The sequence below is a fragment of the Streptomyces sp. NPDC002867 genome (genome assembly GCF_053591895.1).
In genome coordinates this window covers 1-57,671 of sequence record NZ_JBSFUR010000004.1, presented here as the reverse complement: position 1 = coordinate 57,671, position 57,671 = coordinate 1, and the positions used below count along the sequence as shown (strand labels likewise).

General features: G+C 72.7%; 41 protein-coding genes and 1 riboswitch (1 of these 42 running past the window's edge). Of the genes, 27 read left to right on the top strand and 14 right to left on the bottom strand.

Annotated features, from left to right (window positions below; translation table 11 throughout):
• A protein-coding gene (locus tag ACWD0A_RS04800; RefSeq protein ID WP_451294666.1) for a substrate-binding domain-containing protein crosses the window boundary here: on the bottom strand, nt 1–79 show its start. 1,046 nt of this gene lie to the left of the window's left edge; the window shows 79 of its 1,125 coding nt (coding positions 1–79); it begins with the start codon at nt 77–79; its stop codon lies beyond the left edge, outside the window.
• 164 nt (nt 80–243) lie between these two features.
• On the opposite strand from ACWD0A_RS04800, the gene ACWD0A_RS04795 reads away from it, so the two are divergent.
• Complete coding sequence (locus ACWD0A_RS04795) at nt 244–2,091, top strand: DUF2264 domain-containing protein (RefSeq protein ID WP_451294664.1); 1,848 nt, start codon at nt 244–246, stop codon at nt 2,089–2,091.
• A gap of 252 nt (nt 2,092–2,343) precedes the next feature.
• Here ACWD0A_RS04795 and ACWD0A_RS04790 read toward each other — a convergent pair whose 3' ends face one another.
• The 3 genes from ACWD0A_RS04790 to ACWD0A_RS04780 form a co-directional block, all read right to left on the bottom strand.
• Nucleotides 2,344–3,117 (bottom strand): SDR family NAD(P)-dependent oxidoreductase, encoded by a 774-nt coding sequence (locus ACWD0A_RS04790; RefSeq protein WP_451294662.1) that lies wholly within the window; start codon nt 3,115–3,117, stop codon nt 2,344–2,346.
• A gap of 10 nt (nt 3,118–3,127) precedes the next feature.
• Nucleotides 3,128–4,636: a multicopper oxidase family protein gene (locus ACWD0A_RS04785; RefSeq protein ID WP_451294660.1), complete on the bottom strand. Its 1,509-nt coding sequence runs from the start codon at nt 4,634–4,636 to the stop codon at nt 3,128–3,130.
• Between the two features lie 93 nt (nt 4,637–4,729).
• Nucleotides 4,730–5,419, bottom strand: a complete 690-nt coding sequence (locus ACWD0A_RS04780; protein WP_451294658.1) for an MOSC domain-containing protein — start codon at nt 5,417–5,419, stop codon at nt 4,730–4,732.
• Nucleotides 5,420–5,501: 82 nt separating this feature from the next.
• Here ACWD0A_RS04780 and ACWD0A_RS04775 point away from each other — a divergent pair, with 82 nt between their 5' ends.
• Nucleotides 5,502–6,392 carry a LysR family transcriptional regulator gene (locus ACWD0A_RS04775; RefSeq protein WP_451294656.1) on the top strand — a complete coding sequence of 297 codons (891 nt, stop codon included), beginning with the start codon at nt 5,502–5,504 and terminating at the stop codon, nt 6,390–6,392.
• 169 nt (nt 6,393–6,561) lie between these two features.
• On the opposite strand, the gene ACWD0A_RS04770 is transcribed toward ACWD0A_RS04775, so the two are convergent.
• Nucleotides 6,562–6,885 carry a WhiB family transcriptional regulator gene (locus ACWD0A_RS04770; RefSeq protein ID WP_177148662.1) on the bottom strand — a complete coding sequence of 108 codons (324 nt, stop codon included), beginning with the start codon at nt 6,883–6,885 and terminating at the stop codon, nt 6,562–6,564.
• Nucleotides 6,886–7,337: 452 nt separating this feature from the next.
• Here ACWD0A_RS04770 and ACWD0A_RS04765 point away from each other — a divergent pair, with 452 nt between their 5' ends.
• From ACWD0A_RS04765 to ACWD0A_RS04750, 4 genes are all read left to right on the top strand, one after another.
• Nucleotides 7,338–7,949: a response regulator transcription factor gene (locus ACWD0A_RS04765; protein WP_003948568.1), complete on the top strand. Its 612-nt coding sequence runs from the start codon at nt 7,338–7,340 to the stop codon at nt 7,947–7,949.
• Nucleotides 7,950–8,159: 210 nt separating this feature from the next.
• Nucleotides 8,160–8,747 carry a sigma-70 family RNA polymerase sigma factor gene (locus ACWD0A_RS04760; protein ID WP_307713937.1) on the top strand — a complete coding sequence of 196 codons (588 nt, stop codon included), beginning with the start codon at nt 8,160–8,162 and terminating at the stop codon, nt 8,745–8,747.
• 126 nt (nt 8,748–8,873) lie between these two features.
• Complete coding sequence (gene guaB, locus ACWD0A_RS04755) at nt 8,874–10,373, top strand: IMP dehydrogenase (protein WP_307713936.1); 1,500 nt, start codon at nt 8,874–8,876, stop codon at nt 10,371–10,373.
• Between the two features lie 112 nt (nt 10,374–10,485).
• The gene (locus tag ACWD0A_RS04750; RefSeq protein WP_451294653.1) at nt 10,486–11,610 is read left to right on the top strand and encodes a GuaB3 family IMP dehydrogenase-related protein; all 1,125 of its coding nucleotides are present in this window, start codon (nt 10,486–10,488) and stop codon (nt 11,608–11,610) included.
• A gap of 206 nt (nt 11,611–11,816) precedes the next feature.
• Here ACWD0A_RS04750 and ACWD0A_RS04745 read toward each other — a convergent pair whose 3' ends face one another.
• Nucleotides 11,817–13,046, bottom strand: a complete 1,230-nt coding sequence (locus ACWD0A_RS04745; RefSeq protein ID WP_451294651.1) for a nucleotide sugar dehydrogenase — start codon at nt 13,044–13,046, stop codon at nt 11,817–11,819.
• Between the two features lie 230 nt (nt 13,047–13,276).
• Here ACWD0A_RS04745 and ACWD0A_RS04740 point away from each other — a divergent pair, with 230 nt between their 5' ends.
• The 7 genes from ACWD0A_RS04740 (at nt 13,277) to ACWD0A_RS04710 (ending at nt 28,356) form a co-directional block, all read left to right on the top strand.
• Nucleotides 13,277–14,983 (top strand): glycerol-3-phosphate dehydrogenase/oxidase, encoded by a 1,707-nt coding sequence (locus tag ACWD0A_RS04740; RefSeq protein ID WP_451294649.1) that lies wholly within the window; start codon nt 13,277–13,279, stop codon nt 14,981–14,983.
• Nucleotides 14,984–15,319: 336 nt separating this feature from the next.
• Nucleotides 15,320–17,911 (top strand): protein kinase domain-containing protein, encoded by a 2,592-nt coding sequence (locus ACWD0A_RS04735; RefSeq protein ID WP_451294647.1) that lies wholly within the window; start codon nt 15,320–15,322, stop codon nt 17,909–17,911.
• Between the two features lie 140 nt (nt 17,912–18,051).
• On the top strand, nt 18,052–20,880 hold the full coding sequence (locus ACWD0A_RS04730; protein ID WP_451294645.1) for a protein kinase: 2,829 nt from the start codon (nt 18,052–18,054) through the stop codon (nt 20,878–20,880).
• A 193-nt stretch (nt 20,881–21,073) separates the two neighbouring features.
• Nucleotides 21,074–22,669: a serine/threonine-protein kinase gene (locus ACWD0A_RS04725; RefSeq protein ID WP_451294643.1), complete on the top strand. Its 1,596-nt coding sequence runs from the start codon at nt 21,074–21,076 to the stop codon at nt 22,667–22,669.
• 186 nt (nt 22,670–22,855) lie between these two features.
• Complete coding sequence (locus tag ACWD0A_RS04720; RefSeq protein ID WP_451294642.1) at nt 22,856–24,472, top strand: succinic semialdehyde dehydrogenase; 1,617 nt, start codon at nt 22,856–22,858, stop codon at nt 24,470–24,472.
• Nucleotides 24,473–24,522: 50 nt separating this feature from the next.
• Nucleotides 24,523–26,334: a GMC oxidoreductase gene (locus ACWD0A_RS04715; protein ID WP_451294640.1), complete on the top strand. Its 1,812-nt coding sequence runs from the start codon at nt 24,523–24,525 to the stop codon at nt 26,332–26,334.
• A gap of 318 nt (nt 26,335–26,652) precedes the next feature.
• Complete coding sequence (locus ACWD0A_RS04710; protein WP_451294638.1) at nt 26,653–28,356, top strand: peptidase; 1,704 nt, start codon at nt 26,653–26,655, stop codon at nt 28,354–28,356.
• Nucleotides 28,357–28,883: 527 nt separating this feature from the next.
• Here the strand turns inward: ACWD0A_RS04710 and ACWD0A_RS04705 are convergent.
• Nucleotides 28,884–29,168, bottom strand: coding sequence for a chorismate mutase (locus ACWD0A_RS04705; RefSeq protein ID WP_451294636.1), 285 nt, complete (start codon nt 29,166–29,168; stop codon nt 28,884–28,886).
• Nucleotides 29,169–29,471: 303 nt separating this feature from the next.
• Between ACWD0A_RS04705 and guaA the strand changes: the two genes are divergently transcribed.
• The 4 genes from guaA (at nt 29,472) to ACWD0A_RS04685 (ending at nt 34,032) form a co-directional block, all read left to right on the top strand.
• A complete protein-coding gene (guaA, locus tag ACWD0A_RS04700) occupies nt 29,472–31,067 on the top strand; it encodes a glutamine-hydrolyzing GMP synthase (RefSeq protein ID WP_177148675.1) in 1,596 nt (531 codons plus the stop codon).
• Nucleotides 31,068–31,203: 136 nt separating this feature from the next.
• Nucleotides 31,204–31,992 (top strand): class II aldolase/adducin family protein, encoded by a 789-nt coding sequence (locus ACWD0A_RS04695; protein WP_451294634.1) that lies wholly within the window; start codon nt 31,204–31,206, stop codon nt 31,990–31,992.
• 134 nt (nt 31,993–32,126) lie between these two features.
• Nucleotides 32,127–33,368 (top strand): hypothetical protein, encoded by a 1,242-nt coding sequence (locus tag ACWD0A_RS04690; RefSeq protein WP_451294632.1) that lies wholly within the window; start codon nt 32,127–32,129, stop codon nt 33,366–33,368.
• A gap of 142 nt (nt 33,369–33,510) precedes the next feature.
• Nucleotides 33,511–34,032, top strand: a complete 522-nt coding sequence (locus ACWD0A_RS04685; RefSeq protein ID WP_451294630.1) for a DoxX family protein — start codon at nt 33,511–33,513, stop codon at nt 34,030–34,032.
• 168 nt (nt 34,033–34,200) lie between these two features.
• On the opposite strand, the gene ACWD0A_RS04680 is transcribed toward ACWD0A_RS04685, so the two are convergent.
• Nucleotides 34,201–35,511, bottom strand: coding sequence for a PspC domain-containing protein (locus ACWD0A_RS04680; RefSeq protein WP_451294628.1), 1,311 nt, complete (start codon nt 35,509–35,511; stop codon nt 34,201–34,203).
• 151 nt (nt 35,512–35,662) lie between these two features.
• Between ACWD0A_RS04680 and ACWD0A_RS04675 the strand changes: the two genes are divergently transcribed.
• Together ACWD0A_RS04675 and ACWD0A_RS04670 are read left to right on the top strand one after the other, a co-directional pair.
• Nucleotides 35,663–36,943: a PspC domain-containing protein gene (locus tag ACWD0A_RS04675; protein WP_451294626.1), complete on the top strand. Its 1,281-nt coding sequence runs from the start codon at nt 35,663–35,665 to the stop codon at nt 36,941–36,943.
• The gene (locus ACWD0A_RS04670; protein ID WP_451294624.1) at nt 36,940–37,629 is read left to right on the top strand and encodes a LuxR C-terminal-related transcriptional regulator; all 690 of its coding nucleotides are present in this window, start codon (nt 36,940–36,942) and stop codon (nt 37,627–37,629) included. The genes ACWD0A_RS04675 and ACWD0A_RS04670 overlap by 4 nt, the downstream gene beginning before the upstream one ends.
• A gap of 51 nt (nt 37,630–37,680) precedes the next feature.
• Here ACWD0A_RS04670 and ACWD0A_RS04665 read toward each other — a convergent pair whose 3' ends face one another.
• On the bottom strand, nt 37,681–38,724 hold the full coding sequence (locus ACWD0A_RS04665; RefSeq protein ID WP_451294622.1) for an NlpC/P60 family protein: 1,044 nt from the start codon (nt 38,722–38,724) through the stop codon (nt 37,681–37,683).
• A 329-nt stretch (nt 38,725–39,053) separates the two neighbouring features.
• Here ACWD0A_RS04665 and ACWD0A_RS04660 point away from each other — a divergent pair, with 329 nt between their 5' ends.
• Nucleotides 39,054–39,407: a hypothetical protein gene (locus ACWD0A_RS04660; protein WP_451294620.1), complete on the top strand. Its 354-nt coding sequence runs from the start codon at nt 39,054–39,056 to the stop codon at nt 39,405–39,407.
• Nucleotides 39,408–39,472: 65 nt separating this feature from the next.
• Here ACWD0A_RS04660 and ACWD0A_RS04655 read toward each other — a convergent pair whose 3' ends face one another.
• On the bottom strand, nt 39,473–40,627 hold the full coding sequence (locus ACWD0A_RS04655; RefSeq protein ID WP_451294618.1) for an NlpC/P60 family protein: 1,155 nt from the start codon (nt 40,625–40,627) through the stop codon (nt 39,473–39,475).
• A 2-nt stretch (nt 40,628–40,629) separates the two neighbouring features.
• Nucleotides 40,630–40,793, bottom strand: a riboswitch (cyclic di-AMP (ydaO/yuaA leader).
• A 240-nt stretch (nt 40,794–41,033) separates the two neighbouring features.
• On the opposite strand from ACWD0A_RS04655, the gene pcrA reads away from it, so the two are divergent.
• Nucleotides 41,034–43,469, top strand: a complete 2,436-nt coding sequence (pcrA, locus tag ACWD0A_RS04650; RefSeq protein ID WP_451294616.1) for a DNA helicase PcrA — start codon at nt 41,034–41,036, stop codon at nt 43,467–43,469.
• 65 nt (nt 43,470–43,534) lie between these two features.
• Here the strand turns inward: pcrA and ACWD0A_RS04645 are convergent, their stop codons facing one another.
• Nucleotides 43,535–45,109: a M23 family metallopeptidase gene (locus ACWD0A_RS04645; RefSeq protein ID WP_451294614.1), complete on the bottom strand. Its 1,575-nt coding sequence runs from the start codon at nt 45,107–45,109 to the stop codon at nt 43,535–43,537.
• Nucleotides 45,110–45,369: 260 nt separating this feature from the next.
• Nucleotides 45,370–46,221: an esterase/lipase family protein gene (locus ACWD0A_RS04640; RefSeq protein WP_451295053.1), complete on the bottom strand. Its 852-nt coding sequence runs from the start codon at nt 46,219–46,221 to the stop codon at nt 45,370–45,372.
• 379 nt (nt 46,222–46,600) lie between these two features.
• Between ACWD0A_RS04640 and ACWD0A_RS04635 the strand changes: the two genes are divergently transcribed.
• The gene (locus tag ACWD0A_RS04635; RefSeq protein ID WP_177148688.1) at nt 46,601–47,008 is read left to right on the top strand and encodes a cobalamin B12-binding domain-containing protein; all 408 of its coding nucleotides are present in this window, start codon (nt 46,601–46,603) and stop codon (nt 47,006–47,008) included.
• A gap of 237 nt (nt 47,009–47,245) precedes the next feature.
• Here the strand turns inward: ACWD0A_RS04635 and ACWD0A_RS04630 are convergent, their stop codons facing one another.
• Together ACWD0A_RS04630 and ACWD0A_RS04625 are read right to left on the bottom strand one after the other, a co-directional pair.
• Nucleotides 47,246–48,862: a DUF5691 domain-containing protein gene (locus ACWD0A_RS04630; RefSeq protein ID WP_451294612.1), complete on the bottom strand. Its 1,617-nt coding sequence runs from the start codon at nt 48,860–48,862 to the stop codon at nt 47,246–47,248.
• A gap of 10 nt (nt 48,863–48,872) precedes the next feature.
• Nucleotides 48,873–50,258: an SWIM zinc finger family protein gene (locus tag ACWD0A_RS04625; protein WP_451294610.1), complete on the bottom strand. Its 1,386-nt coding sequence runs from the start codon at nt 50,256–50,258 to the stop codon at nt 48,873–48,875.
• 118 nt (nt 50,259–50,376) lie between these two features.
• Here ACWD0A_RS04625 and ACWD0A_RS04620 point away from each other — a divergent pair, with 118 nt between their 5' ends.
• The 5 genes from ACWD0A_RS04620 (at nt 50,377) to ACWD0A_RS04600 (ending at nt 57,534) form a co-directional block, all read left to right on the top strand.
• Nucleotides 50,377–51,489 carry an ATP-binding protein gene (locus ACWD0A_RS04620; RefSeq protein ID WP_451294608.1) on the top strand — a complete coding sequence of 371 codons (1,113 nt, stop codon included), beginning with the start codon at nt 50,377–50,379 and terminating at the stop codon, nt 51,487–51,489.
• Nucleotides 51,486–53,972, top strand: a complete 2,487-nt coding sequence (locus ACWD0A_RS04615) for a DUF5682 family protein (protein WP_451294606.1) — start codon at nt 51,486–51,488, stop codon at nt 53,970–53,972. Before ACWD0A_RS04620 ends, ACWD0A_RS04615 begins: the two co-directional genes overlap by 4 nt.
• A complete protein-coding gene (locus tag ACWD0A_RS04610; protein WP_451294604.1) occupies nt 53,969–55,144 on the top strand; it encodes a VWA domain-containing protein in 1,176 nt (391 codons plus the stop codon). Before ACWD0A_RS04615 ends, ACWD0A_RS04610 begins: the two co-directional genes overlap by 4 nt.
• A gap of 297 nt (nt 55,145–55,441) precedes the next feature.
• Nucleotides 55,442–56,335 (top strand): hypothetical protein, encoded by an 894-nt coding sequence (locus ACWD0A_RS04605; protein WP_451294602.1) that lies wholly within the window; start codon nt 55,442–55,444, stop codon nt 56,333–56,335.
• A 116-nt stretch (nt 56,336–56,451) separates the two neighbouring features.
• Complete coding sequence (locus ACWD0A_RS04600; protein ID WP_451294600.1) at nt 56,452–57,534, top strand: hypothetical protein; 1,083 nt, start codon at nt 56,452–56,454, stop codon at nt 57,532–57,534.
• Nucleotides 57,535–57,671 lie beyond the last annotated feature (137 nt).

The following is a 57,671-nucleotide window of genomic DNA, read 5'->3' as shown; positions in this document are numbered from 1 at the left end:
GGTCGGAGACGCGTGCGCTGCCGCGTTCCCGTACCAGCTCCAGCAGTCGTTCGTGACGTTCGGCGGCACTCTCGCGCACGGTGAAGGTCCCCCTCGCAGTGTGTGGCCCGGCTGATGCCCACTCTACGGCAGAGTGATCGAACGGCGGGAAGTTTCGATCATTCAAAACGCAATCCATTGACGTTCGATCAAAGGAAGTTCATGCTTCCGCCGTCGCCCGTCGTCTCTGCTCAGGAGGGCATCATGCCGTTCGAGCCCACCGGCTGGACCCGGGAGCACTGGGAGAGCGCCGCCGACGACCTGCTTCTCGCCGTACGCCCGTGGGCCTCGGCTCGGAACGGCCTGATCAGCCTCCCCCGGTGCCCGCCCGAGCTGGTCGGGCCCCCGCTCCGACGGCCTCGAAGGTTACGCCCGTACGTTCCTCCTCGCCGCGCTCCGCGTCGCGAGCGCGGCCGGCGAGCGCACGGCTTCCTGCCCCAGTACGCCGAGGGGCTGGCCGCCGGCACCGAGGACCCCGTCCCCACGGGCGACCTGAGCCCCCACGCGCCCGATGCCTGGCCGCTCATGGCCGACGTGCGCCAGGCCGTCGTCGAATCCGCCTCCGTCGCCCTCGCCCTGCGGCTCACCCGCCCCTGGCTCTGGGACACCCTCGACGAGAGGACCCGCGAACGAGTCGTCGACTGGCTGCTCCCGGCCCTCGGTCCCTCGCCGGTCGACAACAACTGGTGGCTCTTCGGCCTCACCGTCGCTGGCTTCCTCCAGGACGCCGGCATCGAAACCGACCGGGCGCAGCGCACGATCGACCGCGCACTCGACCGCATCGAGCAGTGGTGGCTCGGTGACGGCTGGTACAGCGACGGCCCGAACCGCGCCTTCGACCACTACAACGCCTGGGCCTTGCACCTCTACCCCGTCCTGCACGCCCACCTCGCGGGCGACAAGGCCCTGCTCGACCACTACGGCCCGCGCCTGCACCGCCACCTCGACGACGTCACCCGCCTCTTCGACGCCAACGGCGCGCCCCTGCCCTACGGCCGCTCCCTGACCTACCGCTTCGCCGCGGCCGCGGCCCCCTGGCTCGGCGCGCTGACCGGCCACACCCCGCTGGCCCCCGGCGCCACCCGCCGGCTCGCCTCCGGCACCCTGCGCCACTTCCTCGACCGGGGCGCCGGGGACGAACGAGGGCTGCTCACCCTGGGCTGGTACGGCACCTACGAACCGGCCGTCCAGAGCTACTCCGGCCCCGCGTCCCCCTACTGGGCCTCCAAGGGCTTCCTCGGTCTGCTCCTGCCCGCGACCCACCCGGTGTGGACCGACCCCGAGGAACCTCTCCCCGCCGAGACCGAGGACGCGGTCACCACGCTGGGCCCGCCCGGCATGCTGATCCAGTCCACCGCCGCCGACGGTCTCGTACGCCTCCACAACCACGGCAGCAACCACGTGGACCCGCGGGAGGACGACCCCGGGTACGCCCGGTTCGCCTACTCCACCCGGACCGGCCCGGCCATCGAGACCGCCGACAACCACTTCGCCCTGCTCATCGACGGTGCACCTACCCGGCGCGGCCCCGCCGAGCCGCTCGGCCACGGCCCCGGCTGGGCCGCCTCCGCCCACACCCCGCACCCCGGCGTGCGCGTCGTGTCCGCCACGCTCGCGCACGACCGCGCCGAGGTCCGCGCCCATCTGGTCGTCGGTGCGCCGCCCGGGACGCCGGTCCGCCAGACCGGCTGGGCCACCGACGGCACGGTGACCGCCCAACTCCACCCCGTCCACGGCTACGGCGTCGCGGCGGAGTCGGCGACGGGCCCGACCCTGGTCGCCGACCGGAGCCGTACGCACGTGCTCGAAGGGCGCACCGAGTCGGCCGAGTCGCTCTTCGTCGCCCTCGCCTCGGTGACCGCTGAGCCGGACCCGGCCCCCGTCGCCACCCTCGCAGACGTCCAGATCACCGGCCGCACCATCCGGGTGACCTGGCCGGGCAACGTCACCCGCGGAGTGACGCTCGACCCGAGGACGTCAGACGTTCGGACAGAAGTCCAGCAGGAGACAGAAGGACTTCCGGATGTCGTAGGTGTGACCGTCTGCATCTGATACGTGGGCGACGGCGGCCCTCAACCGGCGTACCTGGACGCCGAGATCGGTGGGCACGAAAGAACGTTGCGTGGCTGGGACTGCTTCCCGCTCAGGCAGCCCAGGCGGTGCTCAAGACAGGGCAGTCGTCGGGCAGACGCACGTGCTGTCAAACGCCCCGGAGTGATCCAGGGAGCGTCCTCGATCTCGGGAAGCACTCCCATTCGAGTCGACTTTCCGCAACCCCTCCAACAAGCCTCCCTCTGTCTGACGCTACTGCGGCCCGTACTTGCGGCCTGCTCGCGAACTGACCCCTCCGAGCAGGCCGCGCGGCGCCAGCTTCACCACGCCCATCAGCGCCTTGTACCGCGGATCGGGGATCGACAGCGACTTGCCCTTCGCCAGATCCGCCAGCGCCGACGACACAAGCTTGTCGGCGTCGAGCCACATCCAGCCCGGGATGTTGTCCGTCCCCATCCCGGCCCGCTGGTGGAACTCCGTCCGGACGAAACCGGGGCACAGAGCCATCAGCCGCACGCCCGAGCCCGCCATGTCCCGCGCCACGCCCTGCGTGAACTGCACGACCCACGCCTTCGACGCGCCGTACGTGCCGCGCGGCACGAACGCCGCCACCGAGGCCACGTTCACCACGCCTCCGCGGCCCCGCTCCCGCATCGAGCCGGCCGCCGCCGACGTCAGCCGCAGCACCGCCTCGCAGTGCACCTTCAGCATCGTCAGCTCGTCGGCCATGGACACCTCCAGGAAGCGTCCCTTGTTGCCGAAGCCGGCGTTGTTGATCAGCAGATCGACCGGGTGCCTGCGGTCCGCGAGCCGTTTCTCGACCGCCGCCATCCCCTCGTCCTCGGACAGATCCGCCGTCAGCACCTCCGCCTCGATGCCGTGCCGGTCGTGCAGCTCGGTGGCCTGCTCCTGCAGCCGCTCGGTGTCGCGGGCCACCAGCACCAGATTGCGTCCCTCGGCCGCCAGCCGTCGCGCGAACGCGGCGCCGATGCCCGCGGTCGCTCCCGTGATCAGTGCAGTCGTCATAGGCGGCACGTTAGTGCCCCGCGTGTGAGGGCGGCGTACGCACCTCGCCCGCCCGCTGTCCCTTCTCGACGACCACGAACTGGCCCATCATGCCCTCGTCCTCGTGGTACAGCAGGTGGCAGTGGTACATGTACGGAGTGTCCGGGTCGGCCGGGCCGGTGAACCGCACGGCAATCCTCACGCTCCCGTTGCCGGGCACGAAGACGGTGTCCTTGGCGCCGCGCAGATGCGGCGGGGGCTGCCGCCCGTCGACCTCCACCACCCGGAACTGCGCGTCGTGCACATGGAAGTTGTGCGGCATCCCGTCGTCGTTGCGCAGGACCCAGGTCTCGGTGGTGCCCCGGGTGACGGTCTCGTCGATCCGCTCCATGGACATCGGCCTGCCGTTGATGCCCGACCGCTGAAGGCCGAAGAACCGTGTCCGCACCGATTCCCCGGCGTCCGGCAGCTCCGGCTCGCCGAGCCGTCCCGGAAGCTCCGGGGAGGGGCGCAGCGTCTTCGCGGCGCGCAGCTCCAGCACGTCGAACGCGTCGTCGCCGCCGTTGAACCGGGTCTGCCAGAAGTCGCCCAGACTCTGCGGATGGCTGCGCAGCACCGCACGCTCGCCGGGCCGCATCCGCACCACTATCTCCGCCCGTTCACCGGGTGAGAGCCGGACACGGTCCGTCGGCACCGCCTCCTCCAGCAGCCCGCCGTCCGACGCGACGAGCGAGAAGCGCCGGTCGTCGGCGAAGCCGAAGTGGTAGACGCGGGCGGTGGAGGCGTTGAGCAGGCGCAGCCGGACCAGCTCGTCACCGACCTCCTTGTACGGGTCGAGAGTGCCGTTGACCAGGGTCCGGTCGCCCAGGAAGCCGCTGTTGGACATGAGCTTGTGGCCGTGGTCGAACTGTGCGCCGTCGAAGCGGACGTCCTGCACGATGACGGGCAGGTCGTCGACGCCGTACCGCTTCGGCAGCGGAAGCCGCGCCGACCTCTCGTCGTCGAGCAGGAACATGCCGGCCAGTCCGCGCCGCACGTGCTGCTCCGTCTTCCCGTGCGGATGCGGGTGGTACCAGAGCGACGCCGCCGGCTGGTCCACCGTCCAGTGCGGGCTCCAGGTGCCGCCGGGCGCCACCGCCTGGTGCGGGCCGCCGTCCATCGCGGCGGGCAGGTGCATGCCGTGCCAGTGCACGGTGGAGGTCTCGCCCAGACTGTTCCGTATCCGCACCTGGACCTTGTCGCCGCGTGCGGCCCGCAGGGTCGGTCCCAGATAGTCGCCGTTGAAGCCCCAGGTGGGCGTCCGCAGCCCGGCTCTGAACTCCTTGTGCCCGGCCTGCATCGTGAGATCGAAGACCTTGGTGCCGTCACGCCCGACGGTCGGTTCGGCCAGGGGCGGCACGGCCAACTCGCGGCTGAACGAGGCGCCGACGGTCGACACCCGGGCGTCGGAGTACAGCCAGAAGAACCCGCCGCCGACCGCGACGGCGAAGGCGACGGCGACAGCCGTGAGGATGACGATGACGCGCTTGAGCCGGGACATGCCTCCAGCGTCCCGGCCGCCGCGCGCGGCCACATCGGGGCCCGTCCCCCATCGGCCCCCGATCCAACTGACGTCCCCTCTCGGGGATTTCCCCTACGAGGCGACCGGCTGCTCCGCGCCCCCGGCCCCGTACCTGGCCACGTACTGCCGCGCCTCGCGCAGCTGCTCGGGGTGCAGCGCGTCGCCCGCGGCGAGCACCCGGGGCAGCAGGGCGCGTTCCGTGGTTCCGGCCCGGAACGACAGCGAGACGGTGACCTCGTGCTCCGGCCGGTGCACGATCTCGATCGGGTCGCCCGCACGGATCTCACCGGGCGTGATCACCCGCAGGTACGCCCCGGGGGCGGCGGCCCGGGTGAACCGCCTGACCCAGCCTTTCTCGTCAAGCCAGCTCGCGAAGGTCCGGCACGGGATGCGTCCGCCGGTGACCTCGAGCACCAGTTCTTCGCCGATCCGCCAGCGCTCGCCGATCCTCGCGCCGTTGACGTCGAGCCCGCTCGTCGTGAGGTTCTCGCCGAACGAGCCGCTCGCCAGCGGCCTGCCCAGCTCCTTCTCCCAGAGGTCCAGATCCTCGCGCGCGAAGGCGTAGACGGCCTGGTCCGCGCCCCCGTGGTGACGCAGGTCGGATATGGCGTCGCCGGCCACCCCGCTGCCTCCCTCGCCCTTGCGGCCCGGGTCGCTCACCCGGACGGCCCCCTCCGCGGGGCGCTTGTCGATGCCGGTCGTGCCGGTGTCCGCGTAGTCCACCGGCTTCAGCCGCCCCACGTTCACACTCAGAAGCTTCATACGGGGCACGCTAGCCCGGGGCTCCTCAAAGGAACCAGTCGATATTTCCCCTCGGCCCCCAAGGCTCCCTTATGCTCAAAGGATGATCGAAGCCCGTCACCTCCGTGTCCTGCGTGCCGTCGCCGCCACCGGCTCCTTCTCCGCCGCCGCGCGCGAACTGGGCTGCACCCAGCCCGCGGTCAGCCAGCAGATGAAGGCGCTCGAGACCTCGGCCGGCACGCCGTTGCTCATCCGTACGGGCCGGGAGATGCGCCTGACCCAGGCCGGCGAAGTGCTCGTCCGGCACGCCTCCGGCATCCTCGCGGGGCTCACCGCGGCGGAGGAGGAGATCGCGGCCATCGCCGGTCTCCGGGCGGGCCGGGTCCGGCTGGTGTCGTTCCCGAGCGGCAGCTCCACACTCGTGCCGACCGCGCTCGCCGCCCTGCGCGCGGCACACCCCGGCACCAGGGTCTCCCTGGTGGACGCCGAGCCGCCCCGCTCCGTCGAGATGCTGCGCGAGGGCGACTGCGACGTGGCCCTCGCCTTCCGTTACGGCACGGCGGGCGCCGAATGGGACGACCTCGTGGTGCGTCCGCTGCTCACCGACCGGCTCGTCGGGCTCGTGCCGGAGGGGCACCGCCTGGCGGGAGCGGAGAGCGCCGCGATCGGCGATCTCACCGACGAGCCGTGGATCGCGGGCTGCCCGCGCTGCCGCCGTCAGCTCGTGGAGGTCTGCGAGGAGGCGGGCTTCACTCCCCGGATCGACTTCGCGACGGACGACTATCCGGCGGTGATCGGGCTGGTGGGCGCCGGCCTGGGCGTGGCCGTGCTACCGGAGCTCGCGCTGGAGTCGGTGCGCCCCAAGGGCGTGCGGACGATCACGGTGACCCCGCCCGTCGTGCGCGAGATCGTCGCCCTGACCCTGCCCGACCTGTCCCAGGTCCCGGCGGTCGCGGCGACCCTCGACCAGCTGACCCTGGCGGCCCGGCGCTGAGGACGCGGAAGCCGGTCCCGGCAGAGGCCGGGACCGGCGGGGATTCGGGGGCTGGGGGGCGCAGGGGGATCGCCCGTTGCCGCTCGTGCAGATGATCGTCGTCGTCGTCGCTGTCGTATTCGCTCATACACGCGAAGGAACGTTTCTTCGATAGCCCGCGGTCCTGGCGTCAGCCACCCACCGCGCCGCCCGCGCTCGTCGCGGGGATCAGTCGATGGCGTGCGCGTCCCATGAGCTCTTCGCGCTCGTCCTCGGTCAGCCCGCCCCAGACGCCGTACGGTTCGCGCACGGCCAGCGCGTGTGCGGCGCACTCGGCCCGGACGGGGCACCGCATGCAGACCTCTTTCGCCGAGTTCTCGCGCGCACTGCGCGCGGCACCGCGCTCGCCTTCCGGATGGAAGAAGAGCGAGCTGTCGACCCCACGGCATGCCGCGAGGAGCTGCCAGTCCCACAGATCGGCGTTGGGTCCGGGAAGGCGAGAGAAATCTGCCATAGCGCATGTCCCCTTGAAACCGTGCTGAGTGGATACAGGACAAGTCGGATACGGACGGGACTCCTGGCCGGCCTGTGCCGGATCCGGCACCCCGCACTGTGCCAACGACCGTACATCTGCTGTGTAAGTAGATGTAAATATGACTCATTGCGAATCTAGCCAAAGACACCAGCGAATGGGAAGAAAAGCCGCTGAATGGGGCACGACTTGCCGAAGAAACGACGGTGACCTGCGGCGCTGCGGTTCGCGTACGGCCCCTTACGCAGAGTGCCGAAGAGCCTCGCCCGACCCGTAACTCTTTCGAGTGACCGTCGTTGAGAGGGCGGAGGCGGTTGAAGGAACAAGCTGTCGGGCACATGTCCGAGAGCGTTCAACCGCTCAGGTGATGAAACGTACCCAGCCTGGAGGCTCAAGGTGACGCGCATTTGCTGCGAGAGCCACGGAGGTCAGTCATGACATCCGTCCTCGTCTGCGACGACTCCCCGCTTGCCCGAGAGGCGCTCCGCCGCGCGGTCGCGACCGTGCCCGGCGTCGAGCGCGTGACGACCGCGGCCAACGGCGAGGAAGTCCTCCGCCGCTGGGGCGCGGACCGCTCGGACCTGATTCTGATGGACGTACGCATGCCCGGACTGGGCGGCGTCGAGACCGTGCGTCGGCTGCTGTCGGCCGATCCGGGCGCCCGGATCATCATGCTCACCGTCGCCGAGGATCTGGACGGTGTCGCGCTCGCGGTCGCCGCCGGCGCCCGGGGTTATCTGCACAAGGACGCCTCGCGCGCCGAACTGCGGGCGACCGTGACCCAGGCGCTCGCCGACCCGACGTGGCGGCTCGCCCCGCGCCGGCTCCGCTCGGCCGAGATGGGCGCCGCGCCCACCCTCACCGCGCGCGAGATCCAGGTGCTGGAGGGCATGAGCCACGGCCGGTCCAACGCGGAGATCGGGCGTGAGCTGTTCCTGTCCGAGGACACGGTGAAGACGCACGCCAGGCGCCTGTTCAAGAAGCTCGGCGCCTCGGACCGGGCGCACGCGGTGGCGCTCGGATTCCGGTGGGGCCTGGTCCGCTGAGTGGGCCCGCACGGGGTGACGGATGCCCGAGGGCATCCGTTTCCCGCGCGATGCCGCATCCTTGAGGGTGTGGAGTTCCTCGGGGACAAGTCGGTCGAGCGGGAGGGGAGGGCGCAGGAGATGAGTTCCGGCGCACCTGCTCATAACGCTTCGGTGCACAACATGGGACGCGGTGCCACGGACGCTCCGGCGCCGAGGCACCATGGACCGATGCGTGACGACGAGGCGGCGAACGCCCAGGGGGCCATCGGTGCGCTCGTCCATCGTGCCGTCGACGGCGACGAGCAGGCCACGCACGACCTGCTCGCGCACGTCCACCCGCTCGCGCTGCGTTTCTGCCGTTCCCGTCTGAACAGACTTCCGGGCGACGCCCGGCACTTCGCCGACGACCTCGCCCAGGAGGTGTGCGTCGCGGTGCTGATGGCACTGCCGCGCTACAGGGACACCGGAAGGCCCTTCGAGGCCTTCGTCTTCGCCATCGCCTCGCACAAGGTCGCCGACCTGCAGCGGGCCGCGATGCGGCACCCCGGCTCGACGGCCGTGCCGTCCGACGAGATGCCCGAGCGGCCCGACGACTCCCTCGGCCCCGAGGAGCGCGCGCTGCTCAGCGACGACGCCGAGTGGGCCAAGAGGCTTCTCGCCAACCTCCCGGAGAACCAGCGCGAGCTGCTGGTGCTGCGCGTCGCCGTAGGGCTGACGGCGGAGGAGACGGGGCAGATGCTGGGGATGTCGCCGGGTGCGGTGCGAGTCGCCCAGCACCGTGCGCTGAGCCGACTGCGGGCGCTGGCCGAGCAGTGATCCGCGTGGTGGCCGCGTACGTATGAACGTACAAAGCTGCTTACTGATCTTGATCGTGGAATGAGACGGGTGCCGAGCCCGTTAGCATGGACATCCGCACCGATCAAGGCCATTGGGGAAGGTGTCATGACCAACGTCGACGGAGTGCCCGAGAAATTCGCGACACTCGGGCTGACCTACGACGATGTGCTTCTGCTGCCGGGTGCGTCGGAAGTGCTTCCTAACGCAGTCGACACCTCGTCCCGTGTCTCCAGGAATGTCCGGGTGAACATCCCGCTGCTCTCGGCGGCGATGGACAAGGTTACCGAGTCCCGCATGGCGATCGCGATGGCGCGCCAGGGCGGCGTGGGTGTGCTGCACCGCAATCTGTCCATCGAGGACCAGGTGAACCAGGTCGACCTGGTCAAGCGTTCCGAGTCCGGCATGGTGACCGACCCGATCACGGTGCACCCGGACGCCACCCTCGCCGAGGCCGACGCCCTGTGCGCCAAGTTCCGCATCAGCGGTGTGCCGGTGACCGACGCGGCGGGCAAGCTGCTCGGCATCGTCACCAACCGTGACATGGCCTTCGAGTCGGACCGCACACGCCAGGTGCGCGAGGTCATGACCCCGATGCCGCTGGTCACCGGCAAGGTGGGCATCTCCGGCGTGGACGCCATGGAGCTGCTGCGCCGCCACAAGATCGAGAAACTTCCGCTGGTCGACGACGCCGGCATTCTCAAGGGCCTCATCACGGTCAAGGACTTCGTCAAGGCCGAGCAGTACCCGAACGCGGCGAAGGACGCCGAGGGCCGTCTGCTCGTCGGAGCGGCCGTCGGTGCGAGCCCGGAGGCGCTGGAGCGGGCCCAGGCACTGGCCGGTGCGGGCGTCGACTTCCTGATCGTAGACACCTCGCACGGACACAACAGCAACGCCCTCAACTGGATGGCGAAGATCAAGTCGAGCGTCGGTGTCGACGTCATCGGCGGCAACGTGGCGACGCGCGACGGAGCCCAGGCCCTGATCGACGCGGGCGTGGACGGCGTCAAGGTCGGCGTCGGACCCGGTTCCATCTGCACCACGCGTGTGGTCGCCGGCATCGGTGTCCCGCAGGTCACCGCGATCTACGAGGCGGCGCTGGCCTGCCGCGCCGCAGGCGTCCCGGTGATCGGCGACGGTGGCCTGCAGTACTCCGGAGACATCGGCAAGGCGCTCGCCGCAGGGGCCGACACGGTCATGCTGGGCAGCCTTCTCGCGGGCTGCGAGGAGTCCCCCGGTGAACTGCTCTTCATCAACGGCAAGCAGTTCAAGTCGTACCGGGGCATGGGCTCGCTCGGGGCGATGCAGTCTCGCGGCCAGGGCCGCTCGTATTCCAAGGACCGCTACTTCCAGGCAGAGGTGGCCTCCGACGACAAGCTCGTTCCCGAGGGCATCGAGGGCCAGGTGCCCTACCGCGGTCCGCTCGCGGCCGTGCTGCACCAACTGGTCGGCGGCCTGCGCCAGACCATGGGCTACGTCGGAGCGGCCTCCATCGACGAGATGGAGAGCAAGGGCCGGTTCGTCCGGATCACCTCGGCGGGTCTCAAGGAGAGCCACCCGCACGACATCCAGATGACGGTCGAGGCGCCGAACTACAGCAGGAAGTAGCGCGTACGTCCCACGAGGGGCGGTCCCGGGTCGCCGGGGCCGCCCCTCGTGTGTGGGTCGGGGATACTGGTAGGGCCCCAGGCGCAGAAGTAAGAGGGAAAGGCCACACATCGTGACTGAGATCGAGATCGGGCGCGGCAAGCGCGGCCGCCGGGCGTACGCGTTCGATGACATCGCCGTCGTACCGAGCCGGCGCACGCGGGACCCGAAGGAGGTCTCGATCGCCTGGCAGATCGACGCCTACCGCTTCGAGCTGCCCTTCCTGGCCGCCCCGATGGACTCGGTCGTCTCCCCGAGCACCGCGATCCGCATCGGCGAGATGGGCGGTCTCGGCGTCCTGAACCTCGAGGGCCTGTGGACCCGCTACGAGGACCCGCAGCCCCTGCTCGACGAGATCGCCGAGCTGGACCCGGAGAGCGCCACGCGCCGGCTCCAGGAGATCTACGACGCTCCGATCAAGGAGGAGCTGATCGGGCAGCGCATCAAGGAGGTGCGCGACTCGGGCGTCGTCACCGCCGCCGCGCTCTCCCCGCAGCGCACCGCGCAGTTCTCGAAGGCCGTCGTCGACGCCGGTGTCGACATCTTCGTCATCCGCGGCACGACGGTCTCCGCCGAGCACGTCTCCGGCGCCGCCGAGCCGCTGAACCTCAAGCAGTTCATCTACGAGCTCGACGTCCCGGTCATCGTCGGCGGCTGCGCCACCTACACCGCCGCGCTGCACCTGATGCGCACGGGCGCGGCGGGCGTCCTCGTGGGCTTCGGTGGCGGAGCCGCGCACACCACGCGCAACGTGCTGGGCATCCAGGTGCCGATGGCGACCGCCGTCGCCGACGTGGCCGCGGCCCGCCGCGACTACATGGACGAGTCCGGCGGCCGGTACGTCCACGTCATCGCCGACGGCGGTGTGGGCTGGTCGGGCGACCTGCCGAAGGCGATCGCCTGCGGCGCGGACGCCGTGATGATCGGCTCGCCGCTGGCGCGCGCGACCGACGCGCCGGGCAAGGGTCGCCACTGGGGCATGGAGGCCGTCCACGAGGACGTGCCGCGCGGCAAGCTGGTCGACCTGGGCATCGTGGGCACGACCGAGGAGGTCCTGACCGGTCCCTCGCACAGCCCGGACGGGTCGATGAACTTCTTCGGCGCGCTGCGCCGGGCGATGGCGACGACCGGCTACAGCGAGCTCAAGGAGTTCCAGCGGGTCGAGGTCACGGTGGCGGACTCGCAGCACAGCCGCTGACGTCCGGCCGTACACAGAGAAGGGCCCGGCACTTCGGTGCCGGGCCCTTCCCTGTGCGGGGTGCGCGTCAGCCGTCGGCCTTCCCGGATCGCGGCGCCCGCGCGGACGCCGTGTGTCCTGCCGTCCGCGGCCTCCCGTACCTGCGTCGGGTCGCCCGCGACGACCCGTACCGGGACCGGATCTGTCCAGCGCCGCACCCCGGCTCCTCAGAGGCGGTGGGCCGCGCCCGCGGGGGTCGCTCCCCGGGTGTCGAGCAGGAGTTGCGCCTTGACCGCCAGTCCCTGGAGGTCGTACGTGCGGTGGTGTTGGAGCAGCACCGTCAGGTCCGCGTCGGCGGCGGCCTCGTAGAGCGAGTCGGCGCGGGGGACGGGCCGTCCGTTCACCTGCCAGTCCGGGACGTACGGATCGTGGTAGCTGACGGATGCGCCGAGGTCCATCAGGCGGCGGGCGATCTCGGTGGCGGGAGAGCCGGTCAGGTCGGCGAGGTCGGGCTTGTAGGTGATGCCGAGGAGCAGGACGCGGGCGCCGCGTGCCGACTTGCCGTGCTCGTTGAGGAGCGTGGCGCTGCGCTGGATGATGTACTGCGGCATCCGGGTGTTGATGTCCTGGGCGAGGCCGACCATGCGCAGGGTACGGCCCGTGGGCGGGAGGTGGCCGGGGTCGAGGGGGACGCCGTGCCCGCCGACGCCGGGGCCGGGACGGAAGGCCTGGAAGCCGAACGGCTTGGTCTCGGCGCAGCGGATGACGTCCCACAGGTCGATGCCGAGATCGTGGCAGAGGACGGACATCTCGTTGACCAGCGCGATGTTGACGTGCCGGAAGTTCGTCTCCAGCACCTTGACGGTCTCGGCCTCGCGCAGGCCGCGTGCCCGGACGACCTTGTCGGTGAGCCGGCCGTAGAAGGCTGCGGCCGACTCGGTGCACGCGGGGGTGAGGCCGCCGATGACCTTGGGGGTGTTGGCGTAGCCGTGGTCCCGATTGCCGGGGTCGGTGCGGCTGGGGGAGTAGGCCAGGTGGAAGTCGCGCCCCGCGCGCAGGCCGGAGCCCTGTTCGAGCAGCGGGCGGAGGAACTCCTCGGTCGTGCCGGGCTGGACGGCCGATTCGAGGAGCACGGTGGTGTGCGGGCGCAGCCGGGAGGCGAGGGCGCGGGCCGCGTCCGCGAGTGCCGTGAGGTCGGGCGCGCCGTCCGGGCCGGGGGGTGTGGGGGCGCAGATGACGGCGGTGCGCACCCGTCCCAGTTCGGCCGCGTCGGTGACCGTGCGGAAGCCGGCGGAGAGCATGCGGCGGATGTCCGCGGCGGTGACTCCGGCGGCCGGTTCGGCGGGGCGGCGCGGGTCGGGGTCGTAACCGATGGTCTCGATGCGAGCTGCCACGGCGGCCTGGGCGAGGGGCAGACCGAGGTGGCCGAGTCCGATGACGGCGAGATCTGCGGGCATGGCGGTGGCCGTCCTTTCCCATAGCCGGAGGGGACAGAGGTCGCAAGCCCTGTGGGCGGAACGGGCGTGCGCAATGTCAGACTAGGCGTAAATATGACCGTTATGCCGGATTGTGGGCGTGTGGCTAACGGAGTGTTATCCACAGGCGGTGGCTGAAGTCGGTGAGTGCGGACAGAATCGAGGTTGTGAGCCCGACCGCAGGGAACGCACGGGGGCGACGGGAGGCAGCAGTGAGGACAGCGACACTGGGACCCGAGGAGCGCGCCGCAGCGCTCGCCGGTATGGCCGAGCGTGAACTGGACGTGCTGGTGGTCGGCGCCGGCGTCGTCGGAGCGGGCACCGCGCTGGACGCGGCGACGAGAGGTCTGGCGACGGGGCTAGTCGAGGCGCGCGACTGGGCGTCGGGCACGTCGAGCCGGTCGAGCAAGCTCATCCACGGTGGTCTGCGGTATCTGGAGATGCTCGACTTCGCCCTGGTCAGAGAGGCGCTCAAGGAGCGCGGGCTGCTCCTGGAGCGGCTGGCCCCCCACCTGGTCAAGCCGGTGCCCTTCCTCTATCCGCTGCAGCACAAGGGCTGGGAGCGGTGGTACGCGGGATCGGGCGTCGCGCTGTACGACGCGATGTCGGTCTCCTCCGGCCACGGGCGCGGTCTGCCCGTGCACCGCCATCTGTCACGGCGTCATGCGCTGCGGGTGGCACCCGCGCTGAAGAAGGACGCGCTCGTGGGCGCCCTGCAGTACTACGACGCCCAGATGGACGACGCCCGTTTCGTCACGACCCTGGTACGCACGGCCGCGAGCTACGGAGCCCACGTGGCCAGCCGCGCAAGGGTGGTCGGCTTCCTGCGCGAGGGTGAGCGGGTCGTCGGGGCACGGGTGCTCGATGTCGAGGCCGGCGGGGAGTACGAGATCCGTGCCCGCCAGATCGTCAATGCGACCGGGGTGTGGACGGACGACACGCAGGCGCTGATCGGCGAGCGCGGACAGTTCCACGTGCGGGCGTCCAAGGGCATCCACCTCGTGGTGCCGAAGGACCGCATCCACTCCTCCACCGGTCTGATCCTGCGGACCGAGAAGTCGGTGCTGTTCGTCATCCCGTGGGGCCGGCACTGGATCGTCGGCACCACGGACACCGACTGGGACCTGGACAAGGCGCACCCCGCCGCGTCCAGCGCGGACATCGACTACCTGCTGGAGCACGTCAATTCGGTGCTCGCCGTGCCCCTCACCCGCGACGACGTCCAGGGGGTGTACGCGGGGCTGCGGCCGCTGCTCGCCGGCGAGTCCGACGCGACGAGCAAACTCTCCCGCGAGCACACGGTGGCGCACCCGGTGCCGGGGCTGGTGGTCGTGGCGGGCGGCAAGTACACGACGTACCGGGTGATGGCGAAGGACGCGGTGGACGAGGCGGTGCACGGTCTCGACCAGCGGGTGGCCACATGCGTCACGGAGGAGACCCCGCTCCTCGGCGCCGAGGGCTACCGCGCTCTGTGGAACGCCCGGGCGAGGATCGCGTCGCGGACCGGGCTCCATGTCGTGCGCGTGGAGCACCTGTTGAACCGGTACGGCTCCCTGACCGAGGAGCTGCTGGCGCTGATCGCCGAGGACCCCTCGCTCGGCGAGCCGCTCACCGGCGCCGACGACTACCTCCGCGCCGAGGTCGTCTACGCGGCCTCGCACGAGGGCGCACGCCATCTGGACGACGTGCTGACGAGGCGCACCAGGATCTCGATCGAGACCTTCGACCGGGGGACGCGCTGTGCGCGGGAGTGCGCGGAGCTGATGGCTCCGGTGCTGGGGTGGGAGAAGGCGCACGTCGAGAAGGAGGTCGAGCACTACGAGAAGCGGGTCGAGGCGGAGCGGGAGTCGCAGCGTCAGCCGGACGACCTGACGGCGGACGCGGCGCGGCTGGGGGCACCGGACATCGTGCCGATCTGACGGACGCTCCGGGGCTCGGCCGGAGCGTGCCCGTCCGCTCCGGCGGGCAGGCCGGCCTCCCCGACCGTTTCCGCCGAGCCCTGATCGGCGGTGAGCCGCCTCGCTCACGGGGGCGGGCAAGACGGGCAAAGCCCCCACCGGCACAGGGGCGGACTTCACACCGCGTGACCGCCCGATTGGGCGCCGTGTCCGCGCGCCCGTGTGCGCCCGGTGGATGGACCCGGGAGAGATTCCCGTCCCGGAGTAGGGGACAATGGTCGCTCTGCCAGGGCGGGTTACCGCATCGAGCGGGAAGCGGCAGGCGCGGGCGAAGATCAGGGATCGCAGAGGGGACGCATGTCGGAGGCTGAGCAGTCGCGGGAGCCCCAGCGGGACGAGACCGAGGGGGCCGGCCTCGCCGGCAAGGGCGAGGACTCCGCCGTGGGCGCCGGGGGCGGCAGCGGCGACTCCAAGCCCGAGGACGCGGGGGAAGCGACGGGGGGAGCGGCGCGTGGCGGGACGGTGACGGCCCCTCAGAGCGGTGCGTCCGATGCCGGGGCGGGGGACGAGACGCCGTCCGGCGAGACGTCGTCAGGTGACGCGTCGTCCGATGAGGCATCGGCCGGAGACCTGTCGTCCGCTGACGTCAAGCCCTCGGACGCCGGCGTCACGGAGGGAGCTGCCGCGGAGGACCCGGCGGCAGGCACGGACGACGGCGACGAGGTGGGCTCCGACGCGGGTGACGCTCCCGCGGCCGATGACGTGACGGCCTCGGGCGCGGCCGAGGACGTGGCCGGCACGACCACTGGCAACGGGGACGCGGCGCCCTTCGGCGCGGTCGAGGCCGGCGCTGACAGTGACGTGGCCTCCGACAGCGCGGCCGGCAGCGGCCCTCGCGACGGCGGCGCGGCAGCCACCGGTGCGGGTAAGGCCGCCTCCGGCGGCGGCGCGGCAGCCACAGATGCGGGTAAGGACGCCACCGGCGTCGCCGAGAGCGGCACCCGCCGTGGGGCCGCGGGGGCCGGAGCCAAAAGGGTCGCCCCCAGCGGCGCCAAGGCGCCCGAAGGGCGGTTGCTGGCCGGGCGTTACCGGCTGGGAGGCGTGCTCGGCCGCGGTGGGATGGGCACCGTGTGGCGTGCCGTCGACGAGACGCTCGGGCGCACCGTCGCCGTCAAGGAGCTGCGCTTCCCGAATGCGATCGACGAGGAGGAGAAGCGCCGGCTCATCACGCGTACGCTCCGCGAGGCCAAGGCCATCGCCCGGATCCGTAACAACAGCGCCGTCACCGTCTACGACGTCGTCGACGAGGACGACCGGCCGTGGATCGTCATGGAGCTCGTCGAGGGCAAGTCGCTCGCCGAGGTCGTGCGCGAGGACGGCGTCCTGACGCCCCGTCGTGCCGCCGAGGTCGGGCTCGCGATCCTCGACGTGCTGCGTTCCGCGCACCGCGAGGGCATCCTGCACCGCGACGTGAAGCCGTCGAACGTGCTCATCGGCAAGGACGGCCGCGTAGTCCTCACCGACTTCGGCATCGCCCAGGTCGAGGGCGACCCGTCGATCACGTCGACCGGCATGCTCGTCGGCGCCCCTTCGTACATCTCGCCCGAGCGCGCCCGCGGCCACAAGCCCGGCCCCGCCGCGGACCTGTGGTCCCTCGGCGGCCTGCTGTACGCGAGCGTCGAGGGCTGCCCCCCGTACGACAAGGGTTCGGCGATCGCGACGCTGACCGCTGTCATGACCGAGCCGCTCGACCCGCCGAAGAACGCGGGCCCGCTGGAGGAGGTCATCTACGGCCTGCTCGCCAAGGACCCGGCCCAGCGGCTCGACGACGCGGGCGCCCGCGCTCTGCTCACACAGGTGGTCAACGCCCCCGAGGCGCCGGTCCGGACGGCCGAGATCGAGGCCCCGGTGGAGCAGACGCGGGCCATACGGATCCCGCCGGTCCCGCCCGTTCTCCCAGCATCGCGCCCGGATGCCAAGCCGAAGGACCCGGCGGCCGAGCGGCTGCGCGGGGCCCTGCGTTCCGTGCGGAACGCCGCCGCGGCGGCCAAGGCCGATTCGAGGGCCGAGGCGGGCGTGGGGGCGAGAACCGCGACCACGGCCGGGGCTCCGGCCGCTTCCGCCGCTCCGTCCTCCGGCAGGCCCGCCCCCGTCCGCGCGCCGCTCACCGATGTGGTGCCCCGCCGCACCCTGGTGATCATCGCGGTCGTCGCCGCGCTGGTGGTGCTGTCCACCGTGCTCGTCTTCGCGTTCGGCGGCGACGACAAGGCCAACGAGGGCAAGGGCAAGGGGGACACCGCCGCGTCGGCGGGCTCGACCGCGGGCGGCGACGGCAAGGCCACCGCCGGCAGCGATGCGACCCCGGACACCGGGAAGGGCACGGACGAGGGCGACGGCAAGGACGACGGCAAGGACGACCAGGCCGGCACCGGCACGTCCGGCGGGCAGCCGTCCGGCGACGGGAGCGGCACCGGCGGGGGCAAGGACGCCCTGCCCTCGGGATACGTGATGGTCTCCAACGACCAGTTCCACTTCACCATGGCGATGCCCGAGAAGTTCCGGTTCACCGGCATCGCGGGCCGCAACTCCGGTGCCAAGTACAGCGTCGACGGCGGCGTGCCGCGCGTCCAGGTCGACTTCACCGCCAGCCCGGGGGGCGATGCGGCCGCCGCCTGGTCCGCGGCCGTCCTCGGCGTCAGGTCGACGAGCACCGGCTACAAGCACCTCGGCATCCGGAAGGTCGACTACAACGGCTATCCGACCGTCGCCGACTGGGAGTTCGAGCGCACCGAGAACGGGCAGCGGGTGCGCATTCTGAACAGGGGCTTCAAGGTCGACGCCAAGCACGGCTACGCGATCATGATCACGTGCAAGGCGAGTGAGTGGGACGACGACGAGTGCCGGACGCTGCGCAGGACGGCGTTCGTGACGTTCAGCCCCAAGGACTGAGCAAGGCCACGTATCGTGAGAACTCGCGGACGGATCGCAGCGACAAGGGGCCGTTGAGCGACCGGTATTGACGGCTTCGTGCGGTTGTGTGCGGTGTTTCCGGACCGGCCGGGGGAACAACGCGCACGTGGGGAGGCGTCGTGGAGGACTATGCGGGAAGGGTGCTCGCCGACCGCTACCGCCTGCCGTTGCCGCCCTCCGACGCGTTCGAGCTGGCCGAGACGCGCGCCTTCGACACGTACAGCGGACATGAAGTGCTGGTGCGGCAGGTGCCGTTGCCGGAGGTCGTGGACGCGGAGGTGGTCGACGGCGACGGGCTCGCAGGCTCCGCCGTGCCCCGGCGGATACCGGGGCGGGCGACCCGGCGCCCCACGGACCCGGCCGTGCTCCGGGCCGTCGAGGCCGCGCAGGCGGCGGCGCAGATCCCCGACCATCCGCGCCTCGACCAGGTCTTCGACGTCTTCGCCGAGGACGGCTCGCTCTGGATCGTGAGCGAGCTCGTCGGCGCACGCCCGCTCGCCGCCCTCCTCGCCGAGAAGCCGCTCAGCCCGTACCGCGCGGCCGAGGTGGCGTCCGACGTGCTCACCGCGCTGCGCGTGCTGCACGCCCACGGCTGGACCCACCGGAACATCACCGTGCGCACCGTCCTCGTCTGCGACGACGGCCGCGTGGTGCTCACCGGCCTGGCCTCCGGAGCGGCCGAGGAGGCGCTCTGCGGGTACGCGCCGGTCCCCGAGCCGCCCGGGTCCGGCCCCGACGGTCCAGAGGCCGGTTTCGACGGCCCCGGCTCCGGTCACGACCTCGCGGGCGCCCCGGAAGGGACCGGCGCCGAGCCGGTGCCGCGGCCGCGGTTGGGCGGCGCACCGGACGGCCCGGCCGCCCTGGAGCCCGCCCGGTCCGCGTTGCCCCGCCAGGCAGGCGCGGACACCGGCCAGGTCCCCGACGTACGAGCCGCCAGGGCGGGCGCCATAGCGGCCTACCGCGCGGGCGCCCGCGCGGCGGCCCGCGTCCAGGACGGCCAGGCGCGCGACAACGGGCGGTACACGGGCGGCGCCGACGACGACCGCCCCGTGCAGGACGGCCTCGACCCCGACTGGTGGGCCCGTCGCCCGGGCGAGGGCACGGACCTCCGCGCAGGCGACGAGGCAACGGCCTACGACGACGCCGACCAGGGCGGGGCATCCGCGGACGACGACGCCGGCCACGACGAGGCATCCGCGTACGACGACGACTACGAGGACGGGCCCGGCAGCGCCCGCCTCGCCGGGACCTGGCACGACGCTCCACTCCCCGGCCGCGACGGCCCGGGCCCCCTGTCCGCGGGCGGCGGCAGCCGGCCCGCGCTGCCCGCGGCGCGCCCCGCCCAGGAGACCCTGCGGAACGACTCGTACCGCGACGACCCCTACGGCGTGCGCCAGGCGGCGGCCGGTCACGGGCGCCCGGACGGCGGCGCCCACGGAGCCCGTCCCGCGCTGCCGGCCGCCCGCCCGGACAGCGCGGCGACGGGCAGCTGGAACCGCGGCGGTGGCGGCGGGGACGCCCTGCGCGCCGACGCCCAGCGCCGTCCACTCCCGGCCGGGGGCTCCCCGGCGCCCGCGTCCGACCGCTGGGACGACGTCGTGGCGGGCGGCGACGCCGCCCCCGTCTTCCGCGGCCCGACCACGCCGCTGGCGGCCGAGCGTGCGCGCCAGGCGCGGATCGCCGTCGTCGGCGCGGTCACCGAGCGGTGGGCCCCCGAGCAGGCCGGACCGGTCCACGAGAACTGGCAGCTGGCCGCCCCCGTCGGACCCGCGACGGACCTGTGGGCGCTCGGCGCGCTGCTCTTCCGGGCCGTCCAGGGCCACGCCCCGTATCCCGAGGAGAGCGCCGCCGAGCTGGTCCAGCTCGTGTGCGCGGAGCCGCCCGCGTTCGCGGAGGAGTGCGGGCCGCTGCGTCCGGTCGTCGAATCGCTGCTGCGTCAGGACCCCACGGAGCGGCCGGACTTCGAGGAGCTGCGCGGCTGGCTGCGGTCCCTGGTGCGCTCCGCGCCGGAGCCCGAGGCGGGCATGGGCGTCGTGCCGCTTCCCGCGGGCCCGGTGGACGCCTCGCGCCTGCCGGTCGTACGGCGGCGGGGCGAGCTGGTGCGCAGGCGCCGGTCCGGCGGCCGGGAGGCGGCGCACGGCCGGCACCGGCAGCAGGGACCGAGAGGCGGTGTCCGTCCGGGGCGGGTCGAGCGCCGGGACCACCAGGTGCGTCCGGAGCGGCAGCCGTACGGCGGTCGGGCTCGCGCGCCGCGTGCCCTGGGCCGCACCTTGCTGCTGCTGATCCTGCTCGCCGTGGTGGCGGCCGTCGCGTACGCGTTCCTGTTCATGCCCAAGGCCGGCTCCGGGGAGCCGGACCAGGGCGCCGGCCGCACGGCGGGTGCGGGGCCGAGCCCGGGGCGGACGGGCGGTGACGGGGAGGGCGGTCAGGGGCCCTCGCCGAGCGGGAGCCCCGGTGCGCAGCAGCCTCAGACGTCGGCACCGGCCGCGAACCTTCCCGACGGCTACGTGCTGCGCGAGGACCCCGAGGGCTTCCGGCTCGCCGTCGACGAGGACTGGCAGCGCAGGCCGATCAACGACGCCGGTCAAGTGCGTTACACCGACGGCGACTTCACGCTGATCGTGGTGCCCGGCCGGGACCGGGTGAGCACCAGCGGCGACGATCCGCTGATCTACCAGCGCGACAAGGAGCGGGAGCTTCAGCCGTTCCGGGACTCGTCGTGGGCCAGCGCGAGCGGACTGCGCCGCATCGACGTGGGCCAGCAGTCGATGGCGGAGGGCCAGTTCACCTGGCAGGACAGTACCGGCCGCGAGGTGTTCGTCCGCAACCTCGCGCTGATCGTCGGGGACAGCTATCACGTGATCCAGGTGATCGGACCCGCCGACCGCCGGGACCGGGTCACCGAGATCCATCAGCAGGCCACGGCCACCTACCGCGTCACGCGCTGAGTCGCGGCCCGCCGTCAACCGCCCTGCCGGGCCTCCCGGTTCCGCCCGAACCACCCCGAACCGGCCGCTGTGTCACAGAGAGTGACGCCTCGGCAGCTCACCACGCATCACAGTGCGGTCACTTGAGCGAACCTCGGTTCCACGCGCGTACCAACCCTCCGTAACCTGTCAATCCTAAGAACGGGGCGGGTACGTGGAACACACTCACAGCACAGGCACCGGTCTGCTGCTTGCCGGACGCTACCGGCTCGGCGAGACCATCGGGCGCGGCGGCATGGGAAAAGTCTGGCGCGCGCATGACGAGGTGTTGCACAGAGTAGTCGCCGTCAAGGAACTGACGGCGGGTCTGTACGTCTCCGAGGCCGACCGGATCGTGCTGCACGCCCGGACCCAGAAGGAGGCCCGCGCGGCGGCGCGCATCAGCCATCCCGGAGTCGTCACCGTCCATGACGTGCTGGAGCACGACGCCCGGCCCTGGATCGTCATGCAGTACGTCGACGGTCCGTCGCTCGCCGACGCCGCCAAGGAGCCCGGCCGCATCGACGAGCGGGAGGCCGCCCGGATCGGGCTGCACGTCCTGGGCGCGCTCGGCGCCGCGCATGCCGCCGGGGTGCTCCACCGGGACATCAAGCCCGCCAACGTGCTGCTGGGCCGTGACGGCCGGGCGATGATCACCGACTTCGGGATCGCGGCGATCGAGGGCGACTCGACGATCACCAGGACGGGCGAGATCGTCGGCTCGATCGACTACCTGGCTCCCGAGCGGGTCCGCGGCCACGACCCGGGCCCGGCGTCCGACCTGTGGTCGCTGGGCGCGACGCTGTACACGGCGCTGGAGGGGCAGTCGCCGTTCCGCCGCTCGTCGCCGCTGGCGACGATGCAGGCCGTGGTGGACGACGAGCCGCCCGCGCCCCTGCGGGCGGGACGCCTCGCACCCGTGATCGCGGCGCTGCTCCACAAGGACCCGGCGGCCCGCCCCTCGGTGGCCGAGACCGAGCGGATGCTGACGGAGGCCATGGAGGGCCGGGAGCCGGCCGTGCCGGCGCGGGTGCCGGCGCAGAGGGTGACCCAGCGGCTGCCGTGGGGCGGATACCCGGCCTCCGGCGCGGGCACGGGCGCGGCGGGTTCCGGCACGGTCCCGGCCACGGCGCCCGGCGAGGGCCCCGTCCGGCCGCGGCGTGGTCCGCGGCTGCGCACGCTCGCCGTCGTCGTGGTCCTCGCGGCGCTGATCGGCGGGGGAGCCGGCCTCGCCGCGATGAAGTACGCGGACCGGGGCGGTGCCCAGGACAGGGCCACGGACAGCGGGCCGACCGGGCAGGCCCGGGCGTCGGACGTTCCCGACGGCTGGGAGCGCGTCAAGGACCCGAAGGGATTCAGCCTCTGGGTGCCACACGGCTGGAAGCGCCAGGCCGACGGCGACCAGATCGACTACACGCCGGACAACGGCCGCCACCGCATCCGGATCAGCGTCGACCCCTCCCCGGACTTCGAGAACCCCTACATGCACATGCTCGACATGCAGCAGCGGCTGGAGAAGCGCCTCCCGGACTACCGCCGGGTGAAGCTGCGTCCCAACACCTTCCGCGACCAGACGCAGTCCGCGCTCTGGGAGTTCACCTGGACCGAGCGCACGGAGCACCCCGGGCCCCGGCGCGCCATCGACCAGATGTACTACGAGGACGACGGCACCGAGTACGCCCTCTACATGTCCGGCCCGGCGAAGGACTGGGCCGTGACGCGCGAGCAGTTCGACACGATGCTCAGGGGCTGGCGGCCGCACCCGAACTGACGTCCGGGCGGTCGTCCGCGGAGATCCGTACTACGGCTTCATCACGCTGCCGACCCCTGGCCAACCATGACAAGCCCCTGATCAGGGCTTATCCGCCAGTGATCGCTGGCGCAATCGTGGGGACCCGGTGAAAAGCTGTTACCGACGGGTACCCAAAGTGCCCGACCGCCGCATACTCTCGCCCCCATGACGGACTCGCAGGCCACCGCAACCGCCCTCGGCACCAACCCCATCGCCGCCTCGCCGGCCGGCGTGCGCACCGCAGCCGACGTGGTCACTCCCGAACTGGTCGCCCAGCTCACCAAGGGTGTGACGGGCTCCGGCCGCACGGCGAACCACGCCCCGTTCACCGGCGAGAAGCTGGCGGACCTGCCCGAGTCCACCCCCGACGACGTGGCCGCCGCCTTCGAGCGGGCCCGCGCCGCCCAGCGCGTGTGGGAGGCCACCCCGGTGCGGGCCCGTGCCGCCGTGCTGCTGCGCTTCCACGACCTGGTCCTCCAGCGCCAGGCCGAGGTGCTGGACCTGATCCAGCTGGAGACGGGCAAGGCCCGGCTCCACGCGCACGAGGAGGTGCAGGCCGTCGCCGTCGCGGCCCGCCACTACGGGCGCAAGGCCCCCGCGTACCTCAGGCCCAAGCACCACACGGGCGTCGTGCCCGTGCTGACGAAGACCACCGAACTGCGCCAGCCGCGCGGGGTCGTGGGCCAGATCGCGCCCTGGAACTACCCGCTGGAGCTGTCCGTCGGCGACGCCCTGCCCGCCTTCGTCTCCGGCAACGCGGTCGTCATGAAGCCCGACACCGAGACCGCGCTCACCGCGCTGTGGGCGCGCGACCTGCTGATCGAGGCGGGCCTGCCCGCCGAGGTGTTCCAGGTCGTCATCGGCGAGGGCCCGGTCGTCGGCCCCGAGGTCGTCAAGCACGCCGACTACGTCTCCTTCACCGGATCGACCCGCACCGGCCGCGAGGTCGCCCAAGCGGCGGCCGCCCGGCTGGTCGGCGTCTCCCTCGAACTCGGCGGCAAGAACGCCATGCTGGTGCTCCACGACGCCGATGTGGAGAAGGCCGCGGCCGGTGCCGTCCGCGCCTGCTTCTCGTCCGCGGGCCAGCTGTGCATCTCCATCGAGCGGCTGTACGTCCACGAGTCGATCGCCGACGAGTTCGTCGAGCGCTTCGCCGCGCGCACCAAGGCGATGCGGCTCGGCAACTCCCTCGCCTACGGCGCGGACATGGGCTCCCTCGTCGGCCCGCGCCAGCTGGAGACCGTCACCCGCCATGTCGAGGAGGCCGTCGCCAAGGGCGCGACCCTCGTCGCCGGCGGCGTCGCCCGCCCCGACATCGGCCCGTACTTCTACGAGCCCACCATCCTCGACGGCGTCGACGCGCCGATGGCCGTGTGCGGCGAGGAGACCTTCGGCCCGGTCGTGTCCGTCTACCGCTTCTCGGACGAGGACAAGGTCGTCGAGCTGGCCAACGCCACCACGTACGGGCTCAATTCGAGCGTGTGGACCAAGGACGGCAAGCGAGGCCACGCCGTCGCCGCGAAGCTGCGCACCGGCACCGTCAACATCAACGAGGGCTACGCCCCGGCCTACGGCAGCGTCCAGGCGCCCATGGGCGGCATGAAGGACTCCGGGCTCGGCCGGCGGCACGGCTCCGAGGGCATCCTCAAGTACACGGAGGCGCAGACCGTCGCCCAGCAGCGGCTGCTGCCGCTCGCCCCGTCGTTCGGCATGGACGACGAGAAGTACGCCGCGTTCATGAGCGTCAGCCTGAAGGCGATGAAGGCCCTGCGCCTGCGCTGACCGCCGGCCCCCCGCACCCGCACGCCCGCACATTTTTCCCGAGGAGAGCCATGTCCGAGGTACCCCCTGCCCGACATCAGGACGCGGCGGACGGCGTCGCGTACGACTACGACGTGATCGTCGTGGGCTCCGGCTTCGGCGGCTCGGTCTCCGCCCTCCGGCTGTCCGAGAAGGGATACCGGGTCGGTGTCCTCGAGGCGGGCCGCCGGTTCACCCGGGAGTCGCTGCCGAAGAACTCCTGGGACCTGCGCAACTACCTCTGGGCCCCCGCGCTCGGCCTGTTCGGCATCCAGCGCATCCACCTGCTCGGCAACGTGATGGTGCTCGCGGGGGCTGGCGTCGGCGGCGGCTCGCTCAACTACGCCAACACGCTCTACGTCCCGCCCGCGCCGTTCTTCAACGACCCGCAGTGGAAGGACATCACCGACTGGCAGGACGAGCTCGCGCCGTACTACGACCAGGCCCGCCGCATGCTCGGCGTACGGCTCAACCCGACGATGACACCCTCGGACGTCCACCTGAAGGCGACCGCCGACGCGATGGGCGTGGGCGACACCTTCCACATGGCTCCCGTCGGGGTGTTCTTCGGGGACGGCGAGGACGCCGACGGATCGGCGAAGGCCAGGCCCGGCCAGGAGGTCGCCGACCCGTACTTCGGCGGGCAGGGCCCCTCGCGCAGGGCGTGCACCGAGTGCGGCGAGTGCATGACGGGCTGCCGGCACGGGGCCAAGAACACCCTCAACGAGAACTACCTCTACCTCGCCGAGAAGGCGGGCGCGGTCGTCCACCCGATGACGTCCGTCGTCGCCGTCACCGAGGACCCGTGCGGCGGTTTCGCGGTCGGGACGCTGCCGAGCGACAACAAGCGCAAGGGGCAGGGCCGTACGTTCCGGGCCCGCCGGGTCGTCATCGCCGCCGGCACGTACGGCACGCAGACCCTGCTGCACCGGATGAAGGACAGCGGGCTGCTCCCGCGGCTGTCCGCGCGCCTCGGCGAACTGACCCGGACCAACTCCGAGGCACTCGTCGGCGCCCAGACCGACAACCGCCGCTACCGCAAGCGCCACGGCGCCGACCGGGTCGACTTCACGCGTGGTGTGGCGATCACGTCCTCGATCCACCCGGACGAGAACACCCACATCGAGCCGGTCCGCTACGGCCGCGGCTCGAACGCCATGGGCGGCATGACGATCCTCCAGGTGCCCTACCGGGTCAAGGGCCGGGTCGCCGGCTGGCTCGGCAACATGGCCAGGCACCCGTTGCTCGCCGTTCGCGCGCTGTCCAACCGGCGCTGGTCGGAGCGGACGATCATCGGCCTGGTCATGCAGTCGCTGGACAACTCGCTGACCACCTACCGCAAGCCGAGCGGCATCGGAAAGGGACTGCTCACCGCCCGCCAGGGCCACGGCGCCCCGAACCCGAACCAGATCCCCGAGGCCACGCGCGCCGCGTCCCTGCTCGCGGAGGAGATCAACGGCTTCGCGGGGTCCAACATCGGTGAGCTCATGGGCACCCCGCTCACCGCCCACTTCCTCGGCGGCTGCCCGATCGGCGCCTCGGCCGAGGAGGGCGTGATCGACCCGTACCACCGGCTGTACGGGCACCCGGGCATCTCGGTCGTCGACGGCTCCGCCGTCTCCGCGAACCTGGGCGTCAACCCGTCGCTGACGATCACGGCGCAGGCGGAGCGCGCGATGTCGTTCTGGCCCAACAACGGGGACGAGGACACCCGTCCTGCCCAGGGCGCCGCCTACGAGCGGCTGTCCCCGGTGGCGCCGAAGTCCCCGGCAGTCCCGGCCGAGGCGTTCGGCGCGCTGAAGCTGCCGTTCCTGGGCATCCCGGCGGTCCCGCCCAAGAAGTAGCCCGCGCGCCCGGGGCCGCCCCCCGCACGACGAAGGCCGCTGCACCCCCCTCCGAGTGCAGCGGCCTCCTGGCTCTTCGCGGTCGCCGCGCGCCGGAGCGCACAAGAGGCCGTTGTTACGCATGCATGACCTGTGACCAGTGGGGATGGTTGTCCTCGCGTCACAGAAATCCTCCTGTGAGGTGGATCACATCCGAGGCCGTGGCCAAGCCGTGATCTTGTCCCGCGCAACCGTTCACCGCTCCTCCTGGTCACATGACTGCCGCGTCGCTCACCCGGCACGCGGTCCATGGATCCCACCCGACCCAGAGGTTCGTAGATGAGACGCGTCAACTCGTCGGCCCTCGCGCGCGGTTCCGCGGCCGGCCTCGCCGCCGCGGGAATGATCGCCGCTGCCGGGCTCTTCGCCGCTCCCGCCCACGCGGCCGACCCCGTCTTCACGCTCGGCGGCCCCGCGGAGATCGGCCTGCGCCCCCACCCCGGGAGCGGTGCGCCGCAGAAGGCGACGCTGGACGTCACGGTCGACAACCCGCGGGACGAGGACTTCACCGACGAGTACACCGTCGCCTTCGACTTCAGCGGGATCGCGGGCGTGGCGGACGTCCGGTTCGACGGTGATGCCACGAGCGCCGACTGCGAGATCACCGGAGCGACGGCGGTGTGCACCGACCACAGCATCTGGGGCTCCGCGCTCAACAGCGTGGCCCGCCTGGAGCTCACCGCCGCCGAGGGAAGCGTCCTCGGCGCCGGTGGCGACATCAAGGTCACCGGGAAGTCCGGGACCGCGACGTTCACCCCGTACACGGCCAAGGTGACGGTCGGCGGACCCGACCTCGTCATGCGGCCCCTCGGTCTCCAGCAGGACGTCCTGCCCGGCGAGGCGCAGCCCGCGCGGATCTCCTTCGCGAACACGGGCACCGCCGCCGCCGAAGGCGTGCTCCTCACGCTGAAGTACACGCACGGCATCGAGATCCCCGAGCGGTACTCCAACTGCGAGTACACCAAGGGCACGGGCGCGTCGGCCGAGGATGTGCTCTCCACGGCGATCTGTTCGTTCGACGGCTCGTACGAGCCGGGCACCGTCTACGAGCTGGCAGAACCCCTCACCGTCAAGGCCGCGCAGCACGCCTTCCACGAGGACTTCGTCTACCGCGTCGGCGAGAACACGCGGAAGGAACGGGACGCCCAGCACGCCGGGGCCTCCTTCACCCGGGGCAGCGGCGGGAAGCTCGCCCTGAAGAGGGTGCTCTCCGCCCGCTCCGCGGACCTCGACCCGCGGGACAACCAGCGGGAGCAGTCCATCCGCGCGAAGAACACCGCCGACTTCGTGGCCTACGGCGCGTCCGTCGCCGAGGCCGCCGCCGGGGAGACCGTGCGGACGACCGTCGGTTTCCGCAACGAGGGCCTGGCCTGGATCGGCTACATCCGCTCCGGCGAGGACATCGGCGTCGTGGACTTCACGGTTCCCGAGGGGGCCGCGGTGACCGGGAAGCCCGACACCTGCACCGGTGTGACGGCCTCCGGCGGCGACCGCGAGCAGCAGCTCGGCGCGCCCCGCTACCTCTGCGCCGTCCCCTCCGTGGTGATGGAGGACGAGGACTTCGCGCTGCCCTTCGAGATGAAGATCGAGAAGGTGGTCCACCGGGCGAAGGGCAAGGTGACCGTCCGGAACCGGTCCGCGTCCCACCCGGCGCTCCCCTTCGACCCCGACATGGACGACAACACCGCGGCGGTCGTCCTGAACAGCGGGGACGCCGGCTCCGACAGCGGCGGCACGGGTGACCCGGCCACGAGCGGCGGCACCGGTGGTTCCACCGGCGGCGGTGGCGACGACGACGAGTCGACGGGCGGCACCGCCGGCGGCTCCACGACGTCCGGGACCTCGGCAGGCGGCGCCACCGCCCAGGGCGGTCTCGCCGCCACCGGCTCCTCGGCCCTGCTTGCCGCGGGCGGCGCGGCCGCAGCGCTCGCCGCGGGTGCGGTGGCGATCATGGCGGCCCGCCGCCGGCGTACGGACGCCTGATCGGCCTCCCCGGAGGGAGCCGACAGGTGAAGGGCCCCGCGGACACCGGTCCGCGGGGCCCTTCCGTTCGGCACCGGCGTCAGGGCTGCGCGGTGCCGTGGCGCGGCGCCGGGGGGCTGCGCCGCGTGGGGGGAGGCCGCCGCCCCGGCGCTTTCGGGGCGCCTGGGGTTCGGCCTGTCACAGTGCGGTTGCACAGAGGGGGACGTGCTCGTACTCGTGTCTGCGGGACGGGCTGCGGCCTGCGCAGCCGTCGGACCGGATGCGGTCGGCGCCGGGCGTCCCCGGAGCCGACCGCCCTTGGGGTGACCGGGCTGCTGTCCCCTGCCGACCGGTCACGCGCGCTGGGGCGAGGTCCCACGACGCACCTCGGGTGCGTCACACGCTCCAGCGGAGCCACGCGTGGTTTCCTTCGAGGCCCGCCCCTGGCTGGCACGGACATCGGGACCAACGAAGACCGGCCGGGTGCGTCACGCGCCGTACGGGTGAGGATGCGCCCGAACGCAGGTGCGCAGGCGTAGGCCCACGGCTCAGATGCGGCCCCGGCACAGCTCCAGCATCGTCATCGCGAGCGAGGTGCCGGGCTTGCCGAGCGCGTCCCTGTAGTGGCCGAGGACCTCCATCTCGCGCGCCAAGTTCACCCGGCGGCCGCCGGAGGCGATCCGGGCGTCCTGGATCACCGCCGAGACGGCCATGCGTTCCTGGATCAGGCCGATGATGCGGTCGTCGAGCGCGTCGATGCGCTCGCGGGCGCACGCGATCACGTGCGCGGCGTCGTCGGTGCGGGCGCCGGTCTTGTCGAGTACCTCGGTCACGGGGGCTCTCCTTGTGTGGGGGCCCCGGATCGGCCCGGCCCGGAGAAAGCCGAAGCGCCCCGGGCCTTGTCGGCCCGGGGCGCCTGGGAAGTCGCTGTCTGAAGCTAAGCAGCACGACCATGGCAGCCGGACGGGCCGGTGCCATAGGTAAAGACGAAGGTCAGCTGCGTGTGCATGCGGTCAGTATGGCCCCCGCCCCCGCCCCGGGCCAAAGCCCGGTTCGGATGGTGAGACGAAGGTATGCCCGCCCGTCCCGGTAGAATCGACAAATACCGACCCTCTCCCACCGCCGGAAGGCCGCCAGTGTCATCAGCGTCCCCCGCTGCCGCGCCCGCATCCAACCCGGACGTCGTCCTGGTTGTCGATTTCGGCGCCCAGTACGCCCAGCTCATCGCCCGCCGCGTCCGTGAGGCACGGGTCTACAGCGAGATCGTCCCGTCCACGATGCCCGTGGCGGAGATGCTGGCGAAGAACCCGAAGGCGATCATCCTCTCCGGCGGCCCGTCGTCGGTGTACGCGGAGGGCGCCCCGCGCCTGGACCGCGAGATCTTCGAGGCCGGCGTCCCCGTCTTCGGCATGTGCTACGGCTTCCAGCTGATGGCCACGACCCTCGGCGGCACCGTCGACAACACCGGTGCGCGTGAGTACGGCCGTACGCCGCTGCACGTCACCAAGCCCGGCTCCACCCTCTTCGAGGGCACGCCCGACGAGCAGCCGGTATGGATGTCGCACGGCGACGCCTGCTCCGCCGCGCCGGAGGGCTTCACCGTCACCGCGTCCACCGACGTGGTCCCGGTCGCCGCCTTCGAGAACGACGAGAAGAAGCTCTACGGCGTGCAGCACCACCCCGAGGTGATGCACTCCACCTACGGCCAGCAGGTCCTGGAGCACTTCCTCTACCGCGGCGCCGGCATCGAGCCGAGCTGGACCACGGGCAACGTCATCGAGGAGCAGATCGCGGCGATCCGCGAGCAGGTCGGCACCAGGCGCGCCATCTGCGGTCTGTCCGGCGGCGTGGACTCGGCGGTCGCCGCGGCCCTCGTCCAGAAGGCCATCGGCTCCCAGCTGACCTGCGTCTACGTCGACCACGGCCTGATGCGCAAGGGCGAGACCGAGCAGGTCGAGAAGGACTTCGTGGCCGCGACCGGCGTCCAGCTGAAGGTCGTCGACGCGGAGAAGCGGTTCCTCGACGCGCTCGCGGGCGTCTCCGACCCCGAGGAGAAGCGCAAGATCATCGGCCGGGAGTTCATCCGGGTCTTCGAGCAGGCGCAGGCCGAGATCGTGGCGGAGGCCGCGGGCGGCGAGGACGTCGCCTTCCTCGTGCAGGGCACGCTCTACCCGGACGTCGTCGAGTCCGGCGGCGGCACCGGCACCGCCAACATCAAGTCGCACCACAACGTGGGCGGTCTGCCCGAGGACCTCGAGTTCGAGCTCATCGAGCCGCTGCGCAAGCTGTTCAAGGACGAGGTCCGCATGGTCGGCCAGGAGCTCGGCCTGCCGGAGGAGATCGTCCAGCGCCAGCCGTTCCCCGGCCCCGGTCTCGGCATCCGCATCGTCGGCGAGGTCACCAAGGAGCGCCTGGACCTGCTGCGCGAGGCGGACGCCATCGCCCGTGAGGAGCTCACCGCGGCGGGCCTCGACCGCGACATCTGGCAGTGCCCGGTCGTGCTGCTCGCCGACGTCCGCAGCGTCGGCGTCCAGGGCGACGGCCGCACCTACGGCCACCCGATCGTCCTGCGCCCCGTCTCGTCCGAGGACGCCATGACGGCCGACTGGACGCGCATGCCGTACGAGGTGCTCGCGAAGATCTCCACCCGGATCACCAACGAGGTCGCCGACGTCAACCGCGTGGTGCTCGACGTGACGAGCAAGCCGCCGGGCACCATCGAGTGGGAGTGAGTCTCCCCGCCGCCGTACGCGACGCCGTCGCCCGCCTCGTGCGGGTGGCGGCGTCGCCGTCTGCGGGGGCGAACCAAGCCCCTGAGGTGCGGGGCCGCTCTGGTCAGTCGACCTCCGCGGCGTTACCTTCCGGGCCATGACGTACACGCCGGAGCCCTTGCCCGTGGAGCAGTTGCGGTTCGCGATGCCGCCCGTCCACGAGTCCGTCGTCGAGGAACGCGCATACCGCAAGGAGCGGCTCGCCGGGGCGCTGCGGCTGTTCGGGCGTTTCGGGTACGAGGACGGGGTGTCGGGACACATCACCGCACGGGACCCGGAGTTCACCGACTGCTTCTGGGTGAACCCCTTCGGCGTCCCCTTCGCCCATGTCTCCGCCGGCGACCTGGTCCTCGCCGACCGGTGGGGCCGGGCCGTCGTGGGGCGGCACCGCGTCAACCAGGCCGCCTTCACCGTGCACGCCCAGGTGCACCTGGCCCGCCCCGACGTCGTCGCGGTCGCCCACACCCACACGGTGCACGGGCGGGCGCTGGCCGCGCTGGGCCGACCGGTCGAGCCCCTCACCCAGGAGGCGTGCGCCTTCTACGAGGACCACGCGGTGGTCGACGCGTACACAGGGGTGGGCGTGGACGAGGACGAGGGGCGGCGGATCGCGGAGGCGCTCGGGCCGCGCAAGGCGCTCGTACTGCGCAACCACGGGCTGCTGACCGTCGGCGACTCGGTCGACGCCGCCGCCTGGTGGTTCATCTCGATGGAGCGCTGCGCACAGGTGCAGCTGGCGGCGCGGGCCGCGGGCAAGGCCGTGCCCATCGGACACCGGGAGGCGCTGGCCACCCGCGAACAGCTGGGCGGCGACCTGGTGGCCTGGATCAGCTTCCAGCCGCTGTGGCAGCAGATCAGCCGCGCCGAACCGGACCTCCTCCAGTAGCCGAGGTCAACCCCGCTCCGCCGGTTTCACCCTTCCTGGCCTCCACCATCGGGGTGGCGGCGGTTTGCGTACGGCACAATTCCCATGCATCACAAGGCGGTTGGCCTGGAAATGCGGAGAGGTGGCGTTCGGCCGTGGCGGTGCAAGAAGCGGGACAGTGCGACACGTGCGCGCACGGGGCGCGCGAAGGTCATCGGCGCGCGGTGGCCGAATTCCTCGCCAAACGAGACGAGTTCGCGGCGGGTGGAGGGCTTCCCGCGGGCGTCGCGCATTCACCCGGTGCGTCGCGGCAGTGGGTGTCCGACGAGCTGACGCAGTCGGCCCGCACCGTCGCAGGCCTCGACCGGGCCGTGGCCGCGTCCCGGCTGCGCAAGGTGCGGCTGCGCACCCTGGCCGGGGTGTGGGGGTGCTTCACGGCGCTCGTCGCCGCCCAGACGGCGACCGCGATCGGCACGGGCTGGACCCCGACGCGCACGGCAGGGCTGCTCGCCGCGCTCGTCGTCGCCGGCGCCCTCACCGGCGCGGCGCGGACGCACGGGGCCCGAGGCGGCCTCCTCGCCGTGCTGACCGGTGAGGACAACCGCCTGTCGACTTCCCGTACGGTCGCCGCCGTCTGGCTGCTCGTCGTCTGCGGCACCCTGCTGCATCTCGCCTTCCTGCTGGCCGGCGCCTCGTCGGGCGTCCGGCGCGACAGGCTCGCCGAGGGGCTGGGTCTCGCCGCCGGAGGCGGGCTGCTGTGCGTCTTCGCCGTCGTGTGCGCGATCGCCGTCGGGGTGCGCAGGACCGTGGCCGTACGGGTCGCCGCGCTGCGGCTGCAGAAGGTGCGCGCCGACCACCCGCGCGCCTTTGACCTGTTCTGCGACGACTCCGGGCGGGCCGCCTTCGCCGACGGGCAGTACGTGCTGGTCAATGCTGCCGCCGTCGTTCTCGCCCTGACCGCGCTGGCCCGCGCCCCCGAGCGGCTGCCCCACATCCCGTGGGGGCTCGTGCTGCTGGTGGCGTTGTCGGCCGGGACGTATTTCGCCGGCAAGCACGCGGAGGGCGGCCGGCCCGTCGTGATGTCGGTGGTACGGGCCCGGGAGGCCGGTGACCTGGACGGGCCCATCCGTACAGGTGACGACATCGAGATCCGGGGCACGGGCTTCGTGCCGCCGGGCGCGGAACGGCCGGACCTGCTGGCGAAGCTCGTCGTCCGCTTCGGCGCGGTCCATGTGCACGTGCCGCTCATCCCCGTGGCGGGCGGCTTCGCCAATCCGGCCGACACCCTGCTCACGGTGCCCGTACCCGTGGAGGTCGAGCCGGGCCAGGTCGACGTGCAGGTGGTGACGGCCGCCGGAGTGGCGAGCAACCGCTGCCTCATCGCGATCACCGACTGACCCCGAAGCGCCCGCGCCGGGGCCGGCCGGAGTCGGCCGACATGTCACCCACCTGTCACAGCGTGTGCCGCATGCCTGGTGAGCGGCAGGGCCTCGCCGTACGTATGGTCGTCTGAGGGCCCAAGCGAAGGCGGGACGAGCGATGACATACACCTACCAGACGACACCCATCTACGGGACGGACAGCGACGGGCCGCGCGGCTGGAGAGAGCAGGCCACCCGGTACGCGCTGCTGCCGCTGCGGCTGTTCCTCGGCGTGACCTTCGTCTACGCCGGCATCGACAAACTCACCGACAGCCGGTTCCTGGCGGCGAGCGGCACCGGCTCCATCGGCGAGGTGATGACCTCGGTGCGCGACGGCTCCGCCGTCCCCTGGCTCGTCGACCTGGCGCTGAAGAACCCGGAGGCCTTCGGCCACGCCATCGCCATCGGCGAAATCGCCGTCGGCCTCGCCACCCTGGTCGGGCTGCTCGCCCGGCTGGCCGCCTTCGGCGGCGCGCTCATCTCGCTGAGCCTGTGGCTGACCGTGAGCTGGCAGACCGATCCGTACTACTACGGCAACGACCTCGCCTACCTCATGGCCTGGCTGCCGCTGGTGCTCGCCGGCGCCTCGGTGTTCTCCCTCGACGCCGTGCTGCGGGCCCGGCGGCGCCGGACCATGTAGTGCAGGGCGGCGACGGTCCCCGCCAGGGCCAGACCGCCGAACACGACCGGGAAGGCGACGAACCAGGGGGTGTGCCAGGCGCCCGCCGCATCGCCCCCGTACAGCAGGGCGGCGGTCAGGACGGACAGTCCGGCGACCAGCCTGCCCGGACGGAAATCGTGCCGGAACTCACGACGCGGCACGGGTCACCTCCACCTGTCCGATGCCCAGTTCCAGATCGAGGACGAGCGTCCCGCCCGGTCGCGCTCCCGGCGGGGCGGGAAGCGTCTTGCGCCGGTCCTGGCCCGGGCCGACGTCCACATCGTCCGGCGCGTCGTCGGGCAGCCTGATGTCGCCGACCCCCACCTCGGCCTCCAGCCGCACGGCGGCGTCCCTCGGCACGACGACCTTCAGGTGACCCAGCCCCATCTCCGCCCGCGTCGACACCGTCTGTCCGGCGGGCAGTTCGAGGGCGGAGAGGTCAAGGGTGCCCTGCCCCGAGCCCATCTCGTAGCTCGGCCGGACGGCGGTCGCCGACGCCGGCGCCCACGTCCTCTCGCCGAACTTCGTGCTGATGTCCTTCGGCAGGGCCGCGGCGCCCGCCAGCAGAGCCGCCGTCACCATCGTCAGCAGGACCGTGCCGAAACCGGTGCGGCCCAGCAGCGCGCTCACCAGGAGGCCGAGGCCGAACACGGCCAGAGCGGCGACGAGCCCGATCTGCAGGGCCGTGCCCAGCGGCCGGCTCTCCCAGCTCAGGCCCGTGCCCAGACCGCCCGCGACCAGTGCCAGCAGGAATACGCTCCCGCCGATCCCGCGCGGGCCGCGCGGCTGCGGTGCCACCACGGCGTCGGCCGGGCGCGCGCCGGCGCGCGGGGGAGCGACGGCGCTCTCGGCGAGCGCCGACTCGGGGCCCCACAGATATCCGGTGGGCACCGGCCCGGTCGTACCGTCCTTGACGATCGGGTCGCGCCACCAGGACGGGCTGTCCGGGACGGGAGGGGCTTTCGTCTCGGGCGGTGCCTCGGCGACGGCGTGCGCCGCGGCCGTGGCCGTGTGCTCGCCGCCGGGCGGGGTGTGCGTACGCCGCTGGGACCACACGGCCGCCCCGGTCACCGCCAGCGAGAGCATCGTGACGAAGCCGAGCATGTTTCCGTTGCCCAGCATCGTCAGGAGGAGTCCGCAGCCGAGCAGGGCGAGCAGCACGGCGCTCAGCGAGGCGCCGTCGACGCGGCCCGACAGCATCCTTCGGAACTCGTTCTCTTCCTCGTCGTCGGCCGGGATCAGCAGCCAGGCGAAGCCGTAGAAGATCAGACCGGTGCCGCCGGTCACCGACAGCACGCCGATCACGATCCGGAAGATCACCGGGTCTATGTCGCAGTGCCTGCCCAGCCCGGCGCAGACACCGGCCACGACCTTGTGGCGCGGGGCGCGGCGCAGCCGCGCCGGAGGCGACGGCGGCTCCTGCGGTGGCTGGGGCGGCGCGGCGGTCGGCTGGGTCATGACTCCATGGTGACGGGCCCGGCGCCGGGGCGGCAGCCGCCCCGACCCTGGCCGTCCCCTGATATTGCCCCTGAGGGACGGGGACTTCTCAGGGTCGGATTAAGGGACGGCCCTGATGACCGGCCCGGCCGGGCCGTGTGACGATCAGGTCATGTCCGTCACCGCCCGTCCGACCGAGACCGAAGAGCCTGCCGTCCGCAAGCTGTACCGCAGCGCCGACGGACGCATGCTCGGCGGTGTGGCGCGCGGCCTCGCCGGACACCTCGGCCTGCCGGTCGTCTGGGTGCGCCTCCTCTTTCTCGCCCTGTTCATGGCCGACGGCCTCGGCGCCCTGCTGTACGCGGTCTTCTGGATTGTCGTCCCGCTCGGCGTCGGCGGCCGGGCAGCCGAGCCGCGCTCCGTCTTCGAGACCACGCCCGACGGCCGGCGCCGGCTGCGCAAGCCCGACAAGGGGCAGCTGTTCGCCCTGGTCGCACTGCTCGTCGGCGCGGCGGTCTTCGTCGGCAATGTCGACACCAACGGCACCGCCAACCGCTACGTGTGGCCGACGCTGCTCATCGGCGCCGGTGTGGTGCTGGTGTGGCGGCAGGCGGACAACGCGCGCAGGGCCCGCTGGGCCACTCTCGCCACGGACAGCCGGCGCCGCCGCCTGGTGCAACTGGCGCGCGCCCTCGCCGGGGTGGCGCTCGTGGGCATGGGCCTGACCGTGTTCATGGTGGTGCGCGGCTCGGCGGCCCAGCTGGGCAACGTGCTGACGGCCGCCATCGCCGTCATCGCCGGGGTCGCCCTGCTCGCGGGGCCCTGGCTGGTGCGGATGACCCAGGACCTCTCCGAGGAGCGGACCATGCGCATCCGCGCCCAGGAGCGGGCCGAGGTCGCCGCCCACGTCCACGACTCCGTCCTGCACACCCTCACCCTGATCCAGCGGAACGCGGACGACCCCGGCGAGGTGCGCAGGCTCGCCCGCGCCCAGGAGCGCGAGCTGCGGAACTGGCTCTACCGCCCTGAGGGCACCGGCAAGGACGAGGACGAGGAGCCCGACACCCTCGCCGAGGCGGTCAAGAGGACCGCCGCCGAGGTCGAGGACAAGCACGGCGTGCCCCTGGAGGTCGTGGTCGTCGGGGACTGCCCGCTCGACGAGAAGCTGGCCGCACAGATGCAGGCCGCGCGCGAGGCGATGGTCAACGCCGCCAAGTACGGTGGCGCGGGAGGGGCGGTCCAGGTCTACGCGGAGGTCGAGGGGCGCGCCGTCTTCGTCTCCGTGCGGGACCGGGGGCCGGGGTTCGACCTGGATGCCGTTCCCGGCGACAGAATGGGCGTAAGAGAATCGATCATCGGCCGGATGCAGCGCAACGGCGGCACGGCACGGCTGCGCACGGTGCCCGGCGGGGGCACCGAGGTGGAGCTCGAGATGGAGAGGGCTGACGGATGACCGAGTCTGCGGAAGAGAGCGCCGAGCGGCGCGTGCGGGTCGTGCTCGTCGACGACCACCGGATGTTCCGCGCCGGTGTGCAGGCCGAGATCGGGGAGACCGAGCGCACCGGGGTCGAGGTCGTCGGTGAGGCCGCCGACGTCGACCAGGCGGTCACCGTGATCATGGCGACCCGGCCGGAGGTCGTCCTGCTGGACGTGCACCTGCCCGGTGGCGGAGGCGTGGAGGTGCTGCGCCGCTGTGCGCCGCTGATGGCATCGGCGGAGCACCCGGTGCGCTTCCTGGCGCTGTCGGTGTCGGACGCCGCAGAGGACGTCATCGGCGTGATCCGCGGCGGGGCCCGGGGCTATGTCACCAAGACGATCACCGGCGCGGACCTGGTCGACTCGATCTTCCGGGTGCAGGACGGTGACGCGGTGTTCTCGCCGCGGCTCGCCGGCTTCGTGCTGGACGCGTTCGCCTCGACCGACGCGCCGCCGGTCGACGAGGACCTGGACCGGCTCACCCAGCGGGAGCGCGAGGTGCTGCGGCTGATCGCGCGCGGGTACGCGTACAAGGAGATCGCCAAGCAGCTGTTCATCTCGGTGAAGACGGTCGAGTCGCATGTGTCGGCGGTGCTGCGGAAGTTGCAGCTGTCCAACCGCCACGAACTCACGCGGTGGGCGACGGCCCGGCGCCTGGTCTGACGCCGGGCGCGACGCGCGCGGCCATCCCGGACGGCTCCGGTCCGCCGGACGCTACGAGACCCGCGTCGCCCCGGCGAAGGGCATCTGGTCGATCGGTGCGACGCGAACGGGCGCACCGGGCCGCGGCGCGTGGATCATCTGGCCGCCGCCGATGTACAGGCCGACGTGCGAGATGCCGGAGTAGAAGAACACCAGGTCCCCGGGGGCGAGTTGGGCGCGGGAGACGCGCTGCCCGGCGTTGATCTGGGTGTACGTGGTGCGGGGCAGCGAGACTCCGGCCGAGCGCCAGGCGGCCTGGGTGAGCCCGGAACAGTCGTACGCGGAGGGCCCGGTCGCCCCCCACACGTACGGCTTGCCGAGTGTGCCGTAGGCGTAGGCGACGGCCTGTGCGGCCCGGCCGTTCGGCGCCTTGAGCCCGCCGCGGGGTGTGGTGGAGCGGCCGGCGCGGGCAGGGTCGGCCGGTCCGGCGTCGTACGCGGTGCGCTGCTCGGCGGTCAGCCGGGCCAGCAGTCGTTCGGCGGCGGCCAGTTTGTCCTTCACGACGGCTTTGTGTCGTGCCAGTTCGCGGCGGTGCCGCTCCAGTTCGGCCGTCCGCTCGCCAGCCTGGGCCCTGAGCCGGCCGAGGTCCACGAGCCGGCGGTGCACACCGGCCACGGCGGCCGCGTGCCGCTCGCCGACCCGCTCGGCGAGCGAGGCGCGCGCCAGGTACTCGTCGGGGTCCGAGGTCAGCGCGAGCTGCAGGCCGGGATCGATGCCGCCGGAACGGTACTGCGCGGTGGCGACGGAACCGAGTGCGTTGCGGGAGGCGTTGAGCCGCTCCGTGCGGCGGGCGGCCTCGTCGCGAAGCTCGTCGAGCGCTCCGCGGGCCTGCGCCGTCCGCTCCTTGGCTCCGTTGTACTTCTCGGTCGCCTCCCCGGCCTCCTGGTACAGCCGGTCGACGCGGGCCTTGAGCTGGGCGGGAGTGAGACGGGGCTCGGCGTGCGCCGAGCCGTCGAGCGCGGTCGTGGTCGCCGCGCCTGCGAGCGCGAGGGTGGCTGCGGTGCGGGCGGCCGGCCCGGTGAGCGGATGCTGCCTCGGCTTCCGGTGCGCTGCCACGGGGCGTACACGTCCTTCCTGCGTACCTGCGGTCCGGCGGCGTACCGCACAGGGGAGCGGTACGCCGCCGGATCTTTCGGCGGGGGCGGCCGAGCCGTCCGGCTGCACGACGGCGGTGGGGAGCCGGCCACCTGGGCGCTGACGCTAAACCGGGCGGTCCCGGGGCGGAGGGGTGACGACGGGAAGTGCCCGAACCTGGACGGCGATGTCCGCTTTCTGTGCGCCGGGCGCCGGTGCCCGGCCGCATTGCGGCGCAGGGCCGACCGAACGCCGCGATCGGGCTCCCCCGGCCGCCGGACGGTGGTATGGCGCCGATTAGGCTCCGCCCCATGGACGTACTCATCAATGTCTTCGTCGCGCTGCACATCATCGGCATCGCCTCCCTGCTGGGCGGCTTCCTGACTCAGATGAAGGCGATGGGCGCGGGCACGGCCCGCTTCAACCCGGCGATGCTGCACGGTGCGCTGACGATGCTGATCACCGGCGTCGCGCTGGTGGGCCTCAACCAGGCCGACGACCAGACGGTGAACAACCTGAAGATCGCCATCAAGCTGGCGGTGCTGGTGGTGATCCTCGGCCTGGTCTACGTCAAGCGGGACGAGGAACGGGTCGACAAGGCACTCTTCGGCGCCGTCGGCGGTCTGACGGTCGCGAACGTCTTCATCGCGACGCTCTGGACCTGACCGACCCCCGGCACACGCGTGCCCGGACGGCGGGACCGTCCGGGCACGCGGGGTGAGCGACCGGGTCAGACCGGGCGGACGCTGCCGTAGATCGGCATGTAGTAGATGGACTCCTCGCGGACGTTCTCGCCCGGCTTCGGCGCGTGGATCATCTTGCCGTCGCCGATGTAGATGCCGACGTGGCTGATGTCGTCGTAGAAGAAGACGAGATCGCCGGGGAGCAGGTCCGCCGTCGCCACGCGCTGCCCCACCTCCACCTGGTCCCAGGTGGTGCGCGGCAGATCGACGCCCGCCGCCTTCCAGGCCGCCTGGGTGAGCCCCGAGCAGTCGTACGAGGACGGGCCCGTCGCCCCCCACACGTACGGCTTGCCGATCTGGGCGCGGGCGAAGGCGAGGACCTCGTCGGCCCTGGTCGCGTACGAGTCGTCGCCGGTCCCGGTGCCCGTCTCCGGGGGCGGCTGGTCGCCCTCCTGGCGCTGCCGCTCCGCCTCGGCCTCGGCGCGGGCTCTGGCCTCCGCCTCGGCCTTCGCCTTCGCCTCCGCCCTGCGCCGGGCCTCCGCCTCCTTCTCGCGCTCGATCGCCGCCAGCCGGGCCTTCTCCTCGGCGGTCAGCTCGGACAGCAGAGTGCGCGCCTCGGCCAGCTTCGTCTGGACCTTCTCCTTGCTGGTGCGCAGGGCCTGCTGGGAGTCGGTCAGCGACTCCAGCCGCTTCGTCGCCTCCGCCCGCTGCTTCGCCGCGGCCGCGCGCTGGGTCTCGTAGTCGCTGACGGCGGTCCGCTGCTGGTCGGTCATCCGGTCCATCAGCTGCGTCTGGTCGAAGTACGCCTGGGGGCTGTCCGCGAACAGCAGCGCCGCGGTCGGGGTGACCGCGCCGGTGCGGTACTGCGCCGCGGCATAGGCGCCGAGGGCGCGACGCGACTCGTTGAGCTTCTCCGCGCGCGTGGCCGCCTCCTCGAACAGGGTGTCGACCTCGCGGCGCTTCTCGGCGGTGGCCTCCTTCGCCTTGTTGTACTCCTGGGTGGCGCTGCCCGCCTGCCGGTAGAGGTCGTCGACCTTCTTCTGCACCTCTTCGACGGAGGGCTTGGGGTCGCTGGGCGCGGCGGTGGCGCTCTGTGTCGACAGGAGGGCGGCGCCGGCGAGGGCGGCCGTCGTGAACCCGACGGCGTGGGAGGGCTTCGTGCTGCGGCTGCGGATCCTGCGATGCGACGCCAAGGCCGGCATCTCCTTCTTCCGTGGACCGCCTACCGGGTTAGCTGTCGGGTTCGGGCAGAACGGAAGATGCCCTACGGACCGTGGACAGGCGGTCCGATTCACCCCGGTTGTGCATAGTTCGGGTCCCCGGTTCCGAACTGCCTCCCGGGCAGCCCGAATTCGGCGGAGTCGACCCGTTCGGCGCGGTTCGCCGGGAGGGGTGCGGGCCGTCTGGTCGAGCACGCTAGCCAACTCGTGTGCGGGCTGTGAAGGTTGATGTTCGATATGTCCGATACATTTTCGTGACCTTTTTCGGTGCCGGCCGCATATCCGGCACCGGCGTGGCGCGCCGGGCAGGGACGGTCACGGAATGTGACCTACCCCGTATGGGCATGCGGGCCCGGTTGTCGGTCCGGCCGCCTAGACTCGATAAGCGATGAGCAGCCTCTTTGACGACAGCTTCCTGGCGGACCTCCAGCCCCACGGCGAGGAGCCCCCTCCGCCCCCCGAGGAGTCGGCTCCGGAACCGATCCCGGACGACCTCTTCCAGGGCGCCTACGACGTGCCGCCGGCCCGCGACGGGTACTACCGCGACGGCGCGCCCCGGCCTGCCGTCGACGCGGCCGCCCTGCTCGAGGGGCTGAACGAGCAGCAGCGCGCCGCCGTCGTCCACACCGGCTCCCCGCTGCTCATCGTCGCAGGGGCCGGTTCCGGCAAGACGCGCGTGCTCACCCACCGCATCGCCCACCTTCTGGCCACCCGGCACGTGCACCCCGGCCAGATACTGGCGATCACCTTCACCAACAAGGCCGCCGGCGAGATGAAGGAGCGCGTCGAGCACCTGGTCGGCCCGCGTGCCCATGCCATGTGGGTCATGACCTTCCACAGCGCCTGCGTCCGCATCCTGCGCCGCGAGTCGAAGAAGCTGGGCTTCACCTCGTCGTTCTCGATCTACGACGCCGCCGACTCCAAGCGCCTGATGTCGCTGGTCTGCCGCGACCTGGAGCTGGACCCGAAGAAGTTCCCGCCGAAGTCCTTCAGCGCCAAGATCTCCAATCTGAAGAACGAGCTGATCGACGAGGAGACCTTCGCCGACCAGGCGCAGGACGGCTTCGAGAAGACGCTCGCCGAGGCCTACCGGATGTACCAGGCCCGGCTGCGCGAGGCCAACGCGCTGGACTTCGACGACATCATCATGACCACCGTCCACCTGCTCCAGGCGTTCCCCGACGTCGCCGAGCACTACCGGCGCCGCTTCCGGCACGTCCTCGTCGACGAGTACCAGGACACCAACCACGCCCAGTACACGCTCGTGCGCGAGCTGGTGGGCGAGGGGTACGAGGACCTGGAGCCCGCCGAACTGTGCGTCGTCGGTGACGCCGACCAGTCGATCTACGCGTTCCGCGGCGCGACCATCCGCAACATCCTCCAGTTCGAGGAGGACTACCCGGACGCGACGACGATCCTCCTGGAGCAGAACTACCGCTCCACCCAGACGATCCTGTCCGCCGCCAACGCGGTCATCGAGCGCAACGAGTCCCGCCGCCCGAAGAACCTGTGGACGAACGCGGGCGCGGGCGCCCGGATCACCGGCTATGTCGCGGACACCGAGCACGACGAGGCCCAGTTCGTCGCCGACGAGATCGACCGGCTCACCGACGCGGGCGAGGCGAAGGCCGGCGACGTCGCCGTCTTCTACCGGACGAACGCCCAGTCCCGTGTCTTCGAGGAGATCTTCATCCGCGTCGGCCTGCCCTACAAGGTCGTCGGCGGTGTGCGCTTCTACGAGCGCAAGGAGGTCAGGGACGTCCTCGCCTACCTGCGCGTCCTCGCCAACCCCGAGGACAACGTCCCGCTGCGCCGCATCCTCAACGTGCCCAAGCGCGGCATCGGCGAGCGCGCCGAGGCGATGATCGACGCCCTCGCGCTCCGGGAGAAGATCACCTTCCCGCAGGCGCTCCGCCGCGTCGACGAGGCGTACGGCATGGCGGCCCGCTCCGCGAACGCCGTCAAGCGGTTCAACGTGCTGATGGAGGAGCTGCGCACCATCGCCGAGTCCGGCGCCGGACCGGCCACCGTGCTCGAAGCCGTCCTGGAGCGCACGGGGTATCTCGCCGAACTGCAGGCGTCCACCGACCCGCAGGACGAGACGCGCATCGAGAACCTTCAGGAACTGGCCGCCGTGGCGCTGGAGTTCGAGCAGGACCGCGGTGAGGAAGAGGGTGCGGGCACGCTCGCCGAGTTCCTGGAGCAGGTCGCGCTCGTCGCCGACTCCGACCAGATCCCCGACGAGGACGAGGAGGGTACGGGTGTCATCACGCTGATGACCCTGCACACCGCCAAGGGCCTCGAGTTCCCCGTGGTCTTCCTGACCGGCATGGAGGACGGCGTCTTCCCGCACATGCGGGCGCTGGGCCAGACCAAGGAGCTGGAGGAGGAGCGGCGCCTGGCGTACGTCGGCATCACCCGCGCCCGCGAGCGCCTGTACCTGACGCGCTCCTCGATGCGCAGCGCCTGGGGCCAGCCCTCGTACAACCCGCCGTCGCGCTTCCTGGAGGAGATCCCTGGCGCGCATGTGGAGTGGAAGCGCACCGGCCCCATGGCCGCGCCGGCCGGACCGACGTCGGGCATCACGTCGTCGCTGTCGTCGTCGCGTGCACGCGGCGGCGCGTCCGGTTTCGCCACGCGGCGCACCAACGACAAGCCGGTGATCGCGCTGCGCGTGGGCGACCGGGTCACGCACGACCAGTTCGGTCTGGGGACCGTGGTCGCGGTCTCGGGGTCGGGTTCGGACGCGCAGGCGACGATCGACTTCGGGGACGAGAAGCCGAAGCGGCTGCTGCTGCGGTACGCGCCCGTCGAGAAGCTCTGACAGCCGGAACGAGGCGGGGGCCGCGGCCCCCGCCTCGTTCATGCTCGCTGTGGCCTGCCCGCCGCTTACGTCGGGTCGAGGCCGTGGCCGCGCAGCCACGGCAGCGGGTCGATGGCCGAACCGCCGCCGGGGCGCACCTCGAAGTGCAGGTGCGGGCCGGTGGAGTTGCCCGAGTTGCCCGAGTAGGCGATGACGTCGCCCGCCTTGACCGAACCGCTGCGGATCTTGGTGGTGCTGAGGTGGCAGTACCACGTCTCCGTGCCGTCGGCCGCCGTCACGATCGCCATGTTGCCGTAGGCGCTGTTCCACTGGGTGCGCACGGTGCCGTCCGTGGCGGCCAGCACCTCGGTGCCGTACTGGACGGGGAAGTCGATTCCGGTGTGCAGGGACATCCAGTTGACGCCGGACTGGCCGTAATAGGCGCTGAGTCCGTCCCGCCTGACGGGAAGCACGAACTTGGGTCGCAGCGCCTCGCGCCGTGCCGCCTCCGCCTCGCGTTTCTTCCGCTCCGCCTCCTGGCGGGCCTTGAGGTCGAGGCGCTCCTGGGTGCGGGAGGCGCGGTCCCCGAAGTCGCGGGCGTCCTCGCTGAGCGCGGCGAGCTGCGTGTCCATCTTGCTGTTGGCGGCGACGTGCTTGACCGAGGTCGGGTCGGCGGCCGCCAGATTGGGCGCGTCGTCCTTCTGCTCGCCGCCGAGGTTGCCGACGGAGGCCGCGGCGATACCGGCGACGCCCATCACGCAGGCGGAGGGCACGGCGACGGTGAGGAGCGCGGAGCGCTTGGCGGGCGTACGGCGCCGGCCGCGGCTGCCGCCGGAGCGGCGGACCGGACGGGGGGCGACGGGAGCGGCCGGGACGGAGGTCATGGTCTGCGTCAGCGCGTCGTGCGGGGACTCGCCACTGTTCTCCGAGTCGTCGCCGTAATCGGCGTCGTGGCCGTGACCGGCTTCGTACCCGGTCGCGTAGCCCTCCTCCGCCACGGCGTCGCCGGTGTCCGGGCCCTCGGGGTGCGCGGCGCCCGTGAAGTCCTGGTCAAGGACGTCCTGGGCGGGAATGTCCGGCGTCTGGAAGTCCTGGAATTCCGGTGCGTACTCGGCGTTCTGGAAGTCCGACCTCTGGAAGTCCTGACCGGAATGTTCCGCGCCGGGCAGATCGGTGGTCTGGTAGTCGGCGTAGCCGGTGTCGTACTCGGCCGCCGGGGCGAACTCGTGCTCCGGCGTGAACTGTTGCGGTACGAGACCTTCCGGCGTGGTCGCCGCGCCGGAGTTCCAGGCGGTCGCGTCGTAGGCGCCCGTCTCGAAGGACGAGGAGGACCACTGGCCGGTCGCGTCGTACGCGAACGTCGCGGCGGCGGTCTCGTACTGGCCCGTCTGGCCGGCCTGGTTCCAGGCGCTCGCGTCCCACTGGCCCGTGGTGTCGTACTGCGCGTACTGCTGGTCGTACTGCGGCTGTTGGGCCTGCTGTGCGGACGCGTACGCGTCGTAGCCGGTCGTCTCCTGCGCCCCCGTGTCCCACTGGGACGCGTCGTACTGGCCGCTGTGCCCGGACTCGTAACTGCCCGGCATGGCGCCGAAGAGCGGATCGGAGTCGAAGCTGCCGGTGGCATAACCGGTGTACCCGGCGTGGGCGTGCTGGTCGTTCACCAACTTCTCTCTCGCCTCGGCAGCAGGACCTGCATCCGGGACCGCCGGATTGCAGGGGTCCCAGGGGGAAGCAGTGGCGCGACTGTACCCGGCGGTCCGCGATGGCGACAATCTTCGGCGGCATCTCCGCAATCAGGAAAGGGGCAATCAGCCGTCTTTCGGCGGACTGCGGGCACAGCTTTGGCCCTACGTTCGAGAAACGTTCGAGAAAAAGTCGCTTGCGAGTACCGCCCGGCATCGTCTCGTCCGGCTGGCTGGGCTCAGGCGACCGATGCCGTTCCGGAAGGACCGGCCGCGGCCGCACCCGATGCGAGCGCTTCTCGGATCCCGGCGGCGACGGCGGGGTGAACCGGCAGGGCGAGATGGCCGATTCCGCTCACTCGCACGTTCTGGGCGAGAAGGTCGGGATGGTCGATGCAGGCCGTCTCGACCGGGACCATGATCCGGTCGAGGTCGCTCCAGAAGCTGACGAAGCGCGTACGGCAGCCGGGTGCCGGCATGCGCAGCTCCTCGATGACCGATGAGCCGGGGCGCATCTGCCGCACGATCGGGTGCGCGCCGGCGAGCGGCGCGAACGCGGTCCCCGCATGCGGGGTGCCGAGCGTGACGAGCGTACGGACACGGTGGTCGCCGCCGAGACGCTGCACGTAGTAACGGGCGATGAGGCCGCCGAGACTGTGCCCGACGATGTCGACCTCGCGCTGCCCGGTCCGCGCGCAGATCTCCTCCACATGGCGGCCGAGCAGCTCGGCGGCGGTGCGGATGTCGCAGGTGAGAGGGGAGTAGTTGAGGCACTCGACATGGTGCGGGCCCTGCCGGGCGAGCGCGCGCCTCAGCAGGACGAAGACCGACCGGTTGTCCACGAACCCGTGGAGCAGGACGGTGGGCACGACGTCGGCCCGGGCCACGGGCAGCTGTGCCGTGCCGGGAGCGGAGCGCCTGCGGGGCGGGCGCTCGGGGGTGATCCCGGTCGGGTAGAGGACGAGGTGTCCCGCGAGGATCGCGAGCTCCAGGGCGGTGGCGCGCAGGAGCGCGGCGGGGAGGAGGTGGCGCAGTCCGTTCAGCCACTGCGCGGTGAACTCGGTGACGACGCGGCAACAGGGCAGAGGCATGGCCTTCACAGCGACCTCCCGACCGGCGCCCCCGTGCGGCCCGGGTGCGCCCTCGTGGGGCGCGCGCTGCGGAAGCGGTCGCCGCGCCACCGTGCCGTGCGGCTGTCGGCACGGCGGCGCGGCGACCTGTGTGGATCTGCGGCGGCTCCCCTGGTGCGGTCGTGCCCGCCGGGGCCGCGCGGCCTGCGCGGTGCCTGGTGCCGGTACGACGCTCAGCGAACAATGTCCCACGTGTGATTTCCCCCTCGCCGTCCACCGCGAAACGGCGGCTTGCGGGATGCTGGACATCTGCAGATAACGTTCGTTCACTCTCCGCGCTCCGCTCGCCGGGCGCGGGGACCCGTGCCCGAGGCGGCGCAGTCGGTATGTGGAGGCAGTGATGGGTGTGACGGGTCCGATCCGCGTGGTGGTCGCCAAGCCGGGTCTCGACGGACACGATCGCGGTGCGAAGGTGATCGCGCGGGCGCTGCGTGACGCCGGTATGGAGGTCATCTACACGGGGCTGCACCAGACCCCCGAGCAGATCGTGGACACGGCGATCCAGGAGGACGCGGACGCCATCGGCCTCTCGATCCTCTCGGGCGCGCACAACACGCTCTTCGTGAAGGTCATCGAGCTCCTGAAGGAGCGCGACGCGGAGGACATCAAGGTCTTCGGCGGCGGCATCATTCCGGAGGCGGACATCGCGCCGCTGAAGGACAAGGGCGTGGCGGAGATCTTCACGCCGGGCGCGACGACGGCGTCCATCGTGGAGTGGGTGAACACGAACGTCCGCGCGGCGGCGTAGCCCGAGGGGTACCTCCCATGCCCGAAGGGCTATGGGGGAGGGCGGCCTACCGGGCTGCGCTCCCGGGGCGCGCCGGCCCGGTGAGCGCGGCGTGCCCTGGGCGGCCGGCTTTCTGGGGCCCGGTCTGTCGGGCGCGGCCTCTCGGGCGTGGCCCGGCCCGTGTGCCTGACGCGCCCTGTGCTCTCGGGCGTGGCCCCGGCTGCGCTCCCGGGGCCCCGGGCGCGAGGCCCCGGCCCCTCAGCGCTCCAGTTCGGCGTGCATCGTGGCGCGCAGGCGCAGCGTCGACACCAGGCGCTGGAACGCCTCCGACCAGTACCCGCCCGCTCCCGGTGACGCGTCCTCCTGCTCCGCCGGTGTCGCCGTCAGGACCTCCAGGCGGGACGCCTCCGCCGGGGACAGGCAGCGCTCCGCGAGGCCCATCACGCCGCTGAAGCTCCAGGGATAACTCCCCGCGTCGCGCGCGATGTCGAGTGCGTCGACCACTGCGCGGCCCAGCGGCTCCGCCCACGGCACCGCACAGACGCCCAGCAGCTGGAACGCCTCCGACAGCCCGTGCGCGGCTATGAACTCCGCGACCCAGCCGGCCCGTTCCTCCGAAGGCAGTGTCGCGAGCAGCTTCGAGCGCTCGGCCAGCGACGTGGTGCCGGGACCGCTCGACGGCGGCGTACCGGGGGCGCCGAGCAGGGCGCGGGACCACTCGGCGTCGCCCTGGCGGACCGCAGCCCGGCACCAGGCAGCGTGCAGCTCGTCGGCCCAGTCGTCCGACACCGGCAGCGTGACGATCTCCTGCGGCGTACGGCCGCCGAGCCGGGCCGGCCAGGTGGACAGCGGGGCCGACTCGACCAGCTGGCCGAGCCACCAGGAGCGTTCGCCGCGGCCGGACGGCGCGTTCGCGACGACTCCGTCGCGCTGCATGCCGGCGTCGCATTCGTGCGGCGCCTCGACCGTGATCAGCGCGCCCGCGTCACCGCTCCGGTCCAGTGCGACGCACGACGCGGCCCGCGCCGCCATCCGCGCGGCGAGCGCGGACCGCGGCAGCGCCGAGAGCAGCTCGGCGGCGGTGGCGCGGACGTTGCGGCTGCGGTCCGAGAGCGCCTGCTCCAGGAACGGCTCGTCCGCGCCGGAGAGTCCCGTCCGCAGCGAGTCGAGGAACATGAGGCGGTCCTCGGCCCGTTCGGTCGGCCAGCTCGCCCCGAGCAGGGTGAGCGCCGCCTGCGGGTCGCGCGCCCGCACCGACGAGAGCAGGGCGACGCGCTCGGCGAACAGGCCCTCCTCCCACAGTTGCCGCACGGCGTCGGTGTCGTCGGGCGAGGGCAGAGCCGAGCCCCCGGATCCGCCGCGCAGGGCGAACTTCCATTCCGCGTTGAGCCGGGCGAGCCACAGCCCGCGCGGCCCGGCGAACGCCAGAGCCTGCGGCCGCAGGTCCGTACGTCCCCGGGCCGCGTCGAGAAGGGCGGGCAGGAGGGACGGCGGGGCCTGGTAGCCGTGCTCGTTGGCGGCGGCCAGCCACTGCGGAAGCAGCTCGGTCAGGTCCGGCGCGGCGCCCCGGCGGCCGCCGGACCCCGACGAGCCACGGTCGGCGAGCAGCTGGGCGAGCCGCCGTCGGGCGGCGTCCGGCAGGGCGGGCCGGGGGTCGTGCGGCGCCGCCGGGGGCCGCTCGCCGGCGGTCGGGACGGGAGCGGGCCGCAGCCCCGCCCTGCGCCGCACGGTGTGCAGGGCGGCGGCGTCGAGCAGGGCGACGGGTGCCTCCTTGCCCGCGGGCACGAGGCCGGCCGGTGGTGTGCGCCGGTCGGTGCCGAGGAGGGCCGACGTGACGAGCTCTTCCCACGGTGACGTACTGGTGGTGCCGGTCATGGGGCCTCCTTCAGATGAGCGGGACGGTCTCGGACTGGTCGTCGGACCAGGCGGTCAGTGGCACGAAGCCCGCGTGGCCGAACTCGCCGAAGACGGTGACCGGCCGCCCGCCCGCGAGCGAGACGAGCTTCCACAGGCCCGGCCGGGACAGGGCGGAGGCCGCCACGGGCAGCGCGCCCCCGTCGGCCGGGCCGCCGTCCGTCGTCCCCTCCGGGCCGTCGGCGCCGCCCGCGTCGGCCAGCTGCCAGCCGTCGCCTGTCGGCAGCGGCACGACGCCGGAGAGCGTGACCGGCCAGGACTCCAGCCACGGGTCGTCCCGCAGCGCGCGCCCGTACGCCTCGACGGCCGAAGCGCAGGAACCGCCCGGCGGCGGCGTGCCGATGGGGACGGGCGCGGTGAACAGCTCGCCCACCTCGGCCCGCAGCTGGGCAGCCCCGCCGTGCAGCGCGAGCTCGGCCTCGACCATCAGGCCCACGGGAAGCGCCAGTTGGGGCGAGCGGCCCGCCGCCCCGAACGAGAGCAGCAGGGCCGTCCGGCCCGACTCGCGTCCGTACAGCCAGATCCGGCGGGTGGTGAGCTTGCCGTCGGACGAGTCGTACTGCGCGAGGATCAGCCAGTGGTCCCGGATCCGGTCGCCCTCGGCGGCGGACGGGAGCCCGATCCGTGTGCGCACGGTGGCCGCCAGCGGCTCCGGCAGCCGCTCGCGTCCCAGCCACGCGGAGTCCAGCAGGTGGATCAGGGCGCACTCCTCCAGCAGCCGCACCGGCCAGCCGGGCCCGGAGCCCGGGATCGCACCCAACTCGCGGACGCGCGCGGCGAGTCCCGGTGCCTGCGCGTCGACCATGCGGGCCGCTGTCTCCTCCCACAGGCCGTAGCCGGACTGCTCGGCGGACGCGAGTCCGCCGCGCAGCAGGTCGGCCAGCCGCTGCTCCAGCTCCGTGGCCCCCGCGGTGATCCGACCGGCCCGGCGCTCGGCGCGCCGCCGCGCCGCCTCCGGGTCGGCGCTCTTCGCCGGCGCGCCCGCGTCCCCCGCCTCCTGGTCCGCTGCGCGCTTCCTGCGCCCGGACAGCCATTCCCCGGCCCAGTCGGGAACCGCGCCGTCCGCCACGCTCTGCTCGTCCGCGGACCACAGCAGCAGCAGCCCGATCGCGTGCTTGCACGGAAACTTCCGGCTCGGGCAACTGCACTTGTAGGCCGGGCCCGTGGTGTCCACCACCGTCTGGTACGGCCGGCTGCCGCTGCCCTTGCACAGGCCCCACACCGCGCCCGACCCGTCGCAGCCGGCGCCCGACCAGGGCCCGGCCGCGGACAGCTTGTTCCCCGCTTTGCGTGACGCATCGTCAGGAGCCAGCGACAGCACCTGTTCCGACGTCCAGCGCACCCCGTGCTGATTCATGTCCACGACGCTATGGGCCACCACTGACAAACGGCTCCGACCTGCGACGACGGCCGATTGTCAGTGGCATGGTGCACGGTGGATCACACAACGGGTCGAACGATCTGGAGGGGGATCCATGACCGTGTCCGAAACCGGGACCACCAGCGGAGCCGAGGCCCTGCGGCCGCATGCGGAGGACGCCTTCGCCGACGAGCTGAAGGCGCTCGCCGCACACGACGACCGGCAGCGGCCGGTGAACTGGCGGCTGTCGCCCTGGGCCGTCGCCACCTACCTCCTCGGCGGCACGCTCTCCGACGGCACCGTCATCACACCCAAGTACGTGGGACCGCGCAGGATCGTGGAGGTCGCCGTCACCACGCTCGCCACCGACCGCGCCCTGCTCCTTCTCGGCGTGCCGGGCACGGCGAAGACGTGGGTGTCCGAGCACCTCGCCGCGGCCGTCAGCGGCGACTCCACGCTGCTCGTGCAGGGCACGGCCGGCACGCCGGAGGAAGCCATCCGGTACGGGTGGAACTACGCGCAGCTGCTCGCCCACGGGCCCAGCCGCGACGCCCTCGTGCCCAGCCCCGTCGTGCGCGCCATGTCGGAAGGCATGACCGCGCGGGTCGAGGAGCTCACCCGTATCCCGACGGACGTGCAGGACACCCTGATCACGATCCTGTCCGAGAAGACCTTGCCGGTGCCGGAGCTGGGCCAGGAGGTCCAGGCGGTGCGCGGGTTCAACCTGATCGCCACGGCCAACGACCGCGACCGCGGGGTCAACGACCTCTCCAGCGCGCTGCGCAGGCGGTTCAACACGGTCGTGCTGCCGCTGCCCGCGACACCGGACGCGGAGGTCGACATCGTCGCCCGCCGTGTCGACCAGATAGGGCGTTCGCTCGACCTGCCCGCGGTGCCGGAGGGCCTGGACGAGATCCGCCGCGTGGTCACCGTCTTCCGCGAGCTGCGGGACGGCGTCTCCACGGACGGCCGCACCAAGGTCAAGTCCCCCTCGGGCACGCTCTCCACGGCCGAGGCGATCTCCGTGGTCACGGGCGGCCTCGCCCTCGCCGCACACTTCGGCGACGGCGTGCTGCGCCCGCAGGACGTCGCGGCCGGCATCCTCGGCGCGGTCGTGCGCGATCCGGCGGCGGACCGGGTGATCTGGCAGGAATATCTGGAGACCGTGGTGCGCGAGCGGGACGGCTGGAAGGACTTCTACCGCGCCTGCCGCGAGGTGAGCGCATGACCGGCCCGCTCCTGCTCGGCGTCCGCCACCACGGGCCGGGCTCGGCCCGGGCGGTGCGGGCCGCGCTGGACGCGGCGTCGCCGCGGGCCGTCCTGATCGAGGGCCCGCCCGAGGGCGACGCGCTGCTGCCCCTGGCCGCGGACGAGCAGATGCGCCCGCCGGTCGCGCTGCTCGCCCACGCGGTCGACGACCCGGGCCGGGCGGCGTTCTGGCCGCTGGCGGAGTTCAGCCCCGAGTGGGTGGCGATCCGCTGGGCCCTGGCGCACGACGTGCCCGTCCGCTTCATCGACCTGCCGGCCGCGCACTCGCTGGCGATGGAGCCGGACCACGCTCCCGCCCGCCCCACGGCCCCGGCGGACACCGCGCCACAAGACCCGGCGGAGGCCGGCTCGGCCGACCCGACCGGGTCCGTCGGCCCCAGCGACTCCGCCGCCCGCGCCGAGCCCGCCGCCCCCACCGGTCCCGACTCCACCGGTCCCGACTCCACCGGTCCCGACTCCACCGGTCCCGGCCCCACCGGGGCGGAGCCCGCCGGTGCGGCCGAGCCGGGGGACGTGCGGATCGACCCCATCGGGGTGCTCGCCGAGGCCGCCGGGTACGACGACCCCGAGCGCTGGTGGGAGGACGTCGTCGAGCACCGCGGCCGTGGTACGGGCGGCGTCGGAGGGAGCGATGCCTACGGGCCGTTCGTCGCGCTCGGCGAGGCCATGGCCGCCCTCCGGGAGACGTACGGGCACGGCGGGCACGACCGGGACCTGGTCCGCGAGGCCTACATGCGCGTCCAGTTGCGCGCCGCCCGCAAGGAGTTCGGGGACGGAATCGCCGTCGTCTGCGGCGCCTGGCACGTCCCGGCGCTCGCACAGAAGACGACCGTCGCGGCCGACCGCGCCCTCCTCAAGGGACTGCCCAAGGCCAGGACCGAGTTGACCTGGGTGCCCTGGACGCACCGCCGCCTCGCGCGGCACTCCGGCTACGGCGCCGGCATCGACTCGCCCGGCTGGTACGGCCATCTGTTCGCCGCGCCGGACCGGCCCGTCGAGCGCTGGATGACCAAGGTCGCCGGCCTGCTGCGGGACGAGGACCACATGGTGTCGTCCGCGCACGTCATCGAGGCGGTGCGCCTCGCCGAGACCCTCGCCGTCGTGCGCGGCCGCCCGCTCGCCGGGCTCAGCGAGACCACCGACGCCGTACGGGCCGTGATGTGCGACGGTTCCGACGTGCCGCTCGACCTCGTCAGGGACCGGCTCGTCGTCGGCGACGTGCTCGGCGAAGTGCCGGACGACGCCCCGGCCGTTCCGCTGCAGCGCGACCTGGCCAGGCAGCAGCGCAGCCTCCGCCTCAAGCCGGAGGCGCTGGAGCGTGAGCTGGAGCTCGACCTGCGCAAGGACAGCGACGGCAGCAAGAGCCGGCTGCTGCACCGGCTGCGCCTCCTCGGTGTCCACTGGGGCGAGCCGGCGGCCGGGCGCGGGAGCACCGGCACGTTCCGCGAGACTTGGCGGCTGCGCTGGGAGCCCGAGCTGTTCGTCAGGGTCGCCGAGGCGGGTGTATGGGGCACCACCGTGCTCTCGGCCGCCACGGCGAAGGCCGAGTCGCAGGCCCTCGCGGCCACGGCACTCGGGGACGTCACGGCACTGGCCGAGCAGTGCCTCCTCGCCGAACTGCCCGACGCGCTCCCCGTGGTGATGACCGCGCTGGCCGACCGGGCCGCCCTCGACGCGGACGTGAGCCACCTCGCCCAGGCGCTGCCCGCCCTCGCCCGCTCCCTGCGGTACGGGGACGTGCGGGCCACGGACACGGCCGCGCTCGCCGAGGTCGCTGCCGGTCTCGCCGAGCGGATCTGCGTCGGGCTGCCGCCCGCCTGCGGCGGTCTCGACGCCGACGCCGCCGCGGAGATGCGCGGCCATCTCGACGGCGTGCACACCGCGATCGGACTGCTGCCCGACTCCGCCGAGATGGCCGGGCGCTGGCACGCGGTGCTGCGCAAGCTCGCCGTCCGCGAATCGGTTCCCGGCGTCATACGCGGGCGCGCGGCGCGGCTGCTGCTGGACGACGGACGGCTCGCGGAGGACGAGGCCGCCCGGCTCATGGCCCTCGCCCTCTCCCCGGCCACGCAGCCGGCCGAAGCGGCCGCGTGGATCGAGGGGTTCGTCGGCGGGGCATCCGGAGGAGGGCTGCTGCTCGTCCACGACGAACGGCTGCTCGGTCTGGTGGACGCCTGGCTGACGGGCGTGCCCGCGGACGCGTTCACGGACGTGCTGCCTCTGCTGCGGCGCACGTTCTCGGCGTACGAGCCCGGCGTGCGACGGACACTCGGCGAGCTCGTGCGCCGCGGGCCGGCCGCGGCCGCGGGCCCGGCCCACGCGGAGACCGCGGTCCCGGGCTTCGGACCAGGACTCGACGACGCGCGCGCCGACGCGGTCCTGCCCGTACTGCGCCTGCTTCTCGGCATCGACGACAACGACCTTGCGGGGGTGGCCCGATGACACCGGCGACGACACAGACCGCTGCCGGTCACGACGAGCGGCTGCGCCGGTGGCGGCTGGTGCTGGGCGGCGAGGAGGCGGACGGCACCGGCTGCGCCCTGACCGGCACGGACGCCGCGATGGACGGCGCGCTCACCTCGCTCTACGGCACCCGCACCGGGACCGGTTCCCGCTCCGGGAGCCGTTCCGCCGGACTCGGCGCGTCCGCGCCGTCCGTGGCCCGCTGGCTCGGCGACATCCGTACGTACTTCCCCAGTTCCGTCGTCCAGGTCATGCAGCGGGACGCGATCGACCGCCTCGGTCTGTCGACGCTGCTGCTGGAGCCGGAGATGCTGGAGGCGGTGGAGGCGGACGTCCACCTCGTCGGCACGCTGCTCTCCCTCAACAAGGCGATGCCCGAGACGACGAAGGAGACCGCGAGGGCGGTCGTGCGCAAGGTCGTCGAACAGCTGGAGAAGAAGCTCGCCACCCGTACGCGCTCCACGCTGACGGGAGCGCTGGACCGTTCCGCCAGGATCAGCCGGCCGCGCCACCGCGACATCGACTGGGACCGCACGATCCGGGCGAACCTGAAGAACTACCTGCCGGAGTTCAACACCGTCGTCCCCGAGCGCCTCATCGGTTACGGGCGGGCGTCGCAGTCCGTGAAGAAGGAGGTCGTCCTCTGCATCGACCAGTCGGGGTCGATGGCCGCGTCCGTCGTGTACGCCTCGGTGTTCGGCGCGGTGCTGGCCTCGATGCGCTCCATCGCGACGCGGCTCGTCGTCTTCGACACGGCGGTGGTGGACCTGACCGACCAGCTCGACGACCCGGTGGACGTGCTGTTCGGCACGCAGCTCGGCGGCGGGACGGACATCAACAGGGCGCTCGCGTACTGCCAGTCGCAGATCACCCGCCCCGCGGACACCGTGGTCGTGCTCATCAGCGACCTCTACGAGGGCGGCATACGGGACGAGATGCTCAAGCGTGTCGCGGCCATGAAGGCGTCGGGCGTGCAGTTCGTCGCGCTGCTCGCGCTCTCCGACGAGGGCGCGCCGGCCTACGACCGCGAGCACGCGGCGGCGCTCGCGGCCCTCGGCGCACCGGCCTTCGCGTGCACGCCGGACCTGTTCCCGGACGTCATGGCGGCGGCGATAGAGAAGCGCCCGCTTCCGGTGCCGGCGGCGGACTGAGTCCGCCGGCCGAAGTCCCCGGCGTCCGATGTGACATGCGGGCCGGGCACCAGGCAGGCGCGCCGGCGCGAGGCGCACATGCCCCGCTCGAACCGGTCGGGGGACAGGTGGGGCGGGTGCCCAGTCGGGACCGTGAAGGGGTGCGGTGGAAGGCCGACGGGGTCGGTCATACGGGACATGACGGTGTATCGGCCGCATCGGCAGACATGGTGACTCATCAGTAACACAGGACTTGCGCCGCCCCCGGAGGCTCGTGCGAGCATCGTGCCGCTCCCGACCGAAAAGGGCTCTTCCTCCGTGACCGCCGCAGCGCTTTCTCCCGCTGCCGTCCTGTGCGCGCTGCGCCGGGCGGTGGCCGGTTCGCGTGCGCTGCGCGTTCTGCTGCTCCTCGCGGGGCTCCTGACGCTCGGTCTGCTCTGCGGCGGTCAGGCGCACGCCGTCGAGGCACACGCCGAGGTCCGTGCCGAGGCGGCAGCGGGTGCGGACGTCCGCTCCGGCGTTGCGGGCCGTGCCGACGCGGAAGAGGCGGTCGGCCTGGGCGACGTGAACGGGCCGGACGACCCGGCCGGCTCCTTGTCGCCGGGTCAGGACGAGCATGCGGCGATCCGCGAACTCCGGCGTGCCGCCGAGGGCGCGGCGGACGGCGTCCGTGAGGCGGTGCGGCCCGTCGTCGGGACCGTGCACGACCTCACCGAGGTGCTGTCCCGGGCGCTGCCGCTCCCGGCCCCGGGTGAACTGCCCGCGATCCCCGGCGGTCCCGAGGCCGCGTGGCCCGTGCCGGGTATCGAGCCCTCCATGGTCCGGGGCAGCGGTCTCACGGCCACGGCATCGGCCGTGACCGGCGACGCCGGTGCGGCCGGACAGCCCGCCGCCGACGCCCGTTCCGGCCCTGCCGCCGGATACGCCGGCGGTACGTGGCCGGGGTGGTCGCCGGACGCGCCCGGCGCACCGGCCGTGACGCCCGTCCTCGTGTCGGCGCCCGATCAGGGCCCGGAGCCGGTCCGCCCCTGCGGCTTCGTGCCCGGGACCGTGCAGCACAGCGGCGAGAACCACATGCCGCGCCCGGGCGACCAGCACGGGGCGGCGTGCGCGGACGGAGCGCGGGACGCGCTCGTGTCCGGCCAGGTCTGTCCGGCGGCAGAGCCGCCGACCCGCGACAGGCCGCGCGACATTCTCGAATTCCCCGGCTAGGGCAGGCCTTCCCCCGCCTCCTGACCTGCCGCGCGGGGGTGGGCAGGTCTGCCCTCCACTCCGGAACCGTTCCACCGCTTCCGGACCGCCGAACGAATTCGAAGGATCACCCGACAATGAACAAGAACATCCGCCGCTCCATCGCCGTAGCCGCCACGGCCACCGGCATGTGGGCCCTCGGCACCGCCGCCGCGAGCGCCGACGAACTGCCGGTCTCCGTGCCGCTCTCCACGCCGGACCTGGTGGACGACGTCACCGACGCCGTCGGCGTCACGGCCGACGCGGGCACCGACGGCGCCTCGGCCGAGGTCCGATCCGCCGGGATCGGCCTCGTCGGCGCCGAGCTGGAGACCGGGCTGCCGCCGGTCGGCGTCCCGGACGTGACGTCCGGGGTGCAGGACCAGGCCCGCCACTACGTCGACGGCGAGCTCCCCGCGTACGAGACCCCGTCCGTCGAGACCCCGCAGGTCCAGGTCCCCGAGGTCCATGTTCCCCAGGTCCAGGTTCCCCAGGTCCAGGCCCCGCAGGTCGACGCGGACATCGACTACCTCTTCGGCCCGCTCTCCGCCTTCGCGGCGCACCTGGAGGAGACCCCCTCCGACGCGCAGGCCCGGGCCGAGGGCCTGGTCGCCGCGTCCGGCCCGATCGTGGACGAGACGTCCGAGGCCGTCCTGCCGCCGATCGTCGCCACCGCCGTGACCGGTGTCCAGCCGGTCGCGCACCAGGCCGTCGCCGACGCGGGCGTCCTCGCCCAGGGTGTCGTCTCCGACGTGGCCCCGTTCGCCTACGGGGTCACCGAGCAGGTGCAGCCGTTCGCGTACGGCGTCGCCGAGGAGGTGCAGCCGTTCGCGTACGGGGTGACCGGCGAGGTCGGCCCGTTCGCCGGCGGTGTGCTCTCCGAGGTGCAGCCGCTGGTCGACGCCGTCGTCGAGCACGTGGAGCCGCTCGCCCAGGGAGTGGGCGGCAGCGCCACCGGCCTGGCGTACGGCGTGACCGCCGAGGTCGGCCCGTTCGCGGGCGGTGTCGTCTCCGAGGCGCAGCCGTTCGCGGGCGGTGTGGTCTCCGAGGCGCAGCCGTTCGCGCAGGCCGTCACGGGCGACGTCCAGGCCGACGCCGTGCCTCTCGCGGGCAACGCCGTCGCCGGTGTCCAGGGCGTCGTCTCCGACGTGACCCCGAGCTACCTGCCGTACGGCATCTGAGCACGTCCGTACTCCGGCCGTGGGGGGGGGGGGCCCCCCCCCCCCCGCCCCCGCGCGCCCCCCCCCCCCCCCCGCCCCGCCACGGGCCACACCCCCCACACCCCCCCGGCGGGGAGCGCGCGGGCGGCAAAAAAGCC

What these genes read in the sequence shown, in the direction of transcription:
- ACWD0A_RS04695 (WP_451294634.1), top strand. Translation starts at nt 31,204, where the DNA reads ATGACGTACACGCCGGAGCCCTTGCCCGTGGAGCAGTTGCGGTTCGCG.
- ACWD0A_RS04685 (WP_451294630.1), top strand. Translation starts at nt 33,511, where the DNA reads ATGACATACACCTACCAGACGACACCCATCTACGGGACGGACAGCGAC.
- ACWD0A_RS04785 (WP_451294660.1), bottom strand. Translation starts at nt 4,636, where the DNA reads ATGTCCCGGCTCAAGCGCGTCATCGTCATCCTCACGGCTGTCGCCGTC.
- ACWD0A_RS04710 (WP_451294638.1), top strand. Translation starts at nt 26,653, where the DNA reads ATGAGACGCGTCAACTCGTCGGCCCTCGCGCGCGGTTCCGCGGCCGGC.
- ACWD0A_RS04655 (WP_451294618.1), bottom strand. Translation starts at nt 40,627, where the DNA reads ATGCCGGCCTTGGCGTCGCATCGCAGGATCCGCAGCCGCAGCACGAAG.
- ACWD0A_RS04745 (WP_451294651.1), bottom strand. Translation starts at nt 13,046, where the DNA reads ATGCCCGCAGATCTCGCCGTCATCGGACTCGGCCACCTCGGTCTGCCC.
- ACWD0A_RS04635 (WP_177148688.1), top strand. Translation starts at nt 46,601, where the DNA reads ATGGGTGTGACGGGTCCGATCCGCGTGGTGGTCGCCAAGCCGGGTCTC.
- ACWD0A_RS04660 (WP_451294620.1), top strand. Translation starts at nt 39,054, where the DNA reads ATGGACGTACTCATCAATGTCTTCGTCGCGCTGCACATCATCGGCATC.
- ACWD0A_RS04765 (WP_003948568.1), top strand. Translation starts at nt 7,338, where the DNA reads ATGACATCCGTCCTCGTCTGCGACGACTCCCCGCTTGCCCGAGAGGCG.
- pcrA (WP_451294616.1), top strand. Translation starts at nt 41,034, where the DNA reads ATGAGCAGCCTCTTTGACGACAGCTTCCTGGCGGACCTCCAGCCCCAC.
- ACWD0A_RS04640 (WP_451295053.1), bottom strand. Translation starts at nt 46,221, where the DNA reads ATGCCTCTGCCCTGTTGCCGCGTCGTCACCGAGTTCACCGCGCAGTGG.
- ACWD0A_RS04775 (WP_451294656.1), top strand. Translation starts at nt 5,502, where the DNA reads ATGATCGAAGCCCGTCACCTCCGTGTCCTGCGTGCCGTCGCCGCCACC.
- ACWD0A_RS04610 (WP_451294604.1), top strand. Translation starts at nt 53,969, where the DNA reads ATGACACCGGCGACGACACAGACCGCTGCCGGTCACGACGAGCGGCTG.
- ACWD0A_RS04790 (WP_451294662.1), bottom strand. Translation starts at nt 3,117, where the DNA reads ATGACGACTGCACTGATCACGGGAGCGACCGCGGGCATCGGCGCCGCG.
- ACWD0A_RS04720 (WP_451294642.1), top strand. Translation starts at nt 22,856, where the DNA reads ATGACGGACTCGCAGGCCACCGCAACCGCCCTCGGCACCAACCCCATC.
- ACWD0A_RS04715 (WP_451294640.1), top strand. Translation starts at nt 24,523, where the DNA reads ATGTCCGAGGTACCCCCTGCCCGACATCAGGACGCGGCGGACGGCGTC.
- ACWD0A_RS04780 (WP_451294658.1), bottom strand. Translation starts at nt 5,419, where the DNA reads ATGAAGCTTCTGAGTGTGAACGTGGGGCGGCTGAAGCCGGTGGACTAC.
- ACWD0A_RS04620 (WP_451294608.1), top strand. Translation starts at nt 50,377, where the DNA reads ATGACCGTGTCCGAAACCGGGACCACCAGCGGAGCCGAGGCCCTGCGG.
- ACWD0A_RS04625 (WP_451294610.1), bottom strand. Translation starts at nt 50,258, where the DNA reads ATGAATCAGCACGGGGTGCGCTGGACGTCGGAACAGGTGCTGTCGCTG.
- ACWD0A_RS04770 (WP_177148662.1), bottom strand. Translation starts at nt 6,885, where the DNA reads ATGGCAGATTTCTCTCGCCTTCCCGGACCCAACGCCGATCTGTGGGAC.
- ACWD0A_RS04670 (WP_451294624.1), top strand. Translation starts at nt 36,940, where the DNA reads ATGACCGAGTCTGCGGAAGAGAGCGCCGAGCGGCGCGTGCGGGTCGTG.
- ACWD0A_RS04675 (WP_451294626.1), top strand. Translation starts at nt 35,663, where the DNA reads ATGTCCGTCACCGCCCGTCCGACCGAGACCGAAGAGCCTGCCGTCCGC.
- ACWD0A_RS04760 (WP_307713937.1), top strand. Translation starts at nt 8,160, where the DNA reads ATGCGTGACGACGAGGCGGCGAACGCCCAGGGGGCCATCGGTGCGCTC.
- ACWD0A_RS04795 (WP_451294664.1), top strand. Translation starts at nt 244, where the DNA reads ATGCCGTTCGAGCCCACCGGCTGGACCCGGGAGCACTGGGAGAGCGCC.
- guaB (WP_307713936.1), top strand. Translation starts at nt 8,874, where the DNA reads ATGACCAACGTCGACGGAGTGCCCGAGAAATTCGCGACACTCGGGCTG.
- ACWD0A_RS04630 (WP_451294612.1), bottom strand. Translation starts at nt 48,862, where the DNA reads ATGACCGGCACCACCAGTACGTCACCGTGGGAAGAGCTCGTCACGTCG.
- ACWD0A_RS04680 (WP_451294628.1), bottom strand. Translation starts at nt 35,511, where the DNA reads ATGACCCAGCCGACCGCCGCGCCGCCCCAGCCACCGCAGGAGCCGCCG.
- ACWD0A_RS04735 (WP_451294647.1), top strand. Translation starts at nt 15,320, where the DNA reads ATGTCGGAGGCTGAGCAGTCGCGGGAGCCCCAGCGGGACGAGACCGAG.
- ACWD0A_RS04615 (WP_451294606.1), top strand. Translation starts at nt 51,486, where the DNA reads ATGACCGGCCCGCTCCTGCTCGGCGTCCGCCACCACGGGCCGGGCTCG.
- ACWD0A_RS04600 (WP_451294600.1), top strand. Translation starts at nt 56,452, where the DNA reads ATGAACAAGAACATCCGCCGCTCCATCGCCGTAGCCGCCACGGCCACC.